The organism is Pseudomonas sp. 1L-B-1-E-C1 (genome assembly GCF_057291835.1).
This window is the reverse complement of sequence record NZ_JBXAWN010000005.1, coordinates 335712-382935: the sequence shown is the minus strand read 5'-3', so window position 1 is coordinate 382935 and position 47224 is coordinate 335712. Positions and strand designations below refer to the sequence as shown.

At 60.9% G+C, this 47224-nt stretch carries 43 protein-coding genes (1 of these 43 running past the window's edge); 27 read left to right on the top strand and 16 right to left on the bottom strand.

The features are described 5' to 3' along the window. From AC0Z4S_RS11890 to AC0Z4S_RS11825, 14 genes are all read left to right on the top strand, one after another. On the top strand, positions 1–207 hold a 207-nt coding region (locus tag AC0Z4S_RS11890; RefSeq protein ID WP_485623119.1), incomplete at its 5' end, for a hypothetical protein. A 53-nt stretch (positions 208–260) separates the two neighbouring features. Next, on the top strand, positions 261–1883 hold the full coding sequence (locus tag AC0Z4S_RS11885) for a methyl-accepting chemotaxis protein (protein ID WP_485623118.1): 1623 nt from the start codon (positions 261–263) through the stop codon (positions 1881–1883). Beyond that, positions 1883–2419 (top strand): chemotaxis protein CheW, encoded by a 537-nt coding sequence (locus AC0Z4S_RS11880; protein WP_485623117.1) that lies wholly within the window; start codon positions 1883–1885, stop codon positions 2417–2419. Before AC0Z4S_RS11885 ends, AC0Z4S_RS11880 begins: the two co-directional genes overlap by 1 nt. Then, entirely contained in the window at positions 2416–3687 is a 1272-nt protein-coding gene (locus AC0Z4S_RS11875) for a CheR family methyltransferase (protein ID WP_485623115.1), read from the top strand. The genes AC0Z4S_RS11880 and AC0Z4S_RS11875 overlap by 4 nt, the downstream gene beginning before the upstream one ends. Then, entirely contained in the window at positions 3684–4367 is a 684-nt protein-coding gene (locus AC0Z4S_RS11870; RefSeq protein ID WP_471877370.1) for a chemotaxis protein CheW, read from the top strand. Before AC0Z4S_RS11875 ends, AC0Z4S_RS11870 begins: the two co-directional genes overlap by 4 nt. Further along, positions 4364–6634, top strand: a complete 2271-nt coding sequence (locus tag AC0Z4S_RS11865) for a response regulator (RefSeq protein WP_485623113.1) — start codon at positions 4364–4366, stop codon at positions 6632–6634. Before AC0Z4S_RS11870 ends, AC0Z4S_RS11865 begins: the two co-directional genes overlap by 4 nt. Then, positions 6631–7641 (top strand): chemotaxis-specific protein-glutamate methyltransferase CheB, encoded by a 1011-nt coding sequence (gene cheB, locus AC0Z4S_RS11860; protein ID WP_485623111.1) that lies wholly within the window; start codon positions 6631–6633, stop codon positions 7639–7641. Before AC0Z4S_RS11865 ends, cheB begins: the two co-directional genes overlap by 4 nt. Positions 7642–7689: 48 nt before the next feature. Next, positions 7690–8691, top strand: coding sequence for a response regulator (locus AC0Z4S_RS11855; RefSeq protein ID WP_116658290.1), 1002 nt, complete (start codon positions 7690–7692; stop codon positions 8689–8691). Between the two features lie 201 nt (positions 8692–8892). Continuing rightward, a protein-coding gene (prfB, locus tag AC0Z4S_RS11850; RefSeq protein WP_099758102.1) for a peptide chain release factor 2 occupies positions 8893–9988 on the top strand; the annotation gives its coding sequence in 2 pieces (ribosomal slippage) (positions 8893–8964 and positions 8966–9988; 1095 coding nt in all). Positions 9989–10097: 109 nt separating this feature from the next. Beyond that, positions 10098–11600: a lysine--tRNA ligase gene (gene lysS, locus AC0Z4S_RS11845; protein ID WP_329517496.1), complete on the top strand. Its 1503-nt coding sequence runs from the start codon at positions 10098–10100 to the stop codon at positions 11598–11600. 105 nt (positions 11601–11705) lie between these two features. Beyond that, positions 11706–12419: a TetR/AcrR family transcriptional regulator gene (locus AC0Z4S_RS11840; protein ID WP_056783159.1), complete on the top strand. Its 714-nt coding sequence runs from the start codon at positions 11706–11708 to the stop codon at positions 12417–12419. 195 nt (positions 12420–12614) lie between these two features. Further along, the gene (locus tag AC0Z4S_RS11835) at positions 12615–13865 is read left to right on the top strand and encodes a flavohemoglobin expression-modulating QEGLA motif protein (RefSeq protein ID WP_485623129.1); all 1251 of its coding nucleotides are present in this window, start codon (positions 12615–12617) and stop codon (positions 13863–13865) included. A gap of 152 nt (positions 13866–14017) precedes the next feature. Beyond that, positions 14018–14923 carry an alpha/beta hydrolase gene (locus AC0Z4S_RS11830; RefSeq protein WP_485623109.1) on the top strand — a complete coding sequence of 302 codons (906 nt, stop codon included), beginning with the start codon at positions 14018–14020 and terminating at the stop codon, positions 14921–14923. Then, positions 14920–15249, top strand: a complete 330-nt coding sequence (locus AC0Z4S_RS11825; protein ID WP_207809022.1) for a PA3694 family proteiin — start codon at positions 14920–14922, stop codon at positions 15247–15249. The genes AC0Z4S_RS11830 and AC0Z4S_RS11825 overlap by 4 nt, the downstream gene beginning before the upstream one ends. A 234-nt stretch (positions 15250–15483) precedes the next feature. Here AC0Z4S_RS11825 and lptF read toward each other — a convergent pair whose 3' ends face one another. The 3 genes from lptF to AC0Z4S_RS11810 form a co-directional block, all read right to left on the bottom strand. After that, complete coding sequence (lptF, locus tag AC0Z4S_RS11820) at positions 15484–16272, bottom strand: lipotoxin F family OmpA-related lipoprotein LptF (RefSeq protein ID WP_253499505.1); 789 nt, start codon at positions 16270–16272, stop codon at positions 15484–15486. A gap of 55 nt (positions 16273–16327) precedes the next feature. Beyond that, entirely contained in the window at positions 16328–16732 is a 405-nt protein-coding gene (locus AC0Z4S_RS11815; RefSeq protein WP_024011747.1) for a DUF4398 domain-containing protein, read from the bottom strand. Positions 16733–17109: 377 nt separating this feature from the next. Next, a complete protein-coding gene (locus AC0Z4S_RS11810; protein WP_042606952.1) occupies positions 17110–17454 on the bottom strand; it encodes a hypothetical protein in 345 nt (114 codons plus the stop codon). A gap of 212 nt (positions 17455–17666) precedes the next feature. Between AC0Z4S_RS11810 and ppc the strand changes: the two genes are divergently transcribed. The 7 genes from ppc to AC0Z4S_RS11775 all read left to right on the top strand — a co-directional run bounded on the left by ppc (position 17667) and on the right by AC0Z4S_RS11775 (position 25006). Then, positions 17667–20297, top strand: a complete 2631-nt coding sequence (ppc, locus tag AC0Z4S_RS11805; protein ID WP_485623108.1) for a phosphoenolpyruvate carboxylase — start codon at positions 17667–17669, stop codon at positions 20295–20297. Positions 20298–20597: 300 nt separating this feature from the next. Beyond that, on the top strand, positions 20598–21248 hold the full coding sequence (gene adk / locus AC0Z4S_RS11800; protein ID WP_217864255.1) for an adenylate kinase: 651 nt from the start codon (positions 20598–20600) through the stop codon (positions 21246–21248). A gap of 95 nt (positions 21249–21343) precedes the next feature. After that, the gene (gene tsaB, locus AC0Z4S_RS11795) at positions 21344–22018 is read left to right on the top strand and encodes a tRNA (adenosine(37)-N6)-threonylcarbamoyltransferase complex dimerization subunit type 1 TsaB (RefSeq protein WP_485623106.1); all 675 of its coding nucleotides are present in this window, start codon (positions 21344–21346) and stop codon (positions 22016–22018) included. Positions 22019–22274: 256 nt separating this feature from the next. After that, on the top strand, positions 22275–22583 hold the full coding sequence (locus AC0Z4S_RS11790; RefSeq protein ID WP_042606956.1) for a hypothetical protein: 309 nt from the start codon (positions 22275–22277) through the stop codon (positions 22581–22583). Next, on the top strand, positions 22583–23443 hold the full coding sequence (locus tag AC0Z4S_RS11785; protein WP_485623104.1) for a DUF72 domain-containing protein: 861 nt from the start codon (positions 22583–22585) through the stop codon (positions 23441–23443). The genes AC0Z4S_RS11790 and AC0Z4S_RS11785 overlap by 1 nt, the downstream gene beginning before the upstream one ends. Before the next feature lie 31 nt (positions 23444–23474). Beyond that, positions 23475–24311 (top strand): isocitrate lyase/PEP mutase family protein, encoded by an 837-nt coding sequence (locus tag AC0Z4S_RS11780; RefSeq protein WP_485623103.1) that lies wholly within the window; start codon positions 23475–23477, stop codon positions 24309–24311. 2 nt (positions 24312–24313) lie between these two features. Continuing rightward, positions 24314–25006, top strand: coding sequence for an extensin-like domain-containing protein (locus AC0Z4S_RS11775; RefSeq protein WP_485623102.1), 693 nt, complete (start codon positions 24314–24316; stop codon positions 25004–25006). Positions 25007–25009: 3 nt separating this feature from the next. Here AC0Z4S_RS11775 and AC0Z4S_RS11770 read toward each other — a convergent pair whose 3' ends face one another. After that, positions 25010–25630 (bottom strand): energy transducer TonB, encoded by a 621-nt coding sequence (locus tag AC0Z4S_RS11770; RefSeq protein WP_253499522.1) that lies wholly within the window; start codon positions 25628–25630, stop codon positions 25010–25012. A gap of 92 nt (positions 25631–25722) precedes the next feature. Here AC0Z4S_RS11770 and AC0Z4S_RS11765 point away from each other — a divergent pair, with 92 nt between their 5' ends. Further along, positions 25723–26505, top strand: a complete 783-nt coding sequence (locus tag AC0Z4S_RS11765) for a class I SAM-dependent methyltransferase (RefSeq protein WP_083354285.1) — start codon at positions 25723–25725, stop codon at positions 26503–26505. A gap of 107 nt (positions 26506–26612) precedes the next feature. Here AC0Z4S_RS11765 and AC0Z4S_RS11760 read toward each other — a convergent pair whose 3' ends face one another. Then, on the bottom strand, positions 26613–27248 hold the full coding sequence (locus AC0Z4S_RS11760; RefSeq protein WP_485623100.1) for a TetR/AcrR family transcriptional regulator: 636 nt from the start codon (positions 27246–27248) through the stop codon (positions 26613–26615). 94 nt (positions 27249–27342) lie between these two features. On the opposite strand from AC0Z4S_RS11760, the gene AC0Z4S_RS11755 reads away from it, so the two are divergent. The 3 genes from AC0Z4S_RS11755 (at position 27343) to AC0Z4S_RS11745 (ending at position 33475) form a co-directional block, all read left to right on the top strand. After that, the gene (locus tag AC0Z4S_RS11755) at positions 27343–28443 is read left to right on the top strand and encodes an efflux RND transporter periplasmic adaptor subunit (RefSeq protein ID WP_485623099.1); all 1101 of its coding nucleotides are present in this window, start codon (positions 27343–27345) and stop codon (positions 28441–28443) included. A gap of 6 nt (positions 28444–28449) precedes the next feature. Continuing rightward, positions 28450–31521: an efflux RND transporter permease subunit gene (locus AC0Z4S_RS11750; RefSeq protein ID WP_485623098.1), complete on the top strand. Its 3072-nt coding sequence runs from the start codon at positions 28450–28452 to the stop codon at positions 31519–31521. Between the two features lie 574 nt (positions 31522–32095). Then, positions 32096–33475: a Fic family protein gene (locus AC0Z4S_RS11745; RefSeq protein ID WP_485623096.1), complete on the top strand. Its 1380-nt coding sequence runs from the start codon at positions 32096–32098 to the stop codon at positions 33473–33475. A gap of 7 nt (positions 33476–33482) precedes the next feature. On the opposite strand, the gene AC0Z4S_RS11740 is transcribed toward AC0Z4S_RS11745, so the two are convergent. The 3 genes from AC0Z4S_RS11740 to plsB all read right to left on the bottom strand — a co-directional run bounded on the left by AC0Z4S_RS11740 (position 33483) and on the right by plsB (position 37211). Then, complete coding sequence (locus AC0Z4S_RS11740) at positions 33483–34172, bottom strand: DUF4197 domain-containing protein (RefSeq protein WP_485623095.1); 690 nt, start codon at positions 34170–34172, stop codon at positions 33483–33485. A gap of 23 nt (positions 34173–34195) precedes the next feature. After that, positions 34196–34591, bottom strand: a complete 396-nt coding sequence (locus AC0Z4S_RS11735) for a YbaY family lipoprotein (protein ID WP_485623093.1) — start codon at positions 34589–34591, stop codon at positions 34196–34198. Positions 34592–34709: 118 nt separating this feature from the next. Beyond that, entirely contained in the window at positions 34710–37211 is a 2502-nt protein-coding gene (plsB, locus tag AC0Z4S_RS11730; protein ID WP_485623092.1) for a glycerol-3-phosphate 1-O-acyltransferase PlsB, read from the bottom strand. A gap of 238 nt (positions 37212–37449) precedes the next feature. Here plsB and AC0Z4S_RS11725 point away from each other — a divergent pair, with 238 nt between their 5' ends. Further along, the gene (locus AC0Z4S_RS11725; protein WP_180699591.1) at positions 37450–37659 is read left to right on the top strand and encodes a cold shock domain-containing protein; all 210 of its coding nucleotides are present in this window, start codon (positions 37450–37452) and stop codon (positions 37657–37659) included. 91 nt (positions 37660–37750) lie between these two features. Here the strand turns inward: AC0Z4S_RS11725 and AC0Z4S_RS11720 are convergent, their stop codons facing one another. The 4 genes from AC0Z4S_RS11720 to AC0Z4S_RS11705 all read right to left on the bottom strand — a co-directional run bounded on the left by AC0Z4S_RS11720 (position 37751) and on the right by AC0Z4S_RS11705 (position 42957). Next, positions 37751–38128, bottom strand: coding sequence for a hypothetical protein (locus tag AC0Z4S_RS11720; protein ID WP_064364265.1), 378 nt, complete (start codon positions 38126–38128; stop codon positions 37751–37753). A gap of 75 nt (positions 38129–38203) precedes the next feature. Further along, entirely contained in the window at positions 38204–39013 is an 810-nt protein-coding gene (locus tag AC0Z4S_RS11715; RefSeq protein ID WP_310406728.1) for a putative RNA methyltransferase, read from the bottom strand. Continuing rightward, positions 39013–40164 carry a succinyl-diaminopimelate desuccinylase gene (gene dapE / locus AC0Z4S_RS11710; protein WP_485623091.1) on the bottom strand — a complete coding sequence of 384 codons (1152 nt, stop codon included), beginning with the start codon at positions 40162–40164 and terminating at the stop codon, positions 39013–39015. The genes AC0Z4S_RS11715 and dapE overlap by 1 nt, the downstream gene beginning before the upstream one ends. A gap of 204 nt (positions 40165–40368) precedes the next feature. After that, positions 40369–42957 (bottom strand): glycosyltransferase, encoded by a 2589-nt coding sequence (locus AC0Z4S_RS11705; protein WP_485623089.1) that lies wholly within the window; start codon positions 42955–42957, stop codon positions 40369–40371. Positions 42958–43168: 211 nt separating this feature from the next. On the opposite strand from AC0Z4S_RS11705, the gene tcdA reads away from it, so the two are divergent. Beyond that, entirely contained in the window at positions 43169–43987 is an 819-nt protein-coding gene (gene tcdA, locus AC0Z4S_RS11700; protein WP_039762445.1) for a tRNA cyclic N6-threonylcarbamoyladenosine(37) synthase TcdA, read from the top strand. Between the two features lie 138 nt (positions 43988–44125). Here the strand turns inward: tcdA and AC0Z4S_RS11695 are convergent, their stop codons facing one another. The 4 genes from AC0Z4S_RS11695 to AC0Z4S_RS11680 form a co-directional block, all read right to left on the bottom strand. Next, the gene (locus AC0Z4S_RS11695; protein ID WP_485623088.1) at positions 44126–44536 is read right to left on the bottom strand and encodes a SufE family protein; all 411 of its coding nucleotides are present in this window, start codon (positions 44534–44536) and stop codon (positions 44126–44128) included. Then, positions 44533–45738, bottom strand: coding sequence for an aminotransferase class V-fold PLP-dependent enzyme (locus AC0Z4S_RS11690; RefSeq protein ID WP_485623087.1), 1206 nt, complete (start codon positions 45736–45738; stop codon positions 44533–44535). The genes AC0Z4S_RS11695 and AC0Z4S_RS11690 overlap by 4 nt, the downstream gene beginning before the upstream one ends. A gap of 141 nt (positions 45739–45879) precedes the next feature. Then, complete coding sequence (gene dapD / locus AC0Z4S_RS11685; RefSeq protein ID WP_003222105.1) at positions 45880–46914, bottom strand: 2,3,4,5-tetrahydropyridine-2,6-dicarboxylate N-succinyltransferase; 1035 nt, start codon at positions 46912–46914, stop codon at positions 45880–45882. 31 nt (positions 46915–46945) lie between these two features. Then, positions 46946–47224, bottom strand: partial view of an ArsC family reductase gene (locus AC0Z4S_RS11680; protein ID WP_093104271.1) — the 3' portion only. It continues 84 nt past the right edge of the window; 279 of the gene's 363 nt are visible here — the last part of the coding sequence; its start codon lies beyond the right edge, outside the window; it ends in the stop codon at positions 46946–46948.

Below are 47224 nucleotides of genomic sequence, written 5' to 3'. Positions count from 1 at the left end.
TTTGTGTGTTGCCCCGAATTCGTGTTCATCCGCGAAACCTGTGGGAGCGAGCTTGCTCGCGAAGGCGTCCGTTCAGGCAAATCTTCGGCGACTGATACACCGCTATCGCGAGCAGGCTCGCTCCTACAAGGGATCAGTGCGTTGCCCGAATCGAATTTATCCGTGAAACCTGCCGGAGGCGCGGGTTATAAAGCGTCTTATAAATGAAACACCGCCCTCGGCTATACTCCCCGCATTTCGATCAGGCACGAGGATTCACTGTGAAGAACTGGACGTTGCGCCAACGCATCTTGGCGAGCTTTGCGGTGATTATCGCCATCATGCTGTTGATGGTGGTGCTGTCCTATTCGCGGTTGCTGAAGATAGAGGCCAGTGAAAACAGCGTGCGCGACGACGCCATCCCCGGTGTCTATTACAGCTCGATGATTCGCGGCGCGTGGGTCGACAGTTACTTGCAGACCCAGGAGCTGCTCGGCCTCAAGGAAGGCCAGGGCATTTCCAGCGAAGACGCGGCGGACTACAAGGCGTTCGAGGCGCGTCTGCAGGAGCAGATGGCCAACTATCGCAAAACCATGGCCACCGATGAAGACCGATCCGAATTCGCCTTGTTCGAGAAGTACCACGACACCTACATCCAGATTCAGGATGCGGTGCTGGACTTGCACAAGCGCAATCTGGAAGCCGATGCCATCAAGCTGTTCAACGAAAAACTGACCCCGGCCTGGTACACGGGGCGGATGAAACTCAACGACATCATTGGCGAAAACAAAGTCGTCGCTGATACCGCCATGGCCAACATCGACGACGCGGTCGCAACGGCCAAAGTCAGCATGGTCATTTCCCTGCTGGTCGCGGTACTGGCCGCGGGCCTCTGTGGTCTGCTGTTGATGCGCGCAATCATGGCGCCGATGAACCGCATCGTGACCATCCTCGACATCATGCGCACCGGCGACCTCAGTTCGCGCCTGAACCTCGATCGCAAGGATGAATTCGGTGCTGTCGAAACCGGCTTCAACGACATGATGACCGAGCTGACGTCACTGGTATCCCAGGCCCAACGTTCTTCGGTACAGGTGACCACCTCGGTGACCGAAATCGCCGCCACCTCCAAGCAGCAACAAGCCACCGCCACCGAAACTGCAGCGACCACCACCGAAATCGGCGCAACCTCTCGCGAGATTGCCGCGACCTCGCGCGATCTGGTGCGCACCATGACCGAAGTGTCCACCGCTGCCGATCAGGCCTCGGTGCTCGCCGGTTCCGGCCAGCAAGGCCTGGCGCGCATGGAAGACACCATGCACTCGGTAATGGGCGCGGCTGATCTGGTCAACGCCAAACTGGCGATCCTCAACGAGAAGGCCGGCAACATTAATCAGGTGGTGGTGACCATCGTCAAAGTGGCTGACCAGACCAACCTGCTGTCGCTCAACGCAGCGATCGAAGCCGAGAAGGCCGGCGAATACGGTCGCGGTTTTGCCGTGGTCGCCACCGAAGTCCGGCGTCTGGCGGATCAGACCGCCGTGGCGACTTATGACATCGAGCAAATGGTCCGCGAGATCCAGTCGGCAGTGTCGGCCGGTGTGATGGGCATGGACAAGTTTTCCGAAGAAGTGCGCCGGGGCATGTCCGAAGTGCAGCAGGTCGGCGAGCAGTTGTCGCAGATCATCCATCAGGTGCAGGCGCTGGCGCCACGGGTGCTGATGGTCAACGAAGGCATGCAGGCCCAGGCCACCGGTGCCGAGCAGATCAATCATGCGCTGGTGCAGTTGGGCGATGCCAGCAGCCAGACCGTCGAATCGCTGCGTCAGGCCAGTTTCGCCATCGACGAACTGAGCCAGGTGGCCGTCGGCCTGCGCAGCGGCGTTTCGCGATTCAAAGTCTGATGAGCGAAATCATCGCCAAGCGTGGCACCGCGCCTGTGGCGAAGCAGGCGCTGTTTTTGCTGTTTCGCATCGGCAGCGAACGCTACGCCCTGCGCGCTACTGAAGTGGCCGAAGTGCTGCCGCGCCTGCCATTGAAGCCGATTGCGCAAGCGCCGCATTGGGTGGCTGGGGTGTTCGCCTATCGCGGCGCGGTGGTGCCGGTGATCGATCTCAGCGCGCTGACTTTTGGCCAGCCCGCCGAGGCGCGTACCAGCACGCGGCTGGTGCTGGTCAATTACCAGCCGGACGACTCGCAGCGAATGCAATGGCTCGGACTGATTCTTGAGCAGGCCACCGACACGCTGCGCTGTCATCCACAAGACTTCCAGCCTTACGGCCTCGACAACCGCGAGGCGCCGTACCTCGGCCCGGTGCGCGAAGATGCGCAGGGCTTGCTGCAATGGGTGCGGGTCAATGACCTGCTCGATGACGCTGTGCGCAGCTTGCTGTTCCCCGATCCGCCGCGCGATCCGGCGCAGCTTGAGGCGCTGCCATGAATGGTGATCAGCGCTTTTTCGATTTCCTCAAGGCACGCATCGGCCTCGATGTCGCCTCGGTGGGTGCGGCGATCATCGAGCGTGCCGTGCGCCAGCGCACCACGCTGTCCCAGGCTGCCCATGCCGACGAATACTGGCAACTGTTGCAAAGCTCGCGGGATGAGCAGCAGGCGCTGATCGAAGCGGTGATCGTCCCGGAGACCTGGTTTTTCCGTTACCCGGAATCCTTCGCCACCTTGGGCAAACTGGCCCGTCAGCGTCTCGCCGAGCTGAACAACATGCGCGCATTGCGCATCCTCAGCCTGCCGTGCTCGACCGGTGAAGAACCCTATTCGATCGCCATGGCCTTGCTCGATGCCGGGCTCAAACCGCATCAGTTCAAGGTCGACGGCATGGACATCAGCCCGCTGTCGGTGGACAAGGCGCGCCGCGCTGTCTACGGCAAGAATTCGTTTCGCGGGCAGGATCTGCAGTTTCGCGACCGGCATTTCATGCCTGAGCAGGATGGCCACCGGGTCAACGAATACGTTCGTGAACAAGTGCGCTGGCAGGTCGGCAATGTGCTCGATCCGACGCTGTTGGCCAGCGAGCCTGCATTCGATTTCGTGTTCTGCCGCAACCTGCTGATCTACTTCGACCAGCCGACCCAGAAGCAGGTGTTCGAAGTGCTCAAGCGCTTGACCCATGTCGACGGCGTGCTGTTTATCGGCCCGGCGGAGGGGAGTCTGCTTGGGCGCTTGGGCATGCGCTCGATCGGCATACCGCAGTCGTTTGCCTTCAGCCGTCACAGCGAGCCGCACCCCGAACCGCTGCCGACGCCCAAACCGCTCGCCGTGCCGGTCAGCCAACCACTGCGCAGCACCCCGCCAGCGCCAGTGCGCAGCCGTCCGTTTGCCGCCGTGACCGCTTTGCCAGTGACGAAAAAAACCGCCGACCCGGACGCCGCGACATTGCTGGCGCAGATTGCTGCACTGGCCAACGAAGGCAAAAGCGCCGAGGCCCGTGCCGCGTGCGAACAGTATCTGCGCAGTCATGAACCGGTGGCGCAGGTGTTCTACTGGCTCGGCCTGCTCAGCGATGTCGCCGGGCTGAGCCTCGAAGCCCAGGGTTATTATCGCAAGGCCTTGTACCTCGAACCGCAACACCCCGAAGCGCTGATGCACCTGGCCGCGTTGCTGCAGGCCCAGGGCGACTCGGCGGGTGCCCGACGATTGCAGGAGCGCGCCGCCCGCAGCGGGCGCACCGCCGACAGTGAGCGTAAACGATGAACGGGTCCGACACCTTGAACGTCACCCACGAAGACGCCCAGGCCATAGACGATTGCTGGAACCGCATCGGCATCCACGGCGACAAGTCCTGCCCGTTGCTGGAAGAGCACATCCATTGCCGCAACTGCTCGGTGTATTCCGCCGCCGCCACGCGCCTGCTCGACCGCTATTCGTTGCAGCAGGACCAGCGCGACGCGGTGGTCAGCAAGGTCGAAACCGACGTCAAGACCCGCTCTTTGCTGATGTTCCGCCTCGGCGAGGAATGGCTCGGACTGGCGACGCGCAGCCTCGTTGAAGTCGCGCCGCTGCAGGCGATTCATTCGCTGCCGCACCAGCGCTCGCGCGCCTTGCTCGGCGTGGCCAACGTGCGTGGCGCACTGGTCGCGTGCCTGTCGCTGGTGGAATTGCTCGACCTTGACGGCAGCGTTGCGCCGGTCGGCGGCGGACGAGTCATGCCGCGCATGCTGATCATCGCCGCCCACGGCGGGCCAGTGGTGGTGCCGGTGGATGAGGTGGACGGCATCCATGCCATCGACGAACGCATCCTCGATGCCGCGTCGCAGTCCGGTGCGCAGACCAGTGCCAGGTACACCCGTGGCGTTCTGCAATATCGCGGTCGCAGCCTGCGCTGGCTGGACGAAGAACAGCTGTTGTCCGCCGTGACCCGGAGCCTGACATGACCCCCGAGCAAATGCGCGACGCCTCTCTGCTCGAACTGTTCAGCCTCGAAGCCGAGGCCCAGACCCAGGTGCTCAGCGCCGGACTGCTGGCGCTGGAGCGCAATCCGACCCAGGCCGATCAACTGGAGTCGTGCATGCGCGCGGCGCATTCGCTCAAGGGCGCAGCGCGGATCGTTGGTATCGACAGCGGCGTCAGCGTCGCCCACGTTATGGAGGATTGCCTGGTCAGCGCGCAGGAGGGCCGATTATTGCTGCGCCCCGAGCACATCGACGCGCTGTTGCAGGGCACCGATCTGCTGATGCGCATCGCCACGCCGGCCAGCGCGCCGCAATCGACTGACATTGAAGCCTACGTGGCGTTGATGGGGCGTCTGCTCGATCCGTCGGCACCTGCCGCTGTGGTTGCCACGCCGCCGATGGCCGAGTTGCAGATCGAGCCAGCTCCAACAACATCTGCACCGATTGTTGACGAGCCCGCCGAGCCGACACCGCGCCCAAACAAACGAACCACCGAAGGCGGCGAACGCGTCTTGCGCGTCACCGCCGAACGCCTGAACAGCCTGCTCGATTTGTCGAGTAAATCGCTGGTGGAAACCCAGCGGCTGAAACCTCACCTGGCGACCATGCAGCGGCTCAAACGCATGCAGAATAACGGCCTGCGCGCCTTGGAAAACCTCAACGTTCACCTGAAAGAACATGCGCTGAGCCCGGAAGCTCTGGAGGCGCTGGAAGATGCGCGACGCCTGCTCGCCGAGTCGCAGCAACTGCTCAGCGAGAAAAACGCCGAACTCGACGAGTTCGCCTGGCAGGCCAGCCAGCGCGCGCAAGTGCTCTACGACACCGCGCTGGCCTGCCGCATGCGCCCGTTCGCTGACGTATTGGGCGGACAGGCGCGCATGGTTCGCGACCTCGGTCGCAGCCTCGGCAAACAAGTGCGCCTGGAGATCGAAGGTGAGAAAACCCAGGTCGATCGTGACGTGCTGGAGAAGCTCGAAGCGCCGCTCACGCATCTGCTGCGCAACGCCGTCGATCATGGCATCGAAACCCCGGAACAACGTCTGCTCAAGGGCAAGCCCGAAGAAGGTCTGATTCGCCTGCGCGCCTCCCATCAGGCCGGACTGCTGGTGCTGGAATTGAGCGATGACGGCAATGGCGTCGATCTGGAGAAAGTCCGCCGCAGCATCGTCGAGCGGCAGTTGTCCCCAGCCGAAACCGCAGCGCAATTGAGCGAAGAGGAGCTGCTGACATTTCTGTTTCTGCCGGGTTTCAGCTTGCGTGACAAAGTCACCGAAGTGTCCGGCCGCGGCGTCGGTCTGGACGCTGTTCAGCACATGGTCCGCCAATTGCGCGGGGCCGTGGTGCTGGAACAGACGGCGGGCGAGGGCAGCCGTTTCCACCTGGAGGTACCGCTGACCTTGTCGGTGGTGCGCAGCCTCGTGGTGGAGGTCGGCGAAGAAGCCTATGCGTTCCCGCTCGCGCACATCGAACGCATGTGCGATCTGGCCCCCGAAGACATCGTGCAGGTCGAAGGTCGCCAGCACTTCTGGCACGAGGGCCGCCATGTCGGCCTGGTGGCGGCGAGTCAGTTGCTCAATCGCCCGGCCAGTCAGAACGCTGGCGCTACCCTCAAAGTCGTGGTGATCCGCGAGCGCGAGGCAATCTACGGCGTGGCGGTCGAGCGTTTCGTCGGTGAGCGCACGCTGGTGGTGTTGCCGCTGGATGAGCGTCTGGGCAAGGTTCAGGACATTTCCGCCGGGGCCCTGCTCGATGATGGTTCGGTGGTGCTGATCGTCGATGTCGAAGACATGCTGCGTTCGGTGGACAAGCTGCTCAATACCGGGCGTCTGGAGCGCATTGCTCGCCACGGCAACCAGGCCGCAGAAGCGGCGCGCAAACGGGTACTGGTGGTCGACGATTCGCTGACCGTGCGCGAGCTGCAACGCAAACTGCTGCTCAATCGCGGCTACGACGTCGCGGTGGCGGTGGACGGCATGGACGGCTGGAACGCGCTGCGTTCGGAGAACTTCGATCTGCTGATCACCGACATCGACATGCCGCGCATGGACGGCATCGAGCTGGTCACCCTGTTGCGCCGCGACAACCGCCTGCAATCGCTGCCGGTGATGGTCGTGTCGTACAAGGATCGCGAAGAAGACCGCCGCCGTGGACTGGACGCCGGCGCCGACTATTATCTAGCCAAAGCCAGTTTTCATGACGACGCCCTGCTCGATGCAGTGGTCGAGCTCATTGGGGGAGCGCGGGCATGAGGATCGCAATCGTCAACGACATGCCCCTGGCGGTGGAGGCCTTGCGCCGAGCGCTGGCCTTCGAGCCGGCGCATCAGGTGATCTGGGTTGCCGGCAACGGCGCCGAGGCGGTGCAACGCTGCGCCGAAAACACCCCGGACCTGATTCTGATGGACTTGATCATGCCGATCATGGACGGCGTCGAAGCCACGCGGCGGATCATGGCCGAGACGCCGTGTGCAATCGTCATCGTGACGGTGGATCGTCAGCAGAATGTGCACCGCGTGTTCGAGGCCATGGGCCACGGCGCGCTGGACGTGGTCGACACCCCGGCGATCGGCGCCGGCAATGCTCAGGAAGCCGCCGCGCCGTTACTGCGCAAGATACTCAACATCGGCTGGCTGATCGGCGACAAGGCGCCGCGTTCGCGCCCCACGCCGAGTTCGCCGCGCAGTTCGCCGTCACGTCAGCGGCTGGTGGCGATCGGCTCGTCTGCGGGTGGGCCGGCGGCGCTGGAAGTGTTGCTCAAGGGCCTGCCGAAGGATTTTTCTGCGGCGATCGTGCTGGTGCAGCATGTCGATCAGGTATTCGCCGCCGGCATGGCCGAATGGCTGGCCAGCGCCAGCGGCCTCGATGTGCGTCTGGCCCGTGAAGGCGAGCCACCGCAGAGTGGCGCAGTGTTGCTGGCCGGGACCAATCACCATATTCGCTTGTTGAAGAACGGCACGCTGGCCTACACCGCCGAACCCGTCAACGAGATCTATCGCCCCTCGATCGACGTGTTTTTCGAGAGCGTGGCCAGTTACTGGAACGGTGACGCCGTCGGGGTTTTATTGACCGGGATGGGGCGCGATGGTGCGCAAGGGCTTAAGCTCATGCGCCAGCAGAGTTATTTGACCATCGCCCAGGATCAGCACAGCAGTGCGGTCTACGGCATGCCCAAGGCTGCCGCGGCGATCGATGCCGCGGTGGAAATCCGCCCGCTGGAAAAGATAGCGCCACGATTGCTGGAGATTTTCCCCAAATGAACAGGTTGATCGGCAATCCAGGCCCCCGCAGTACTCAGGTGACCGCTCATGAATGATTTACAGATCGACGACATTAAAACCGACGAGAACGCCGCTATGGTGTTGTTGGTGGATGATCAGGCGATGATCGGCGAAGCGGTGCGCCGTGGGCTGTCGGATCAGGAAAACATCGACTTCCATTTCTGCTCCGACCCGCAGCAGGCCATCGCCCAGGCGGTGCGGATCAAACCGACGGTGATCCTCCAGGACCTGGTGATGCCCGGCCTCGATGGCCTGAGCCTGGTGCGTGAATACCGCAATCATCCGGCAACCAAGGACATCCCGATCATCGTCCTCTCGACCAAGGAAGACCCGCTGATCAAGAGCGCGGCGTTCTCTGCCGGTGCCAACGATTATCTGGTGAAGTTGCCGGACACCATCGAACTGGTTGCGCGCATTCGCTACCACTCGCGTTCCTATATGACCCTGCTGCAGCGCGACGCGGCGTATCGCGCGCTGCGGGTGAGCCAGCAGCAATTGCTCGACACCAATCTGGTGCTGCAACGGCTGATGAACTCCGACGGCCTGACGGGCCTGTCCAACCGCCGCCACTTTGACGAGTACCTTGAACTGGAGTGGCGCCGTTCGCTGCGCGATCAGACGCAGCTGTCATTGCTGATGATCGACGTCGATTACTTCAAGTCGTACAACGACAGTTTTGGCCACGTGGAAGGCGACGAAGCGTTGCGCAAGGTCGCCACAGCGATCCGCGAGGCCAGCGCGCGACCGTCGGACCTGCCGGCGCGTTATGGCGGCGAGGAGTTCGTGCTGGTCCTGCCGAACACCTCACCGGGCGGCGCGCGGCTGTTGGCGGAGAAGCTGCGCCAGACCGTGGCGGCGCTGAAGATCCCGCATAACACACCGGCCGAAGGCTCCAGTCTGACCATCAGCATCGGTCTGGCGACCATGGTGCCGCAGGCGGGGAGTGATTGCCGGCTGCTGATTTCGGCGGCGGATCGCGGCTTGTATCTGGCGAAGAACAATGGACGCAATCAGGTCGGGATCGAATAGCCCGCGATCCTGGTAGGAGCTGCCGAAGGCTGCGATCTTTTGATCTTGAAAGCAAAATCAAAAGATCGCAGCCTTCGGCAGCTCCTACAGTGAGAATGTGTCAAGTGAATCACCCCCACACCCGCCAGACGGGCTGCCGCGACAGCCTGTTTACGTTATACTCGCCGGCTTTCAAAAGTTCGCCAACGAGTGCTGCCCGTCATGGAAATCAACCCGATCCTGAACACCATCAAGGACCTGTCCGAGCGCTCCGAAACTATTCGGGGGTATCTTTGACTACGATCAAAAGCATGAGCGTCTGACCGAAGTCAATCGCGAGCTTGAAGATCCGAGTGTCTGGAACAAACCTGAATACGCCCAGGAACTGGGCCGCGAGCGTGCCGCGCTGGCGCAGATCGTCGACACCCTCGACGAACTGAACGGCGGTCTGGCCGATTGCCGCGACCTGCTGGACATGGCCGTCGAAGAGAACGACGAAGGCGCAGTGGGCGATGTCGTCGCCGAGCTGGCCCGTCTCGAGGAAAATCTGGCCAAGCTGGAATTCCGTCGCATGTTCAGCCATGAAATGGACCCGAACAACGCCTATCTGGACATCCAGGCAGGTTCCGGCGGTACCGAAGCGCAGGACTGGGCCAACATCCTGCTGCGCATGTACCTGCGCTGGGCCGACAAACGCGGTTTCGACGCGACCATCATGGAACTGTCCGCCGGCGAAGTCGCCGGAATCAAGGGCGCGACCGTGCACATCAAGGGCGAATACGCCTTTGGCTGGCTGCGTACCGAGATCGGCGTGCACCGTCTGGTGCGCAAGAGCCCGTTCGACTCCGGCAACCGTCGCCACACTTCGTTCTCCGCCGTTTTCGTCTCGCCAGAGATCGATGACAAGGTGGAAATCGAAATCAACCCGGCAGACCTGCGGATCGACACCTATCGTTCCTCCGGTGCCGGTGGTCAGCACGTAAACACCACCGACTCGGCCGTACGTATCACCCACGTACCGACCAACACCGTGGTCAGCTGCCAGAACGAACGTTCCCAGCACGCCAACAAGGACACCGCGATGAAAATGCTGCGGGCCAAGTTGTACGAGCAGGAAATGCAGAAGCGCAACGCCGCCTCGCAAGCGCTGGAAGACACCAAGTCGGACATCGGCTGGGGTCACCAGATCCGCTCTTACGTGCTCGATGCCTCGCGGATCAAGGATCTGCGGACCAACATCGAACGCAGCGATTGCGACAAGGTGCTCGATGGCGACATCGATGAGTACCTGGAAGCCAGCCTGAAATCGGGCCTGTAACAGACGCCAACACAGGATCGAGCGATTCGATCCCTGTAGGAGCCAGCCTGCTGGCGATCCCCGGGCCGCAGGGCCCGGGGGCAACGAACCTGATGGAATACTTAAAGACATGAGCGACCTACAACTCGACCCGCAAGCCCTGCAACAGGAAGAAAACTCCCTGATCGCCCTGCGCAAGGAAAAGCTTGCTGCCGAGCGCGCCAAGGGCAATGCCTTCCCGAACGACTTCCGCCGCGAAAACTACTGCGATGCCTTGCAGAAACAGTACGCGGACAAGACCAAGGAAGAGCTCGCAGAGGCTGCAATCCCGGTCAAGGTTGCCGGTCGCATCATGCTCAACCGTGGCTCGTTCATGGTGATCCAGGACATGACCGGGCGCATTCAGGTCTACGTCAACCGCAAGACCCTGTCCGAAGAAACCCTCGCCGCAGTGAAAACCTGGGACATGGGCGACATCATTGCTGCCGAAGGCACCCTGGCGCGTTCCGGCAAGGGCGACCTCTACGTTGAAATGACCAGCGTGCGCCTGCTGACCAAATCGCTGCGTCCGCTGCCGGACAAGCACCACGGCCTGACCGACACCGAACAGCGCTACCGTCAGCGTTACGTCGACCTGATCGTCAACGAAGACGTGCGCCAGACCTTCCGCGTGCGTTCGCAAGTGATCGCGCACATCCGCAGCTTCCTGATGAAGCGCGACTTCCTCGAAGTCGAAACGCCGATGCTGCAGACCATTCCCGGCGGCGCCGCGGCCAAGCCGTTCGAGACCCACCACAATGCGCTCGACCTGCCAATGTTCCTGCGTATCGCCCCTGAGCTGTATCTGAAGCGTCTGGTGGTTGGCGGTTTCGAGAAAGTCTTCGAGATCAACCGCAACTTCCGTAACGAAGGTGTTTCGACCCGTCACAACCCTGAGTTCACCATGTTGGAGTTCTATCAGGCGTACGCCGATTACGAAGACAACATGGACCTCACCGAAGAACTGTTCCGCGAGCTGGCGCAGCTGGTGCTGGGCAGCACCGACGTGCCGTATGGCGACAAGGTGTTCCACTTCGGCGAACCGTTCGTGCGTCTGTCGGTGTTCGACTCGATCCTCAAGTACAACCCTGAGCTGACCGCCGATGATCTGAACGACATCGACAAGGCCCGCGCCATCGCCAAGAAGGCCGGCGCCAAGGTGCTGGGCTTCGAAGGTCTGGGCAAGCTGCAGGTGATGATTTTCGAAGAACTGGTCGAGCACAAACTGGAACAGCCGCACTTCATCACTCAGTACCCGTTCGAAGTGTCGCCGCTGGCCCGTCGCAACGACGACAACCCGAACGTCACCGACCGCTTCGAGCTGTTCATCGGTGGCCGTGAAATCGCCAACGCCTACTCCGAGTTGAACGACGCCGAAGACCAGGCCGAGCGCTTCATGGCCCAGGTGGCCGACAAGGATGCCGGCGACGACGAAGCCATGCACTACGACGCCGACTTCGTCCGTGCGCTGGAGTACGGCATGCCGCCAACCGCCGGTGAAGGTATCGGCATCGATCGTCTGGTGATGTTGCTGACCAACTCGCCGTCGATCCGCGATGTGATCCTGTTCCCGCACATGCGACCGCAAGCGTAAACGTTTCAGTTGAAAAGCCGCCTAAAACAGGCGGCTTTTTATTGCCTGTCTGGTACAAATGTATCAATTGGTTAATTTGCAAATAGCAGAGGAAGTGCTGTCGTGATGGGTGCAATAGCTCAAGAAGGTGCAGCGGGTATCGCCACTGCGGTCGCTGAAAGTGTTCAGTACCAGGGCCGCAAGGCCAGCCGACAGGGCAGTGAGCAGCGTCGCCAGGACATTCTCGACGCCGCGATGCGCATTGTCGTGCGCGACGGCGTACGTGCCGTGCGCCATCGTGCGGTCGCGGCGGAGGCCGGCGTGCCGCTGTCGGCGACCACGTATTACTTCAAGGATATCGATGACCTGCTCACCGATACCTTCGCCCAATATGTGGAGCGCAGCGCGGCGTACATGGCCAAGTTGTGGATCAACAACGAAGGTCTGCTGCGCGAAATGGTGGTCAGCGCCGACGGCAGCCCGGAGTCGCGCTCGCAACTGGCCGATGACATTGCGCGGCTGATGGCCGATTACGTGCACCGGCAATTGATCAACCGCCGCGAGCATTTGATGGCCGAACAGGCTTTCCGCCAGGAGGCGCTGCTCAACCCGCGCCTGGCGATTCTGGTGCGCTCGCATCAGCAGATTCTGTTGCAGGGCACTTGCCAGTTGTTTCAGGTACTGGGCTCGCGCGAACCGCAGCAGGATGCCAAGGTGTTGACGGCGATTATCGGGCGGATGGAATATCAGGGCCTGCTTAACGACGCCGAGCCTTTGGCCGAAGAGGACATGCTCGGGATTCTGACGCGGTATATGCACCTGGTGCTGGCGTCGGTCTAACACAATGTCATCCGTCTGACGCCGATCACACTGTAGGAGCTGCCGAAGGCTGCGATCTTTTGATCTGCTTTGAGAAGACCAAGGTAAAAAGATCGCAGCCTTCGGCAGCTCCTACAGGGAGTCCGCGCCCAGTCATTCAACGTGTCACGTTTTCTACAGGAGTTTCGGGTGGACGATTACCAGCAGACGATACGCATGTTGTCCGATCGCATTGTGCTGGCGCAGACGCCGATCCGCGTGCTCGATGCGGTCAAGTGGGACGACAACGTGCGCAAGGGTTTCCTCAAGGCCAAGGGCAAGGAAATGCCGGCGGTGGATCGCGACTACTACCTCAACCGTCCGCTGTCATTCGATTCGAGCCAGGTCAAGCTGGAATTCCAGAACATTGAACGCGATATCACCCGCCAACTGGGACAGTTCAACCCTGTCGGGCAGATCATGCGGCGCATGTGCAAGGAATACCGCATGGTGGTGCGCATGCTCGAAGCGCGCGGCACCGAGGATTTCGGCCTGATCTCGCAAGAACTGTACGGCGCGGCGTCCGATGCCTTCCACGCCGGTGACCCGACCCTGGCCGACCTCGGCCTGATGATGTCCGACTACCTGAACAACATCGACGGGCGCGGCGACCTCAAGGACGAGCCGAAAATCCTTACCGCCAAAGACGCGGTGCACCTGCTGCAAACCCGACTCAACAAGGTGTTCGGCGAGGCCGAGGAAACCATTCGCGTGTTCGAGTCCGACGGCATCGTCGCCGACGCGGCAGCGGGCGCCGACTACATCAAGATCCGCACCGACGCGCTGTTCAACGACCGCGACGTGCGCGCACTGGAAGTCCACGAAGGCCTGGTGCATGTCGGCACCACGCTCAACGGTTTGAACCAGCCGATCTGTACGTTCCTGTCGAAAGGCCCGCCCTCGTCGACGGTAACGCAGGAAGGTCTGGCGATCCTGATGGAAATCATCACCTTCGCCTCCTACCCGAGTCGCCTGCGCAAACTGACCAACCGCACCCGTGCGATACACATGGTCGAGGAGGGCGCGGACTTCTTGCAGATCTACCAATTCTTCCGCGAGCAGGGTTTCGAGATGGCCGAAAGCTACGGCAACGCCAGCCGGGTGTTCCGTGGCTCGACGCCGACCGGTCTGCCATTCACCAAAGACTTGTCCTACCTCAAGGGCTTCATCATGGTTTACAACTACATTCAGTTGGCCGTGCGCAAAGGCAAGCTCGAGCAGATTCCGTTGTTGTTCTGTGGCAAGACCACACTGGAAGACATGCGTACCTTGCGGCAACTGGTGGACGAAGGCCTGGTGGTGCCGCCCAAGTATTTGCCGGACCAGTTCCGTGACTTGAATGCGTTGTCGGCGTGGATGTGTTTCTCCAACTTCCTCAACCATTTGAGCCTGGACCGGATTGAGGCGGATTATTCCAATATCCTCTAGACCCAGCACCGAACCCCTTGTGAGAGCGAGCCTGCTCGCGAATGCGATCTCACCTTCAATATTGATGTTGGCTGATAAACCGCTTTCGCGAGCAGGCTCGCTCCCACAGGTTTGATTTGTGTTCAGCTCTCTTCTTTGCGAGGTTTCACCGGATGAGAATCCTCGGCATCCTTTGCCTGCTCTTGACCCTCGGCGGTTGCAGTTCGCTGCTGTTCTACCCCGAACCGGGCCAGATCTTCACCCCGGACAAAGCCAGACTCGAATACCGTACTGTCACGCTGACCACCGCCGACGGCCTGAAACTCAACGCCTGGTGGCTGCCGGCCAGATCTGGCGTCGAGGTCAAAGGCACGGTCCTGCATCTGCACGGCAACGGCGGCAATCTGCCGATGCATCTGGGCGGGAGCTGGTGGTTGCCGAAGAACGGCTATCAGGTGCTGCTGGTCGACTATCGCGGCTACGGTTTGTCCGAGGGCAAGCCGAGCCTGCCGGCGATCTATCAGGACATCGATGCGGCGTTCGCCTGGCTCGACAACGCGCCCGAGGTCAAAGGCAAACCGCTGGTGCTGCTCGGACAAAGCCTGGGCGGCGCGATGTCGGTGCATTGGCTGGCGCAGCATCCTGAGCGACAAAAACAGCTCAAGGCCCTGGTGCTGGATGGCGTGCCGGCCAGTTATCGCAGTGTCGGCCAGTTCGCCCTCAGCACTTCATGGCTGACCTGGCCGTTGCAAGTGCCGCTGTCGTGGCTCGTACCCGACGGCGACAGCGCAATCAACTCGATCGCACAGCTGACTGGCGTGCCGAAGCTGATCTTCCACAGCATCGACGATCCGCTGGTGCCGATGGCCAACGGCATTCGTCTGTATCAGGCAGCGCCGCCACCGCGCGTGTTGCAACTGACCCGTGGTGGTCATGTGCAAACCTTCGGCGACCCGGTGTGGCGCCAGGTCATGCTGCGCTATCTCGACGATCCCCAGCACTTCGACGGCCTGCGCCGCCTCGGCGAAATCCCCAATTATCCGAAAGCCCCGAATTCTGAAGATGAGAGTCCGCAATGAGTGAAGAACGTAATGCCATCCCGCTGATCATCACCGGTATCTGCAGCATCCTCGGCACCGTCGGAGCGCTGTGGTACTACGGCTATCTGCACTTCGCCAAGCCGGAGGATGCGTTGCTGCTCAGCGAATTCACCATGCTCAAGACCGTGCCGGGCGAGGACTACAAAGTCTCGCTGACCCCCGCGCCGCAAGTGGCGCAGTGTATTGATGGCGTGCTGGTGTTGTTCGATACCGAGCAGAAAGGCCTGACCGGGGTGTTGGTCAATGCGCAGAAGAAAGCCGTGCGGTGCATGGGCGAAGAGACACCGCAGAAGCTGGAGCAGTGATTCTGCAGGTTCAGCCCTCACCCTAACCCTCTCCCAGAGGGAGAGGGGACTGACCGAGGTGTTTGTTTGAGCTACGCCGACCTGATCCATTGCGTCGAACACAAGTTTTGAAAACGGCACAATTCGGCTCCCTCTCCCTCGGGAGAGGGCTGGGGTGAGGGGCTACGATATCTTCTCCCACAAAAAAGCCCCGCCTGATCAATCAGGCGGGGCTTTTGCGTTACCGGGTGAAGCTTAGTTCGAGCTCACCGAGGAGCGCGGTGCGACCGGCTGGTTGTCGTTGGAAATGGTCACTTCCACACGACGGTTCATCGCACGGCCCGAGACGCTGCCGTTATCCGCTACCGGGTATTCCTTGCCATAACCCTGAGCGACGATGCGCGAAGGGTCGACGCCCATCTTGATCAGAGCCATCTGCACGGAAGTCGCGCGGCGCTCGGACAGCGACTGGTTGTAGCTCGCGGTGCCGGTGCTGTCGGTGTAACCCTCGACGATCACTTTGCGGTCCGGGTTTTCCTGAAGGAATTGCGCCAGTTTGTTGATGTTCACCAGGCCGCTGGACTTCAGGTCAGCCTTGTTGGTGGCGAACAGCACGTCACCGAAAGTCACCAGCGTACCGCGATCGGTCTGCTTGGCGTTGAGGCTGTCCTGCAGCTGTTTGATCTGCTGGTCACGGGCATCCAGACGAGCCTGAGCGCGCTGTGCAGCGGCGTTTTTCAGGTTGTTTTCAGCGGTGCGCAAAGCGATGGTCTGCTTGGCCACTTCCACGCGCTGGTTGGTCAGATAAGCAAGTTGGTCAACTTTGGCCGCGTCTTGTTTATCCAGATAGGCCTTGTCGGCCTTGTCCAGGTAATCGCTGGCGTCTTTGGTTTCCAGTGCTGCGACTTTGCTCGCCTGTGGGTTGGCCTGCAGGCCGGCGTAGTTGGTGCGCGCCTGTTCCAGGTTCGGGTTAGGCGGGGTGGAGCAGGCAGCCAGTGCAACGCTTGCGGCCAGAAGAGCGGGAATCATCAGTTGCTTACGCATAATTTGTCGTCCTTTCTATCGGTAAGAGTTTCAGCTTTGCTGTCGGGATGCGCGCTTACTGCACAGTGCGCTGGCTTTCCTGACGCAGTTCCTGAACACCTTTCTGGGAATCCTTCACAGCCTGTTCGGCCTTGGCGGCCTGAGCCTTGCGTTCAGCGACGCGAGCATCCCATTCAGCCTGTTCGGACAGGCGACGGGCCTCGTCATACTTCTTGTCGTGCATGGCGATTTCAGCTTGTTTCAGTTTGTCCTGAGCCTGCTTCATTTCCACAGCAGCGAACTCGGTACCGCCAGCGCTGACAGCGCTGTTGACGGCCGATTGGGTCACGGCGTACTGCTCGGTCGGTGGGTTACCCGCGCAACCGGCCAGCACGAAGCTGGTGCCGATGGCCAGAGCGGCCAGTTTCAGACCGCGCAGGTGGGAAAACGAGGTTTGGGTTTTCATGGTCTTCAACTCCATTAGGCATCTCCTGAAAATACAACTGAATCCATCCTGGCAGAGGAGCCGAAAGCATCGCTTGTTGACGCGAATTGAAACGCTCGTTCCAGGCGTGGTTACCTGTTCCGACCGGCGGCATTTTTGAAAAGTTCAGAAAAGATGGCCTATCGCCAAAAATTAAATTGACCGTTTGGACAAGGCTCTGGGACGGGAACTTTAGCGGTTTGAGGCGGTACGCGCGGGTATTATCTGTCCGTTGATAAACCAATTTGCGAACTGGAATACCGCCCATGTGGGAGCGAGCCTGCTCGCGAATGCGATGTGTCAGTCAGCACAAATGCTGAATGATAATCCGCATTCGCGAGCAGGCTCACTCCTACAGTCTGATTTGTGTCGGATCAGTGCTTCTGCTTGTTCTCAGCCGAGGACAAGTCATGCAGATGTCGACGCGACAAGGCCAGAAAACGCGGGGTCGGGCCTACATCCTCATACAACGGGTCACCTTCCTCGTCCGTCGCCACCACAGTCGAGCCTTTCACATACGGCAGGCTCGCTTCGAACTCCTCAAGCGCAGCGCCGATCAGTTCGCCGAGCAGTTCTTCGGGATGGCGCTTGGGATACATCTCGGCAATCGCCGCCAGGCGAGCAGCGGATTCCACATCCAGGTGAATCGTGTAGCCGGTGTCGGTCAGGCGACCTTTGGCGTTTTCTTCCCAATGCTGGGCGAGTTCACGAATTTTCATGATGACCTCATTTCGCGCCTGCTGATCGCAGGCCTGGGTGAGTGTCCGGCAGCGCCGGCAGCGGGCCGTCGTACGGCTTACTGTTGAGACTGGCTTTCGCGCGCAAGGTTTAAGTCGATTCGTCGCCTGCTTGTAAGAAGCGGCGCAGAGCGGCACTCTCTGGCAAAGCATTCATTTCTGCGCTGTCCCCGATTACCGCTGGAGAACTGCTGATGACCGATATTGATGCACGCTTGCGCGAAGACGTTCACCTGCTCGGAGAGCTGTTGGGCAACACCATTCGAGACCAGTACGGCGAGGCGTTCCTCGACAAGATCGAGCAGATTCGCAAGGGCGCCAAAGCCGACCGGCGTGGCTCGATGGACGCCGAACTGAGCGCCAGCCTCAATCAATTGAGCGAAGACGAATTGCTCCCGGTCGCGCGAGCGTTCAACCAGTTTCTCAACCTGGCCAACATCGCCGAGCAGTATCAACTGATCCATCGCCGCGAGGAGTCGCAACCGGCGCCGTTCGAGTCGCGGGTTTTGCCGGAATTGCTCGCGCGCTTGCGCAGCGAAGGGCACAGCGCCGAATCCCTGGCCCGGCAACTGGCGCGACTGGAAATCGAACTGGTGCTGACCGCGCACCCAACCGAAGTGGCACGGCGCACCCTGATCCAGAAGTACGACGCGATCGCCGCGCAACTGGCCGCACAGGATCATCGCGACCTGACCAGTGCCGAGCGCGAGCAGATCCAGACCAAACTGCAACGGCTGATCGCTGAAGCCTGGCACACCGAAGAAATCCGCCGCACGCGGCCGACCCCGGTCGATGAAGCCAAGTGGGGCTTTGCGGTGATCGAGCATTCGTTGTGGCAGGCGATCCCCAACCACATGCGTAAGGCCGATCAGGCCCTGTTCGCCGCGACGGGCCTGCGCTTGCCACTGGAAGCCGCGCCGATCCGCTTCGCCTCGTGGATGGGCGGCGACCGTGACGGCAACCCCAATGTCACCGCGGCAGTGACCCGAGAAGTTTTACTCCTGGCGCGCTGGATGGCCGCTGATTTGTACCTGCGCGATGTCGATCATCTTGCTGCCGAGCTGTCGATGCAACAGGCCAGCGACGCGCTCAAGGCCAAGGCTGGCGACAGCGCCGAACCCTATCGCGCGGTGCTCAAGCAATTGCGCGAACGCCTGCGTGCCACGCGCAACTGGGCACACGCCGCGTTGACCGCGCCGACCCCGGCAAACGCCGATGTGCTGAATGACAATCACGATCTGCTCGAACCACTGCAGCTGTGTTTCAACTCGCTGCACGAATGCGGCATGGGCGTGATCGCCGACGGGCCGTTGCTCGATTGCCTGCGTCGAGCGGTGACGTTCGGCCTGTTCCTGGTGCGCCTCGATGTGCGTCAGGATTCCACGCGGCACAGCTCGGCGATGACGGAAATCACCGATTACCTCGGCCTCGGCCGCTATGAGGACTGGGACGAAGAACAGCGCATCAACTTCCTCACCGAGGAGCTGAACAACCGTCGTCCGTTGCTGCCAGCGCATTTCAAACCGTCGGCGGATACCGCTGAAGTGCTCAACACCTGCAAGGAGATCGCCGCCGCGCCCGCTGCGTCGCTGGGCTCCTACGTGATCTCCATGGCTGGCGCGGCTTCCGATGTCCTCGCGGTGCAATTGTTGCTCAAGGAATCCGGCGTGCTGCGGCCGATGCGTGTGGTGCCGCTGTTCGAAACCCTCGCCGACCTCGACAACGCCGGGCCGGTGATGGAGCGTCTGTTGCTGTTGCCGGGCTATCGCGCGCGCCTGCACGGTCCGCAGGAAGTGATGATCGGCTATTCCGACTCGGCCAAGGATGCCGGCACCACCGCTGCGGCCTGGGCGCAATATCGTGCGCAGGAGCGGCTGGTGGAAATCTGCCGTGAACAGCAAGTCGAACTGTTGTTGTTCCATGGTCGCGGCGGCACCGTGGGACGTGGCGGCGGCCCGGCGCACGCGGCGATTCTGTCGCAGCCGCCGGGTTCGGTGGCGGGGCGTTTCCGTACTACCGAGCAGGGCGAAATGATTCGTTTCAAATTCGGCCTGCCAGACATCGCCGAGCAAAACCTCAATCTGTATCTGGCCGCCGTGCTCGAAGCGACCTTGCTGCCACCGCCGCCGCCGACGCCTGAATGGCGGCATCTGATGGACGAACTGGCGGCTGACGGTGTCAGCGCTTACCGCCAGGTAGTGCGGGAAAATCCGCAATTCGTCGAGTATTTCCGTCAGTCGACCCCGGAGCAGGAGCTGGGACGTTTGCCTTTGGGCAGTCGTCCGGCCAAGCGCCGTGCCGGCGGAATCGAAAGCCTGCGGGCGATCCCGTGGATTTTCGGCTGGACCCAAACGCGGCTGATGCTGCCGGCCTGGCTCGGTTGGGAGACAGCGCTGAGCAAGGCCCTGGAGCGCGGCGAGGGCGAATTGCTCGGGCAGATGCGCGAACAGTGGCCGTTCTTCCGCACCCGCATCGACATGCTGGAAATGGTTCTGGCCAAGGCTGATGCGGATATTGCGCAGTCCTACGACGAGCGTCTGGTCGAGGCCGATCTGCTGCCGTTGGGCGCGCAGTTACGCGACCTATTGTCGCAGGCCTGCTCGGTGGTGCTCGGCCTGACCGGGCAGTCGCAGCTGCTGGCACACAGCCCGGACACCCTCGAATTCATCCGCTTGCGCAACACCTACCTCGACCCGCTGCATCTATTGCAGGCGGAGTTGTTGGCGCGTTCGCGGCAGCAGGAAGTCGAGCAGGGCAGCCCGGTGGAACAGGCGCTGCTGGTGTCTGTGGCGGGGATTGCCGCCGGATTGCGCAATACCGGCTAAGGTTGCTGATCACGTCAGGCGGCATTCGCGATGAGGGTCGGATGCCGCTACTTGTGCCGTGGGAAAGTGCCGCGAGGCGACAGTTAATGTTGGGGTTGCGACTTGGGTTACCGCGTCGCGAGGTCACGGCGGGCGTCGGTTTCTCCGACTTTTGGCGTCTTGTGTGGGCGCAGCCTGCTGTGTATCTTGATCAGCCTTTGGCCGTTTGTGCGGCCACGACCCGTATTTTCAGGATCCGCCGGTTACGAGCGAATCCTTTGTTTTGTAAAGCTTTTATATAAAAAATTGAGGAGCACATCGATGCGCGTCATTCTGCTGGGAGCTCCCGGGGCCGGTAAAGGTACTCAGGCAAAGTTCATCACCGAGAAATTCGGCATTCCGCAAATCTCCACCGGCGACATGCTGCGTGCTGCGGTCAAGGCCGGCACTCCACTGGGCGTGCAAGCCAAGAGCATCATGGATGCCGGCGGCCTGGTATCGGATGACCTGATCATCGCGCTGGTCAAGGACCGCATCGCTCAACCTGATTGCGCCAACGGTTTCCTGTTCGACGGCTTCCCGCGCACCATTCCGCAGGCGGAAGCACTGGTCACTGCCGGTGTCGAACTGGACGCTGTGGTGGAAATCGCTGTTGAAGACGAAGAAATCGTTCAGCGCATCGCCGGTCGCCGTGTTCACGAAGCCAGCGGCCGCGTTTACCACATCGTCTACAATCCGCCGAAACTGGCAGGCAAGGACGACATCACTGGCGAAGAGCTGGTGCAGCGCAAGGACGACACCGAGGAAACCGTGCGTCATCGCCTGTCGGTCTACCATTCGCAGACCAAGCCGCTGGTGGAGTTCTACCAGAAGTTGTCTGCCGCCAATGGTGGCAAGCCGAAGTACAGTCACATTCCAGGCGTGGGTTCGGTCGATGCGATCACGGCCAAGGTGCTGGCCGCGCTGAGCTGAAAAGTCTGAACCGCAGCATCAATCCACGGCCCGCTTGCGGGCCGTAGTTGTTTATACTGACGCACTTTTTTCCCACCCCTGTTTTGGAAACATCGATGAGCACCTTGCTGGCCCTGGACACCGCGACTGAAGCTTGCTCCGTTGCCTTGCTGCATGACGGCAAGGTCACGAGCCATTACGAGGTGATCCCGCGTTTGCACGCGCAGAAGCTGCTGCCGATGATCCAGCAATTGCTCGCCGATGCCGGCACCACGCTGCAAGCGGTCGACGCGATTGCTTTCGGCCGTGGCCCGGGCGCGTTTACCGGTGTGCGCATTGCCATTGGTGTGGTGCAGGGTTTGGCCTTTGCGCTGGATCGTCCGGTCTTGCCGGTATCCAATCTTGCCGTGCTGGCACAGCGTGCCTTGCGTGAGCATGGCGTCAGCCAGGTGGCGGCTGCGATCGATGCGCGGATGGATGAAGTGTATTGGGGCTGCTACCGCGAGACGGCGGGGGAGATGCGTCTGGTTGGCGCCGAAGCCGTGCTGCCGCCGGAAGTCGCCGCGTTACCAGCTGATGCCAGTGGCGATTGGTTCGGTGCCGGAACCGGTTGGGGTTATGGTGAGCGCATCGCGATCAATCTGAGCGGCGCCGACGCCGGCATGCTGCCCCACGCCGAGGACCTGCTGACGCTGGCGCGTTTCGCCTGGGAGCGCGGCGAATCAATCCCGGCGGATGACGCCCAACCGGTTTACCTGCGCGATAAAGTCGCCACGCCCAAAGCCCGCTGAATCAGCGCAAACCCTGTGGGAGCGAGCTTGCTCGCGAAGTAGCCGGCACATTCAGCACTTGTATTGACTGACCAGACGCCTTCGCGAGCAAGCTCGCTCCCACAGGGTGGAGGTCCCATCCAAATATCGCCAATCGTCAGTTTCTACACCCTCGCTTAAAACCTTTTGCGCTTTCTGTGTTCTAGTTATCACTCGGCGGTTTGCTAAGTCGGTCAAGTGCCGCTAAATTGCCATCATCGATACCGAGCATGACATTATGCGTATAGACGGCGTTTCCACTCAGTCCTATCCCATCAAGCGCAAGCCGCGCAAAGGCAATGCGGCGCTGGATGAGTCCGTCGACATCATCGACGGCGAGCTGGAATTTCCGAGCGAAGAGCAAATGGCCGCTCGTGCTGCCCAAGCCACCGCGCAACGTCTGAGCAACCTGCCTGCCCGTCAGCAAGACATGATCTACCACCGCGCAATGAAGAAAAGCGTAGCGATGGCCCTGGCCAGCTACCTGAGCACCGCCGGTTTTGTCGATTGGGATGCGGACGTGCTGGGCCTCGATCTGTATATCTGATGGATCTGCCTTACTACCTCGGCTGCCCGTCCTGGAGCGAAAATGCCTGGCGCGAGTATCTGTATCCGGTAGACGCAAAAACCTCCGATTTTCTCGCTCTCTACTGCCAGGTGTTCAACGCGGTTGAAGGCAACACCACCTTCTACGCCAGTCCGTCGCCAGCCACTGTGCAGCGCTGGGCCGAGATCATGCCCGCGCACTTTCGCTTTACCGCCAAATTTCCCGGCGACATCAGCCACAGTGGCGACCTGCGCGAGCAACTGAGCGCTGCCGAAACTTTCCTGCAATTGCTAAAACCCCTTGGTGAGCGTGTTTCGCCGCTGTGGCTGCAACTGTCGAAAAGCTTCACACCGCAGCGTCTGCCGGAACTGGTGGCGTTCATCGACGCGCTGGATTGCCCGCTCGCAGTGGAAGTGCGCAATGAGCAGTTCTTCGCCAAGGGCGACAGCGAGCGCCTGCTCAATCGCCTGCTGCTGGATCGAGGCGTGGAGCGCATCTGTCTCGACCCGCGCGCACTGTTCAGTTGCTTGTCGACCGAGTCTTCGGTGATCCATGCGCAATCGAAAAAGCCGCGAGTGCCGACCCGTCCGGCGGCGTTCACGCAGTTTCCTCAGGTGCGCTTCATCGGCCATCCGAAGCTTGAGGCCAACGAGGCGTTTCTCGTGCCGTGGGTGGCGAAAATCGCCGAATGGATCGAAGAGGGCCGCACGCCTTACATCTTCCTGCACACCGCCGACAACCTGTTGGCAGCGAAACTGGCGCAGCGTTTCCACGCCCGACTGATGCAACGTTTGCCTGGCTTGCCCGCGCTGCCTGAGCTATACAGAGAACCCGCCGCCGAGCAGCTTGGCTTGCTCTGAGGCGGGTTTTTTTCTGCCCCGGAGCCCGTCGATGAACGTCCAAGCCAGTCAAGCGCAACTGCGTAAAGCCCAGGCCTTCAAGGCCCTGCATGATCGCCAGGGAATCTTTGTGATTCCCAATCCGTGGGATGCCGGCTCGGCGAAGATGCTCGCCAGTCTGGGTTATCAGGCCTTGGCCACCACCAGTGCCGGCTACGCGTTTTCTCAGGGCAAGGCTGATGGCGCGTTGAGTCTCGACGAGACCATGGCCAATGTCCGCGCGATCGTCGCAGCGACGGATCTGCCGGTGGCGGTGGATCTGGAAAACGGCTTTGCCGATGATCCGGTCGAAGCTGCGCAGAGTCTTCTACGCGCAGCCGAGGCGGGCGCGGTGGGCGGTTCGATCGAAGATGCCACGGGGCGGCCGGACGCGCCGATCTATTGCTTCGAACACGCCGTGGCGCGCATTGAAGCCGCCGTCGCGGCGGTGCGCACGCTGCCGTTTCCCTTTGTCCTCACCGCTCGCGCGGAAAACTACCTGCACGGTAACCCGGATCTTGATGACACCATTCGCCGCTTGCAGGCATTCGCCGAGGCGGGTGCCGACGTGCTCTACGCGCCGGGTTTGCGCACCGCCGAAGAAGTGCGGGCGGTGGTGCGAGCCGTGGCGCCGAAACCGGTCAACGTATTGATGTCCGGTGGTTTGAAACTGACGGTGCAACAGCTTGAGGAAATGGGCGTACGGCGGATCAGCACCGGGTCGGCGCTGGCGCTGGCGGCGTTCGGCGAGTTCTTCCGCGCGGCTGAAGAAATCCAGCAGTCCGGCACCTTTGGCTTTACGTCGCAGTCGATGCCGTACGCCAAGGCCAATCAGTTCTTCAAGGACTGAGCATGGGGCGCTGGCTGTTCTGGTGGGTGTTGCTGGCGATCGGCGGTGCGGCGGTCAGTGTCTGGCGCGGTTGGCTGGACGTGCCACCGCAGTGGAACCCTTGGGCACCGCTGGACGTAAAAGCCGCGCCCAATTGGCTGACCGGTTACAAACTCATGCGCCTGCGCAGCGATCCTGAGCTGTGCGCACAGGCACTGGGCAGCTCGGATCTGCGCGTCAGCCGCCAGGCCGACAGCCCCGGTGCCAAGTGCCCGCTGATCGGCGCTCTGCGTGTGCAGGGCGGTGACGTGGCGCTGAGCAGCAGTTTTATCGCCAGTTGCCCACTGGCGGTGGCCTACGCGATGTTCGAACACCACACCCTGCAACCGGCGGCGCAATCGGTTTACGGCCAGAAGATCACGCGGGTCGACCATCTCGGCAGCTTTGCCTGTCGCAATGTCTACAACCGTGAGAACGGTGCCCTCAGTCGACATGCCAGTGCCGATGCGTTGGACATTGCCGGCTTCCGCCTCGCTGACGGACGCACGATCAGCGTGCTCAAGGACTGGCCAAAACAGAATCAGGACGCACAATTTCTGCGTCAGCTGCGCGATGGCGCCTGTGAGTCATTCAGTGTGGTGTTGAGCCCGGATTACAACGCTGCCCATCGCAATCACTTTCATGTCGATGTCGGGCGCTGGAGCGTGTGTCGCTGAGGATCAGGCGGCGAGACGCAGGTTCTGCAGAACGATCGGACGAGCCCAGCCATTATCGAAGTCCAGCGCTTTCTGTTGCTCGACGATTTCTTCCGGCGGGAACGGCGGGTACGGCTTCTGCAGCAAGTCCAGGTCGAACTCGGCGATCGGCAGGTACAGTGGACGTTTTTGTGGAGCGGGGCCTGGTTCAGGCAGCGGCTGGCCATTGTTGATCACGATCGGGCGCACCCAACTGCTGTCGAAGTCCTGTTGCTCTTGCTGGGCTTTGATTTCTTCAGGCGGGAACGGCGGGAACGGCTTGTCCAGCAGCTCCATTTCAAATTCGGCGATCGGCAGGAACAGCGGCTCTGGCGGACGAACTTCGGTTTCCACCACATCGCACTCGCGCTGGCTGACGATGTGCGCGTGCAGTTCGCTGCCAACGGTCGGTTCTTCCGGGCTGTTCAGGTCTACCGGTGGAAACGTGCCACAGGCAGGCACCACTTCACTCGTCTGTTCGGCCAAGGCCTGGGCAAAGAAATCCTGCCACAGGTGACTGACGCCGCTCAGTGCTTGAGTGTTATGACGGCTGAAGTCGCCATGGGGCGAAACGTAGCCAATCGATGTGGGAAGAATGCCTGACATTTTTTTCGGTTGACGCTCAGCTCTGGCAAAATGCGCGTTGAATGGTTTATCGGCGGTTTTTGTCGATCCTTAACTTTTTTGAGCGTTTTTTCATGATCGAGTCACCCGCGGCCTGCCGCATTCACGTTCAGGCCCTCGCGCCGACGTTTCAAGCGCAAGCCGAGCACTGGGCCGAACGTCTCGGCCTGCCGCTCGGCGAGGCGGACGGCGAGTTCGCCTTGCAGGTGGGCGAGCAGGGTTTGCAGTTGCAGCAGCTTGGCCCGGACGCCCCGGGCCCGGTGCGGGTCGACTTCGTCGAGGGCGGTGCGGCGCATCGGCGTTTGTATGGCGGCGGCAGCGGGCAGATGATCGCCAAAGCGGTCGGCATCGCCCAAGGCGTGCGCCCGCGCGTGCTCGACGCCACGGCGGGGTTGGGCAAGGATGCGTTTGTGCTGGCCAGTCTCGGTTGTGAAATGAGCCTGATCGAGCGCCAGCCGTTGATCGGCGCATTGCTTGAGGATGGCCTGGCGCGGGCGGCGGAAGATTTCGACGTGGCGCCGATCGTGGCGCGGATGAAATTGCTCAAAGGCAATTCCATTGAGGTCATGCGTCATTGGGAAGGCGAGCCGCCACAGGTGATCTATCTCGATCCGATGTTTCCGCATCGTGAGAAAACCGCATTGGTGAAGAAAGAGATGCGCCTGTTCCGACCGCTGGTAGGCGATGACCCGGATGCACCGGCCTTGCTTGAAGCGGCGCTGGCCCTGGCCACGCACCGGGTCGTCGTCAAGCGCCCGCGCAAGGCACCGTGCATCGAAGGGCCGAAACCGAGCCATGCGCTGGATGGCAAATCGAGCCGGTATGACATTTATCCGAAGAAAGCGCTCAAACCCTGAGACCGTGTGGCCCCATTCGCGAGCAGGCTCGCTCCCACAGTTGAAATGCATTCCAATGTGGGAGCGAGCCTGCTCGCGAAGCGGTCTGCACAAGCACCGCAAAACTGTCAGGGTTTGTACGCCCTCATGAACAACCCCACCACCTCCCGCACATGCCGTTCCGCCGCCTCACCCGTCAGCGGCTCGCCACAGCCATACAGCAAACGAAAATTCCCCGCGCCTTTGATCAGGCAGAAGAAGTGCTCGGCGGCATTGCGTGGCTGGTCGATGCTCAGCGCGCCGGTCGCATGGATCTTCGCCAGCAAACCTTCCATTCCATTGACCACCCGCTCCGGGCCGGCCTCGAAGAAGATCAGCGACAGCTTCGGGTCCTGACTGCCCAGCGCCATGATCAGGCGGTGCAGGTTCACTGATTCGTCGCTGTTGATCAGTTGATGGAAGCCCCGGGCAATATTCAGCAAGACGTTTTCCACCGGAGTATTTTCCGGCAATTCGAAGAACAGCGGCGGCAGTTGCTCCTCGCATTTCGCGACGACGGCGGCGGAAAACAGCGTCTCCTTGTCGTTGAAATGGCTGTAGACCGTCAGCTTTGACACGCCGGCCTCGCTGGCCACCGCGTCCATGCTGGTGTTGGCGTAGCCATGGCAGAGAAACAGGGTTTTCGCCGCGTCGAGGATCGCCTGGCGCTTTGCCGGATCCTTGGGGCGGCCCGGGCCGTTTGGAGCTGAAAGATTGTTCGACATTCTTCGCTTTTAATACTGGACTGGTGAGTTTGCTATTAATACCATACCCGCCAGTATAAATATTCCAAGCCTCATTCGCGAAAGGTCCGTCACCATGTTCCGCCATGCGTTGTCCTTTGCATTGCCAGCCAGTCTGGCGTTCCTGTTATCGGCGTGCGGTCAGGAAGAGGTGACGAAAGTCACCGTGCGACCGGCCATGGTGGTGCAACCCGAGCCTTCGGCGCAGGCGATGGAAAGTTATCCGGGCGAGGTTCGCGCGCGTTATGAGCCTGATCTGGCGTTTCGCATCGGGGGCAAAGTCAGCCGACGACTGGTCGACGAAGGTCAGCGCGTCAAGGCCGATCAGCCCTTGGCCGAACTCGATCCGCAAGATGTGCGCCTGCAACTGGAGGCCACCCGCGCTCAGGTCGCCGCCGCCGAGGCCAATCTGAACCTGGTGCGCGCCGAGCGCGATCGCTACAAAACCCTGATGGAGCGGCAGATGGTCAGCCGCTCGGCCTACGACAACGCGGAAAATCTATACCGCTCCGGCGAAGCCCGCCTTAAACAAATCAAAGCTGAATTCAACGTTTCGACCAACCAGGCCAGTTACGCGGTGCTGCGTGCGCCACAGGATGGCGTGGTGGCCAAGCGTTCGGTAGAAGTCGGCCAGGTGGTCGCCGCCGGGCAAACCGTGTTCACTCTCGCCACCGACGGCGAGCGCGAAGTCCTGATCAGCCTGCCGGAGCAAAGCTTCGGCCGCTTCAAGGTCGGTCAGCCGGTCTCCGTGGAGTTGTGGGCGCAGCAGAATCAACGCTTCGCTGGGCAGATCCGCGAGCTGTCGCCAGCCGCCGATCCGCGCTCGCGCACTTTCGCCGCGCGCATCTCGTTCACCAGCGGCAAAGTCCCGGCCGAGCTGGGGCAGAGCGCTCGGGTGTTCGTGCAAGCGGCCGACAGTGTTTCGCTCTCCATTCCGCTTTCCGCGCTGACGGCTGAAAACGGCGCCACCTACATATGGGTAGTCAACGACAACAACACGTTGAAGAAAACCCCGGTGCGGGTCGGCCCGTTCGGCGAGAAAAGCGTGGCAGTGCTCGAAGGCCTGAATGCCAGCGACTGGGTGGTGGCTGCCGGCGTTCACGTCTTGCTCGACGGCCAGCAGGTGCGGCCGGTGGATCGCGCCAACCGTGTGGTCAATCTGGCGAACAAGGAGTAAGCCCCGATGCGCTTCAACCTCTCCGAATGGGCGTTGCGTAATCGCCAGATCGTCCTGTTCCTGATGCTTTTGCTCGCCGTTGTCGGCGCGTTGTCCTACACCAAGCTGGGCCAGAGCGAGGACCCGCCGTTCACTTTCAAGGCGATGGTCATCCAGACCCGCTGGCCCGGCGCGACCGCGCAGGAAGTCTCGCGCCAGGTCACTGAACGCATCGAAAAGAAGCTGATGGAAACCGGTGAGTACGAACGCATCATGTCGTTCTCCCGCCCCGGCGAATCCCAGGTCACCTTCATTGCCCGCGACTCGATGCACTCCAAAGACATTCCCGACCTCTGGTACCAGTTGCGCAAGAAGGTCGGCGATATCCGCCAGACCCTGCCGCCGGGAATTCAAGGGCCGTTCTTCAACGATGAGTTCGGCACTACCTTCGGCAATATCTACGCGCTGACTGGCGACGGTTTCGATTACGCCGTGCTCAAGGATTACGCCGACCGCATCCAGATCCAGCTGCAACGGGTCAAGGACGTCGGCAAGGTCGAACTGCTCGGCCTGCAGGACGAGAAGATCTGGGTCGAGCTGTCCAACGTCAAACTCGCCACGCTGGGCCTGCCGCTGGAGGCGGTGCAGCAGGCGCTGGAGGAACAGAACGCGGTGTCCACGGCGGGGTTCTTCGAGACCGGCAGCGAGCGCTTGCAGCTACGCGTTTCAGGGAATTTTCAGACAGTCGATGAGATAAAGAACTTTCCGATCCGCGTCGCCGATCGTACGTTCCGCATCTCCGATATCGCCGATGTGCGTCGCGGTTTCAGCGATCCACCGGCGCCACGCATGCGTTTCATGGGTGACGATGCGATTGGTCTGGCGGTGGCGATGAAGGACGGCGGCGACATTCTGGTGCTGGGCAAAGCGCTGGAAGGCGAGTTCTCGCGGATCCAGAAAAACCTCCCGGCCGGTATGCAATTGCGCAAGGTCTCCGATCAACCGGCCGCAGTGAAAACCGGCGTTGGCGAGTTCGTTCAGGTGTTGGTCGAGGCGCTGGCGATCGTGTTGCTGGTGAGCTTCTTCTCTCTCGGCGTGCGCACTGGCATGGTCGTCGCGCTGACCATTCCGCTGGTGCTGGCGATGACCTTCGCCTGCATGTATTACCTCGGCATCGGCTTGCACAAGATATCTCTCGGCGCGCTGGTGCTGGCGCTGGGGCTGCTGGTGGACGACGCGATCATCGCCGTGGAAATGATGGCGATCAAAATGGAGCAGGGCTTCGATCGCATTCGCGCGGCGAGTTATGCCTGGACCAGTACGGCGTTTCCGATGCTCACCGGCACGTTGATCACCGCCGCCGGCTTCCTGCCGATTGCCACCGCGCAGTCCGGCACCGGCGAATACACCCGTTCGATTTTCCAGGTGGTGACCATTGCCTTGCTCGCTTCATGGGTGGCGGCGGTGATGTTCGTGCCGTACCTGGGGGAAAAGCTCCTGCCGGATCTGGCGAAAATTCACGTGGCAAAACACGGCACTGGCGATGGTCAGCCGGATCCGTACGCCACGCCGTTTTATCAGCGCGTGCGGCGTCTGGTGGAGTGGTGCGTGGCGCATCGCAAGACGGTGATCGTACTGACCGTCGGCCTGTTCATCGCTTCGGTGATGCTGTTCCGTTTCGTCCCGCAGCAGTTCTTCCCGGCTTCGAACCGGCTGGAGTTGATGGTCGACCTGAAACTCGCCGAAGGTGTTTCGCTGGCCAATACCACCAGCGAAGTCAAACGTCTCGAGGCGCTGCTCAAGGAGCACGCCGGTATCGAGAATTATGTGGCCTACGTCGGCACCGGTTCGCCGCGTTTCTACCTGCCCCTGGATCAGCAACTGCCGGCGGCGAGTTTTGCCCAGTTTGTGGTGTTGGCGAAAACCATCGAAGAGCGTGAAGCACTGCGCAGCTGGTTGATCGAAACCCTCAACGAACAATTCCCGGCCCTGCGTTCGCGGGTTACTCGCTTGGAAAATGGTCCGCCGGTTGGCTATCCAGTGCAGTTCCGCGTCACTGGCGAACACATCGAAGAGGTTCGGGCGCTGGCGCGCAAAGTCGCGGCGAAGGTTCGCGAAAATCCGCATGTGGTCAACGTGCATCTGGACTGGGAAGAGCCGAGTAAAGTCGTTTACCTGAACATCGATCAGGATCGCGCTCGGGCGTTGGGCGTGAGTACGGCCAATCTGGCGAAATTCCTCCAGAGTTCGCTGGTCGGCTCGACGGTCAGCCAGTATCGCGAAGACAACGAATTGATCGAGATTCTGCTGCGCGGCACGGTGCATGAGCGCACTGAGTTGTCGTTATTGCCGAGCCTCGCGGTGCCGACCGATAACGGTCGCAGTGTGGCGCTGTCGCAGATTGCCACGCTGGAATATGGCTTCGAGGAAGGCATCATCTGGCACCGCAATCGCCTGCCGAACGTAACCGTACGGGCGGACATTTATGGCAAAGAGCAACCGGCGACGCTGGTCAAACAGATCATGCCGACGCTTGACCCGATTCGTGCCGAATTGCCGGACGGTTATCTGCTGGATGTCGGCGGCACGGTGGAGGACTCCGAGCGCGGGCAGAAGTCGGTGAATGCGGGAGTGCCGATGTTTATTGTCGTGGTACTGACCTTGCTGATGGTGCAGTTGCGCAGTTTCTCGCGCACGGCGATGGTGTTCCTTACGGCGCCATTGGGCTTGATCGGGGTGACGCTGTTTCTGATGGTGTTCCGCCAGCCGTTCGGGTTTGTGGCGATGCTGGGGACGATCGCGCTGTCCGGGATGATCATGCGCAACTCGGTGATTCTGGTTGATCAGATCGAGCAGGATATCGCCTCCGGGCTCAGGCCCTGGCAGGCGATTATCGAGGCGACGGTGCGGCGCTTTCGGCCAATTGTGTTGACGGCGCTGGCGGCGGTACTGGCGATGATTCCGCTGTCGCGCAGTGTGTTTTTCGGGCCGATGGCGGTGGCGATCATGGGTGGGTTGATTGTGGCTACGGCGCTGACTTTGTTGTTTTTGCCGGCGTTGTATGCGGCCTGGTTCAGGGTTCGCAAAGACTCCGTTTAAGTTGTGGTTGCGTGGCGGCCCGAGGGCCGACCATGCTTTGGGTGTTCTGAGTGAATATCCGTTTTTTTGGGTGTTGCGGCTGGCGGTTCCGCTCTTACAGCGGGTCACTTTTGCAGACGCCCAAAAGTAACCAAAACGCTGGGCCCCGGCGTTCGGCCCCTCGCTGGGGCTCGGGGTTCCTTCGCTCCGGGATCGATCCGGGCGCAGCGTCTCCGGTTTGCTTCGCTGCACCTCCTCCCGCTGTGTTTGGCTGCGCCAAACGGTCGCTGCGCTCCCACGCCCGGATCAATCCCTCCACTCAGCCTGCCGATGGGGCCGGCACGGCAAGATCAAAAGCGGTACTCGAGCTTGCGCTCACTGTGTAGGAGCTGCCGAAGGCTGCGATCTTTTGATCTTGATTTTGCTTTTCTGTGGGAGCGAGCCTGCTCGCGAAGGCGGTCTGACAGCCAATTCATTTCAACTCGCCAATTCACGCTGCCTTCCTACAGCTTTTTCAGAAACCTCCGATCTTGAGGCGCTGCCCGTCGAATGCTGTACTCAGGGTTCTGTTTTTCCGAGTCCTTGAGGCTGTCCCATGAAGAAGCCACCGACATTAAGCGGCAGAACGGATCCTGTTTTCGACCTGTTGGCCCGCTCGCCCCACAAGCAACGACTTGCGGATTATCTGGCGCTGCTCAAGCCGCTCGATGATCAGGGGCGCTATCTGCCATTCGAGGCGTTGCGCTATCGCTGGCCTGCGGGATTGGACGCCAACCTTTGTTGGGCGTTGGTGAAGAAGGCGCGGGCAGCCCAGTACATCCGTTTGTTGCCGTTGGGCGAGCCGGTGCAGTGGGGCAAATATGTGCCAACGCCGTTGGCGCAGACAACCTTGGCTGTGGTGGATCGTCACGCCAGTACGGCCGCGCTGGATTACATGACCAGTCAGATCGGCGAACGTGTGCATTTCTCTTGTCTGCTCAATGACCTGATCGAAGACGAAGCCATCGCAAGTAGCCAGTTGGAGGGCGCTGCGACTACGACTCGTGTTGCCAAGGACATGCTCAAGCATCAGCGCCAGCCGCGGACGCCGGATGAGCGCATGGTCATGGGTAATTATCGAATGATGAATTTCGCTTGGGAAAAGCGTTATGAACCTCTGAGCATTGAGCTGATTGCAGAGATCCATCGAGTGGGTGTGGAGGGGATTGATGACGAGCAGTATTCCCCTGGATTGTTCAGAACCAATGATGAGGTGGTTGTTCAGGATGGTTCGGGCAACACCGTGCACCGACCGCCTCCTGCGGCGGGTCTGGTTACGCGGTTGGCGAGGTTGTCCGGCTGGATCAACCAGGCCGATGCCTCGATCCTGGAAAAAAACTATCTGCATCCACTGATCAAGGCCATCACGCTGCATTTCGCCATGGGTTACGAACATCCCTTTCGCGACGGTAACGGGCGGGTTGCGAGAGCCTTGTTTTACTGGTTCATGTTCAAGCATGAGTTCGCGGGCTTTCGCTACATTACGATCAGCCTGTTGCTACGCAATGCACCGGTGAAATACGGGCGCTCCTATCTGCACACCGAGGCGGATGAGCTGGATCTGACCTATTTCATCGAGTTCCAGTGTTCTGTCATTCTGCGAGCCGTGGTCGGCTTTACCGATATTTACCGCAAGAGCGTGGCAGACACCGAGGATTTTGACCGTTGGCTGATCAGCTCGGGCGTATTTGAGCAACTGACGCAACAGCAGCGCGCCCTATATCAGGTGGCTAAAAGCGGGGAAGCGAAGGAATTTACGGCGAGCAACGTCGCGGAAAATTTTTCCTGCACGGGCAGTGAGGCGAAATCGATATTGGAAGGGTTGAAGCAGTTGCAAATATTCGCCAGAAGAAAGATGGGCCGGGAGGCGGTGTATTTTTTGTGCGGGCCCGTAGAAGAAAAAACACACGGGGTCGAATCACTTCGCCCCGCGTGATGACCGTTTACAACGTACCAAACACCTTCTTCGCCAGACTTGTCGCCGCAGCGGCCGGGTTCTGACGAATAGTTTCTTCCTGCTTGCCGATCATCTCGAACAGGCCATTAAGTGCCTGTTCGGTGACGTAGCTTTCAACATTGGCGCTCTTGGCATCGACCACGCCGAATGCCGCTGCCTGGCCAGCAAACGAGTTGTACTTCTGCGCAACGCCGACCTTGTCGGTAGCCTGTTTGACGATGGGCAGGAATTTCGCGCGGATCTGTTCGCGGCTGGATTTGTTCAGGTATTGAGTCGCCGAATCGTTGCCGCCGCTGAGGATGCCTTTGGCGTCGGCCACGCTCATTTTCTTCACCGCGTCGACGAGGATCGGTTGGGCCTGGGTCACGGCGGATTCGGCGGCTTTGTTCATCGCGTTTTCCAGTTCTTCGACCTGGGCGCCCATGCCGAAGGCTTTCATTTTGCTCGCAGCTTTGCCGAGTTTGCCCGGCAGTTCGATTTTCACTTCGGGGTTGTTGCTGAAACCGCCCGGGGTGCCGAGTTGTTTCACGGCGATCTGCGCGCCTTGGGTCAGGGCGTCCTTGAGGCCGCCGCTGGCGTCTTGCTGCGACAGGTCATTGAGCGACAGGGCCAGGGCGTTGGCAGAGATCAGCAGGCCGGCGCAGACGGCGGCGAAGCGAAGGGTAGGGCGGCGCATGGCGGCTTCCTTTGACGAGTGGATTAACGAACGGCGTCGACGCGGATTTTCAGCGGCTGCGGGTCGTTGCCGTCGAGTTGCACGGCGTGGTTTTCGGTGGTGATGAACATCAGCTCGCCGTTGACTTCAATGCGTGCGCTGATCGAATAACGATGGCCGGGTTTGACCTGCGCCGGATCGTAGCTCAAATGAAACGGCAGCGGCACCTGACCCTCGACCGGGCCTTTTTGTTGGGCGAGGACCACGGCTGGCGCATCGGCCAGCGACACATCTTGCAGGCTCACGCTCAGGGTCGCGCTCGGCGGCAGGGCGATGCGTTGCAGGTAGAAGACTTCGCCGTCGAGGCTGGCCTTGCCGGGGGTGGTTGATTGGCAGGCGCTGAGCAGGGTGGCGGCGGCGAGGGTGAGTAGTTTTTTCATGTTTTTTTCCAATCCATTGTGGGAGCGAGCTTGCTCGCGAATGCGGTGGTTCAATCAAAACAAATGTCGACTGACACTCTGCCTTCGCGAGCAAGCTCGCTCCCACAGGGTATGTGTGTCACACCTCAGCTTGAGGCGTGATCTGATCAGCCGCATCTTCACTGCGGTGCAGCGCGACCTGGCGGATCGACAGGCGGATCTCCGCCGGCAACACGCGTTTGGCCGCGCCTTCGGCCAGCTCGCCGAGCAGTTCGTGGTAGCTGAGCTTGCCGGCTTCGTCGCGGCGCAACACGTCGAGGTCGAGCAGGGTCTGGATGAAGTGGCGGAACAGACTCTTGTCGAAGAATTCCGGGGCATTCAGGCCATGGAGGATCGACAGGCGCTGGGCCATCACTGTGCAGAGGTCTTCCAGCTCTTCGGCGCTGATGCTGTTCTGGCCGCTGTTGAGCAGCAAAGATACGGTCATGTAGAAGCGCTGCAGGGTCTGCGCGATGCTTTTAGACAGCAGCGTCAGCAGCACGAAATGCCGCGAACTCGGTGCCGGACGCATGTACACGTCCTTCTCGAAACGCAGCAGGCCCTGCTCGACGAAGGCTTCCAGCCACTGATCGATCACCGCGTCGAGTTCGTCCAGACTCCAGCGGATGAACAGCTCCGATTGCAGGTACGGATACAGCGCGCGGGTGTAGCGCAGGATCTGCTCGCGGCTCATGCGCGAGGTGCTCTGGAAGAAACTCGCCAGCAACGAGGGCAGGGCGAAAATGTGCAGGACGTTGTTGCGGTAGTAAGTCATCAGGACCGCGTTCTGCTCGTCCAGATACAGAATCTTGCCCAAGGCATCGTTCTGCTCGGCGAGCAGATCCATGTCTTTCACATGCTCGATCAGCGCACGGCCATCGCCTTCCGGCAAGGTGGTGTGCGGCGAATACGGGACTTTGCGCAGCAGCGCCAGATACAGATCCAGCACCCGCGCCATGGCGCGATCGTCCAGGGCCAGACGCGTAGTCGACAGCAAGGCAAGGGCCACCAGATTGACCGGGTTGATCGCCGCCGCTTCGTTCAGGTGTCGGGCGACTTTCTCGCCGAGGCGGTTGGTGGTTTCGTTGAGCCACGCCGGTTTGAATTGCGGGCCGAGCTCCTGCTGGCGCCAGTCCGGCTGCTCGGCATCGAGGAATTCCGCCAGTTTGATCGGTTCGCCGAAGTTCACCGCGACTTGGCCGAAGCGCTGCTTGAGCGCGCCGATCACTTTGAAGATATCGAAGATCGACTCTTTCTTCTTGCTCGCGCCGCGTAGCTCACCGAGGTAGGTGCGGCCTTCGAGCACGCGCTCGTATCCGATGTACACCGGCACGAACACGATCGGCATCCGCGACGAACGCAGGAAACTGCGCAGAGTAATCGCGAGCATGCCGGTTTTCGGTTGCAGCATGCGCCCGGTGCGCGAGCGCCCGCCCTCGACGAAATACTCCACCGGAAAACCTTTGGTGAACAGCGTGTGCAGGTATTCGTTGAACACCGAGGTGTACAGCGGATTACCCTTGAACGTGCGGCGCATGAAGAACGCACCGCCGCGACGCAGCAGGCTGCCGATCACCGGCATGTTCAGGTTGATCCCGGCGGCAATGTGCGGCGGGGTCAGACCATTGCGGAACAGCAGATAGGAAAGCAACAGGTAATCGATGTGGCTGCGGTGGCACGGCACGTAGATCACTTCGTGACCCTGCGCGACGTTCTGCACGCCTTCGATGTGATTGACCTTGATGCCGTCGTAGATCTTGTTCCAGAACCAGCTCAGCACCACTTCAAGAAAGCGGATCGCGGTGTAGGTGTAGTCCGAGGCGATTTCGTTGCCGTAGCGCAGGGCCTGGGCCTTGGCTTTTTCCGCGGAGATATTTTCGCGCTCGGCTTCATCGAGAATCGCCTGTTTGACCAGCGGCTGATTGAGCAGGCCCTTGACCAGATTGCGCCGGTGGGAAATGTCCGGGCCGATAACGGCGGCTTTCAGGTTGCGGAAGTGCACGCGCAGGATGCGCTGGGCCATGCGCACGGTGCGTTCGTGGCCCTTGTTGTGATCGATCAGTTCGCGCAGGTGGATTGGCGCGGAAAACTGCACGCGAGTCTTGCGGCCGAGGACGATGATGCTCAGCAGCCGGCGCAGGCGCCCGGTGACCGCCCAGCTGTCGGCAAACAACAGTTTCCACGGACTGTTTTCGCTGTCCGGCGACTGACCCCAGAACACGCTGACTGGAATGATCTGCGCGTCCTCGGCAGCGTTCTGCGTCAGCGCGCTGACCAGACGGGTCAGGGTCGGCGGCGCACCGCGTTTGTCCTGGCGGCCGAGCCAGTCCGGGTCCGGCGTCAGGTAGAAAAACGCCGCCGGCTCGATCAGCGAACCCACCGATACCGACAGCACCGGACGCGGCAGGCCGGCCTTGGTGCACTCGGTGTCGACCACTGCCAGATCGGTCAGCGAGGGGTTTTGCAGGACGTAGAACACCGGACGACTGCGGTCGAGGTTGAGGGTGAACGACGACTGATTGATGGTCTCGGAGCGAACCCAGAGATACAACAGGCGGCGCAGGGTGCCAAACACAAGACGGCGGAACGGGGAACGGGTCATACGGCTTCTGCGTGAGTGGATAAAACCGGGCAGGCGCTCGGGCGGTCGATAGTGTGACGGATTCGCTGAAAATCGGCAAAAAAGCGCCGAAGTAATCTCCTGTTGAGAGTTTCTGCACCTGTCATATACTCGGCGGTCTGTTGCCGGTGCCCTGTTATGGACGTCGGACGCAGGCTGACGTTCCTCGAAGGCTTTCCTGCGAAAAGCCCGTTCAATAATAAAAAAGGAGTATGAACAGATGGCAACACGCGAAACCGGCAACGTGAAGTGGTTCAACGACGCCAAAGGCTACGGCTTTATCCAGCGCGAAGACGGGGTGGACGTGTTCGTGCACTACCGCGCGATTCGCGGCGACGGGCATCGCTCGCTGACCGAAGGTCAACAGGTCGAGTACGCGGTGATCACTGGCGAGAAGGGCTTGCAGGCTGAGGATGTTGTAGGTCTGTAACCTTGAAGATCAAAAGATCGCAGCCTTCGGCAGCTCCTACAGGTGTACACAATACCCTGTAGGAGCTGCCGAAGGCTGCGATCTTTTGCTTTCAGGCAGTTTTCCAGGTGATTTCTTCTTCACCATCGGCGCTGATACGAATCCAGCGATCGGCGGTTTCTTCACCTTCTTCTTCAACCCAGGTTCCCGGTGCACAACGCACTTCAACGTTCAGCGCGGCGAATGCAGCGCGGGCGCAGGCGATGTCGTCGTCCCACGGGGTCTGGTCGCTTTCCAGGTACAGACTGTTCCACTTGCCCACGGCTTTCGGCAGCCAGGTCACCGGCACGTTGCCGGCCTTGCACTTGTACGTCTGGCCTTTCTGCACCCAGTCGCTGCACGGGCCCAGCGCTGCGCCGAGCCAGGCGGAAATGGCCTTGTGGTCGACGTCAGCGTCTTTCAGGTAAATCTCGATATCCGGTTGGCGCATGGATGTCCTCACTGCGGGTCTGAAAAATCCATTCGCGGATTTAGCCGGCCCCGGGCCTGTGCCCGAGACCAAAAGTTATTGAAGAACGAAATAATCGTAGCGCATCGACACGGTGGTCTCGAACGGCTCGGCCTGTTCGATCACTGCCGCGCGACGCTCGGCACTGGCACGCCAGCCGTGGGGCGTCATCGCCAACAGGTTGGCGCGATCCTCGGGCTTGTCCAGGGTCAGCTTGAATTCCAGCGTCTCGCTATGTGCCAGCGCCATGCCTTCGGGCACCAGCGCCAGATGCTTGTCGTCTGTGTACTCGCGCACTTCGTCGTACAGACGCTCGCGCAATTCCATCAGATGGCCACGGGTCGGGCCGACCTTCATCAGGCCACCGCCGACGCTGAGCAGACGCTTGGCTTCCTCCCAGTCCAACGGACTGAAGACGCTGGCGAGAAACTGGCAACTGCCTGACGCCAACGGCACCCGCGCCATGCTGGCAATCAACCAGGTAATTGCCGGATTGCGCTTGCAGGCGCGTTTGACGGCTTCGCGGGAAATATCCAGCGCATAACCATCGGCGTTCGGCAAAGCCTCGGCAATTTGCGCGGTGTAATAACCCTCGCCACAACCGATGTCGACCCAGCGCTCCGGGGCAAAACTGGCTGCCAGTTCGGCGAGTCGTTTGGCCACTGGCGCGTAATGTCCGGCGTTGAGGAAATCCCGCCGCGCTTCGACCATTGCCTGATTGTCGCCCGGGTCACGGCTGTTCTTGTGTTGCACTGGCAGCAGGTTCAGATAACCCTGACGCGCACGGTCGAAACGATGCCCGGCGGGGCAGACCACGCCGTTGTCCACCGCGTTGAGCGGCTCACTGCAGATCGGGCACGCGAGCATCAGGCGAGCAACTTGATCAGGGTCTGGTAGTAAATCTCGGTCAGCACGTCGAGATCGGCTGCCAGCACGCGCTCGTTGACCTGGTGAATGGTCGCGTTGACCGGGCCCAGTTCAACCACTTGCGTGCCCATGGTCGCGATGAAACGGCCATCGGAGGTGCCGCCGCTGGTCGACGCCTTGGTTTCGCGACCGGTGATGTCCCTGATGCTCGACGACACCGCATCGAGCAGCGCGCCCGGCTCGGTGAGGAACGGCAGACCGGACAACGCCCAGTCGATGTGCCACTCCAGACCATGCTTGTCGAGGATATCGGCAACGCGCTTCTGCAGGCCTTCGACGGTCGATTCGGTGGAAAAGCGGAAGTTGAACACCGCCACCAGATCGCCCGGGATCACGTTGGTCGCGCCGGTACCGGAATTGAGGTTGGAAACCTGGAAACTGGTCGGTGGGAAGAAGTCGTTACCATTGTCCCAGTGCTCGGCGGCCAGTTCGGCCAGCGCTGGAGCGGCGAGGTGGATCGGGTTCTTCGCCAGATGCGGGTAGGCCACGTGACCCTGCACGCCCTTGACCGTGAGCTTGGCGCCGAGGGACCCGCGGCGGCCGTTTTTCACCACATCGCCGACCAGCGTGGTACTCGACGGCTCGCCAACGATGCACCAGTCCAGACGCTCGTTGCGCGCGACCAGACGCTCCACCACAGCTTTGGTGCCGTGATGCGCCGGGCCTTCTTCGTCGCTGGTGATCAGGAAGGCGACCTTGCCTTTGTGATTCGGGTAATCGGCGACGAAACGCTCGGCAGCGACGGTCATTGATGCCAGGCTGCCTTTCATGTCCGCCGCGCCCCGGCCGCAGAGCATGCCGTGTTCATCGATCACGGCGTTGAACGGATCGATCTGCCACTCGGTGACCGGACCGGTCGGCACCACGTCGGTGTGACCGGCGAAGCACAGCACCGGACCGTCGTGGTTGCCGTGGGTGGCCCAGAAGTTATCCACATCTTCGATGCGCATCGGCTCCAGGGTGAAACCGGCATCGCCCAGGCGCTGCATCATCTGCTTCTGGCAGTCGGCGTCGACCGGGGTCACGGAGGGACGGCGGATCAGGTCGATGGCCAGTTGAAGGGTCGGCGATAGGTCGGCGTGGGCCGTCATGTAATAACTCCGGGGTGCGCACGGTAAACCTGTAGGAGCTGCCGAAGGCTGCGATCTTTTGATCTTGTTTTTGAAATCAACAGCAAAATCAAAAGATCGCAGCCTTCGGCAGCTCCTACGGGATGTGTCGGCATTGAAAAAGGCGACCATTCTAATGCAAAACGGCGACCCGAAGGCCGCCGTTTGACGTTAAGCAGTAACCGATCAAGCGGCGGCCGGCTCAGCCTTGGCCACAGGTTTGGGCAACGACGACAGGAACGCCATGATCAGCGCCGCCAGATACGGCAGCGACTGCACCAGCAGCATGGTCACCCAGAAGCGCATGTCATTGCTCGGCATGCCGTTGACCAGGAAGATCCCCAGCGCCGCACCCCACAGCAACAGCATGATGAACAGCTCCTCGCGCGCCTCGCTGATCGCCACCCAGAAACCGTGGTTGTCGGCGTTTTTCGGCGTGCGGAAAAACGGAATGCTGCTGGTGAAGAAACCGTACAGCACCGCTTTGGCGATGGTGTGCGACAACGCCAGACCGGCCAGTGCCGCGCAGAACGCATCCTTCAGATTCACCCCCACCGCGCGGCGGTAAAGGAAGATGATCTTGCCGACCTTGAACACGAACAGCGCCAGTGGCGGGATCGCGAAAATCAGCAACGGTGGATCGACCCGTTGCGGCACGATGATCATCGCCGCCGACCACAACAGCGCGCCGACGGTGAAGAAAATGTTCATGCCATCGGCAACCCACGGCAGCCACCCGGCGAGGAAGTGATAACGCTGGCCGCGGGTCAGCTCGGTGTCCTTGCCGCGCAGCAGGCTGCGGGTATGACGCTTGATGATCTGGATCGCGCCGTAGGCCCAGCGGAAGCGCTGTTTCTTGAAGTCGATGAAGGTATCCGGCATCAGGCCCTTGCCGTAGCTGTCGTGATAATACGCCGCCGACAGGCCTTTCTCGAACACGCGCAGACCCAGTTCGGCGTCTTCACAGATGCACCAGTCAGCCCAGCCCAACTCTTCCAGCACCGAGCGGCGGGTCATGGTCATGGTGCCGTGCTGAATGATCGCGTCACGGTCGTTGCGGGTGACCATGCCGATGTGGAAAAAGCCTTTGTATTCGGCGTAGCAGAGCTTCTTGAAGGTGCTTTCGTTCTGGTCGCGATAATCCTGCGGCGACTGCACCACGGCGATTTTCGGGTCGGCGAAGTGCGGCACCATGTGTTTGAGCCAGTTCGGGTGCACGCAGTAATCGGAGTCGATCACCGCGATCACTTCGGCATCCTTGGCGGTATGCGGAATCAGGTAATTCAGCGCGCCGCCCTTGAACCCAGCCAGCGGCGACACGTGGAAGAACTTGAAGCGCGGACCGAGGGTGGCGCAGTAATCGCGCACCGGTTGCCACACCGCCGGGTCCTTGGTGTTGTTGTCGATGATCAGGACTTCGAAGTCCGGGTAATCGAGGTTGGCCAAGGCGTCGAGGGTCTGTTTGACCATCTCCGGTGGCTCGTTGTAGCAGGGCACATGGATCGACACTTTCGGCCGATAGTCGGAATCGCCCAGCACCGGCAGGAATTCGCGCCGGCGCTTGTGAATCCACACCGCCTCGGCCAGTTCATGGGCCTCGGTGAGCAGGACGATGAATACTCCTAGCGCACCGAGCGCCAAAAGGAATCCGACGGTGAGGCTGAACCACGTGCTGTATTGCTGGCTGTAGTCGTAACCGATGTACACCAGCACCGAACCGCACAGGAATGCGATAAAAGTCAGGAACGTGCGACCGCGCTGGCGCAGGGCCGAGCCGTCGATCATCAGCAGGGTCAGCGACAGCAGCGCCAGCACCACCGAGCCGATCGCCAGCACGCGCCATTGCGGAATCGCCACCACCGGGCCTTCGAAATTGAATTTCTGCTGGCGCGCGGCGTTGAACACGCCCCAATAGGCGCCGACCGAACCTTCATCACTGGCCTTCCACGGCTGGTCGAAAGCTTCGATCACGAAGTAGTTGAAGCCTTGGCGGTTGAGCTTGTTGACCAGTGTGCGCAGATAAATCGCCTGATCCGCTGGCGATGCATCGGCACCACCGCGCATGCGGCCGTTGCTCGGCCAGCCGACTTCGGACAGCAGCAGCGGTTTTTTCGGGAACAGCTTCTTCAGATCGCGGGCGCGGTCGAAGACGAACTGGCCGGCCTTGTCCACCGGAATGAATTCCCAGTAGGGCAGGACGTGGGCGGCGATCAAATCAACGTGCTTGGCCAGTTGCGGGTATTTCTCCCAGATGTGCCATTGCTCGGAGGTGGTCACCGGCACCTTGACGGCAGCGCGCACCCGATCGAGTAGAAAGATCAGGGCCTCAGGGGTGATCTCTTCGCGAAACAACGCCTCGTTGCCGACCACTACACGCACGACGCTGCGCGAGGTGTTGGCCAGTTCGATGGCCTTGACGATTTCTCGTTCGTTGCGTTCCTGATCCGGACTGATCCAGATACCCAAGGTGACGCGCAGGCCGAATTCTTCAGCCAGTTTCGGGATGTCTCCCAGCGAACCGTCGACCGAATAGATACGGATGTTGTCGGTCAGCTTGCTCATGATTTCCAGGTCACGGCGCATCTCGTCGTCCGACGGGTACTGATCCCTTTGGGGGTATTGCCCCTGCTGGAATGGCGAATACGAGAAGCCGGAGATCTGCTGCGGCCAGTTCGGCGCCGTGACCGGGCGATTGACCAACGCCCAGAAACCGGTGAACAGGGCAGCGATGGCCAGCACCACTACCAGGTTGAGTCCAAATTTACGCGATGACATAACGATTTCGGGTTCCAAAGGCTGTGGAACGGAGGAACGGTTGGCAAACGCCAAAGGGCGCGAATCCTACACCGGCAGTCCATGAGTCGTACAACAGACGCAGAAATGCCGGACTTTGGGCAACCGGCCAGCACATAAGTTCTTACACTTGATCGCGAAGCTTAAAACTTGTCGCTGCGTGGCCCTATAATGCGCGCCGGTTTTTGGGGTAATGGTCATGAGTACAGAAGATCCGCGGTTTGCAGGCATCGCCCGTTTGTATGGCATCGAGGGCCTGGAACGCTTGCGCGCTGCCCATGTGGCGATCGTCGGCGTCGGTGGCGTCGGTTCCTGGGCGGCGGAAGCCATGGCCCGTTGCGGGGTGGGCGAGATCTCGCTGTTCGACCTCGACGACGTCTGCGTCAGCAATGCCAACCGCCAGTTGCACGCCTTGGACAGCACCGTGGGCAAACCCAAGGTCGAGGTGATGGCTGAGCGCCTGCGCGGGATCAATCCCGATTGCACGGTGCACGCCGTGGCCGATTTCGTCACCCGCGACACCATGGCCGAATACATCACGCCGAACATTGACTGCGTGATCGACTGCATCGATGCGGTCAATGCCAAAGCGGCGCTGATCGCCTGGTGCAAACGCCGCAAGATCCAGATCATCACCACCGGCGGCGCGGGCGGGCAGATCGACCCGACGCTGATTCAGGTCTGCGATCTCAACCGCACCTTCAACGATCCGCTGGCCTCGAAAGTGCGCTCTACCTTGCGCCGTGACTACGGCTTTTCCCGCACCGTGACCCGCCACTACAGCGTGCCGTGTGTGTTTTCCACGGAACAGCTGCGCTACCCGAAACCGGACGGCAGCATTTGTCTGCAGAAGAGCTTTGTCGGCGACGGCGTGAAGCTCGACTGCGCCGGCGGGTTTGGCGCGGTAATGATGGTTACCGCGACATTTGGCATGGTCGCGGCGACCAAGGCCGTGGACAAGATTGTCGCGGGGGTACGGCGCCCGGCGGACAGGGTTAAACCTCAGGCTTGATGTTGCGGCCGAGTGCCCTATCGCGAGCAGGCTCACTCCTACAGGGAAACGCATTCCCCTGTAGGAGCTGCCGAAGGCTGCGATCTTTTGATCTTGTTTGTAAGGTCAAAATCAAAAGATCGCAGCCTTCGGCAGCTCCTACGGGGTGGTGGCCAGTTCGTTCATCCGCGTGAGCACGGCATTCAAGCCATTACTGCGCGAAGGCGACAACTGCCGCGACAGCCCCAGCTGAGCGAACCACTGCGGCAGATCCACCTGCTGCAACTCAGCCGCCGACAACCCGTTGACCCGTAGCAGCAACACCGCCACCAATCCGCGAATCATCCGCGCATCGCTGCTCGCCCTGAATTGCCAGTGCCCGTCGCGCAAATCCCCGACCAGCCACACTTGGCTTTCACAGCCATGCACCCGGTTGGCCTCGCACTTTTCAGCGTCATCCAACACCGGTAAGCGATCACCAAACTGCATCAGCAACCGCGCTCGCTGTTCCCAGCCAGCCGCATTCTGAAAAGTCTGCAGCGCTTCAGCCGCTTCAACCGGCAAGCTCATCGCAACAACTCCAGCGCCTGATCCAGCGCCTCGAAAAAGCGCTCCAGATCTCCCGAATCGTTGTACAACGCCAGCGACACGCGAATCGCGCCGGCCAGTTCGAAGCCTTTCATCAACGGCATGGCGCAGTGATGCCCGGCGCGCACGGCGATGCCCTGTTCGGTCAGCAAGTGCGCAAGATCGGCGTTGTGCACGCCTTCGACGACAAAACTGGCCAGCGCCAATTGCGGCTTGCCCAGCAGACGAATGCCATTACGAGCGGCGAGGCCGCGCAGCAGATAATCGTGCAGCGCCGCTTCGTGTGCCGACACGGCTTGCTGATCCAGCCCGGCCAGATAATCCAGGGTCGCACCGAGGCCAATGACACTGGCGATCGGCGGTGTGCCTGCCTCGAACCCCAACGGTGCGGGGCGGAAGCGCGAATCGTGATAGTTGGCATCCAGCACCATCTCGCCGCCGAATTGCCATGGCTGCAACTGTGCCAGCGCAGCGTTGCGCCCGAACAGCACGCCGAGGCCATCGGGGCCGTAAAGCTTGTGGCTGGAAAACACATAGAAGTCGCAACCCAGCGCCTGCACGTCATGGCGACCGTGCACCACACCTTGCGCGCCATCGACCACGGTCAGGGCGTTCTGCGCCTTGGCCATGCCGAGCAAAGCAGTCAGTGGCTGCCAGGCGCCAAGCACATTGGACAACTGGCTGACCGCCAACAGACGGGTGCGCGGACCGATCAGATGCACGGCAGCGGCGAGGTCAATCAGACCATCGATATCCAGCGGCAGAATCACCAGTTTCAGATTGCGGCGTTGCGCCATTTGCTGCCACGGCAGCAGGTTGGCGTGATGTTCGAGAGCGCTGATGACAATCTCATCGCCCGGCTCGAACAAATGTTCAAGACCGTAAGCCAGCAGATTCAAGGCACTGGTGGCGCCGTGCGTGAAAATTATCTGCCCGCTGTCACCGGCATTCAGCCACTGGCCAACCTTGCGCCGGCTGTCTTCGAACGCTTGCGTCGCATGGGCACCCGGCAGGTGTTGCGCACGGTGCACATTGGCCGCGCCGTTGGCGTAGTAATGCGTCAATGCGTCGAGCAGGGCCTCGGGTTTTTGCGTCGTGGCGGCGTTGTCCAGATAGGTCTGGTCTTGCCGTTGCAGGGCAGCGATGGCCGGAAAATCGGCGCGCCAGGGGGAGGGGATCATCATGTTAGCGGGCCCAGGAGGGTATACGCCTGACCCTGTGGGAGCGAGCTTGCTCGCGAAGGGGACCTGTCAATCAACATGGTTGCCGAATCGCAGACCGCTTTCGCGAGCAAGCTCGCTCCCACAGGTATTGGGTGGTGCTGCTTAGTTGTGAGCGTGCAGCGCTTCGTTCAGTTCGATCGCCGATTTGTGGGTCTTGCACTCCACAGCACCGGTTTCCGAATTACGACGGAACAGCAGGTCAGTCTGACCAGCCAGCTCGCGCGCCTTCACAACCTTGACCAGATTGTTGTGCTCGTCCAGCAGCGCAACCTTGGTGCCGGCGGTCACGTACAGGCCCGACTCGACAGTGTTGCGGTCGCCCAGCGGAATACCGATACCGGCGTTGGCGCCGATCAGGCAGCCTTCGCCGACCTTGATCACGATGTTGCCGCCACCCGACAGGGTGCCCATGGTCGAGCAACCGCCGCCCAGGTCCGAACCCTTGCCGACGAATACGCCAGCGGAAACGCGGCCTTCGATCATGCCCGGGCCTTCGGTGCCGGCGTTGAAGTTGATGAAACCTTCGTGCATGACGGTGGTGCCTTCGCCGACGTAGGCGCCCAGGCGCAGACGCGCGGCATCAGCGATACGCACACCGGCGGGTACCACGTAGTCGGTCATTTTCGGGAACTTGTCCACCGAGAAGACTTCCAGCAGTTCGCCGCGCAGACGCGCTTCGAGTTGCATTTCCGCCAGTTCGCTCAGGTCGATCGCGCCCTGGCTGGTCCATGCCACGTTTGGCAGCAGCGGGAAGATACCGGCGAGGCTGACGCCGTGGGGCTTGACCAGACGGTGCGAGAGCAGGTGCAGCTTGAGGTAGGCCTCAGGCGTGGAAGTCAATTGCGCGTCTTCGGCCAGCAGGGTGGCGACCAGCGGCTTGTGGCTTTCAGCCAGACGGGTCAGCAACTTGCCTTGCACGGCGTCGATGCCTTTCACCGCTTCAGCCAGTTGCGCTGCCTGCGCGGTGGTGAAGGTGATGGCCTGGTTGCCTTCGGTGTAGCCAAGGATCGGCGCAACGGCCGCGACCAGCTCGGCCGAAGGATTGAGCAGTGGCTGTGCGTAGAACACTTCCAGCCATGCGCCTTGACGGTTCTGGGTGCCGACACCAAAGGCGATGCTGAACAGGGAATTGGACATGTGAATACCTCTACGAAGAGTGACGGGCTGCTTACTTCAGAGCGGCCGCGTAGATATCTGGCTTGAAGCCAATCAGGGTTCGGTCACCGAGATCGAGCACCGGGCGCTTGATCATCGAGGGTTGTGCGAGCATCAGTTCGATGGCTTTCGACTGGTCGAGATCGGCTTTGCGTTCGTCGTCGAGCTTGCGAAAGGTCGTGCCGGCGCGGTTCAACACGGTTTGCCAGCCGTGCTCGTCGCACCATTGGGTCAGGTGCTCACGGTCAATGCCGGCGGTCTTGTAATCGTGAAAGTCATAGCTGACAGCGTG

Excerpts from the sequence above, each read along its gene's own strand:
- lysS (WP_329517496.1), top strand. The coding sequence starts at position 10,098 with ATGAGCGACCTACAACTCGACCCGCAAGCCCTGCAACAGGAAGAAAAC.
- AC0Z4S_RS11765 (WP_083354285.1), top strand. The coding sequence starts at position 25,723 with ATGATCGAGTCACCCGCGGCCTGCCGCATTCACGTTCAGGCCCTCGCG.
- AC0Z4S_RS11705 (WP_485623089.1), bottom strand. The coding sequence starts at position 42,957 with ATGTCATCGCGTAAATTTGGACTCAACCTGGTAGTGGTGCTGGCCATC.
- AC0Z4S_RS11825 (WP_207809022.1), top strand. The coding sequence starts at position 14,920 with ATGAGTGAAGAACGTAATGCCATCCCGCTGATCATCACCGGTATCTGC.
- dapE (WP_485623091.1), bottom strand. The coding sequence starts at position 40,164 with ATGACGGCCCACGCCGACCTATCGCCGACCCTTCAACTGGCCATCGAC.
- ppc (WP_485623108.1), top strand. The coding sequence starts at position 17,667 with ATGACCGATATTGATGCACGCTTGCGCGAAGACGTTCACCTGCTCGGA.
- AC0Z4S_RS11865 (WP_485623113.1), top strand. The coding sequence starts at position 4,364 with ATGACCCCCGAGCAAATGCGCGACGCCTCTCTGCTCGAACTGTTCAGC.
- AC0Z4S_RS11810 (WP_042606952.1), bottom strand. The coding sequence starts at position 17,454 with ATGAAAATTCGTGAACTCGCCCAGCATTGGGAAGAAAACGCCAAAGGT.
- AC0Z4S_RS11690 (WP_485623087.1), bottom strand. The coding sequence starts at position 45,738 with ATGATGATCCCCTCCCCCTGGCGCGCCGATTTTCCGGCCATCGCTGCC.
- AC0Z4S_RS11840 (WP_056783159.1), top strand. The coding sequence starts at position 11,706 with ATGGGTGCAATAGCTCAAGAAGGTGCAGCGGGTATCGCCACTGCGGTC.
- AC0Z4S_RS11780 (WP_485623103.1), top strand. The coding sequence starts at position 23,475 with ATGAACGTCCAAGCCAGTCAAGCGCAACTGCGTAAAGCCCAGGCCTTC.
- AC0Z4S_RS11740 (WP_485623095.1), bottom strand. The coding sequence starts at position 34,172 with ATGCGCCGCCCTACCCTTCGCTTCGCCGCCGTCTGCGCCGGCCTGCTG.
- tsaB (WP_485623106.1), top strand. The coding sequence starts at position 21,344 with ATGAGCACCTTGCTGGCCCTGGACACCGCGACTGAAGCTTGCTCCGTT.
- AC0Z4S_RS11695 (WP_485623088.1), bottom strand. The coding sequence starts at position 44,536 with ATGAGCTTGCCGGTTGAAGCGGCTGAAGCGCTGCAGACTTTTCAGAAT.
- AC0Z4S_RS11770 (WP_253499522.1), bottom strand. The coding sequence starts at position 25,630 with ATGTCAGGCATTCTTCCCACATCGATTGGCTACGTTTCGCCCCATGGC.
- lptF (WP_253499505.1), bottom strand. The coding sequence starts at position 16,272 with ATGCGTAAGCAACTGATGATTCCCGCTCTTCTGGCCGCAAGCGTTGCA.
- AC0Z4S_RS11855 (WP_116658290.1), top strand. The coding sequence starts at position 7,690 with ATGAATGATTTACAGATCGACGACATTAAAACCGACGAGAACGCCGCT.
- AC0Z4S_RS11835 (WP_485623129.1), top strand. The coding sequence starts at position 12,615 with ATGTTGTCCGATCGCATTGTGCTGGCGCAGACGCCGATCCGCGTGCTC.
- AC0Z4S_RS11725 (WP_180699591.1), top strand. The coding sequence starts at position 37,450 with ATGGCAACACGCGAAACCGGCAACGTGAAGTGGTTCAACGACGCCAAA.
- AC0Z4S_RS11785 (WP_485623104.1), top strand. The coding sequence starts at position 22,583 with ATGGATCTGCCTTACTACCTCGGCTGCCCGTCCTGGAGCGAAAATGCC.
- AC0Z4S_RS11790 (WP_042606956.1), top strand. The coding sequence starts at position 22,275 with ATGCGTATAGACGGCGTTTCCACTCAGTCCTATCCCATCAAGCGCAAG.
- AC0Z4S_RS11775 (WP_485623102.1), top strand. The coding sequence starts at position 24,314 with ATGGGGCGCTGGCTGTTCTGGTGGGTGTTGCTGGCGATCGGCGGTGCG.
- AC0Z4S_RS11720 (WP_064364265.1), bottom strand. The coding sequence starts at position 38,128 with ATGCGCCAACCGGATATCGAGATTTACCTGAAAGACGCTGACGTCGAC.
- cheB (WP_485623111.1), top strand. The coding sequence starts at position 6,631 with ATGAGGATCGCAATCGTCAACGACATGCCCCTGGCGGTGGAGGCCTTG.
- AC0Z4S_RS11760 (WP_485623100.1), bottom strand. The coding sequence starts at position 27,248 with ATGTCGAACAATCTTTCAGCTCCAAACGGCCCGGGCCGCCCCAAGGAT.
- AC0Z4S_RS11875 (WP_485623115.1), top strand. The coding sequence starts at position 2,416 with ATGAATGGTGATCAGCGCTTTTTCGATTTCCTCAAGGCACGCATCGGC.
- tcdA (WP_039762445.1), top strand. The coding sequence starts at position 43,169 with ATGGTCATGAGTACAGAAGATCCGCGGTTTGCAGGCATCGCCCGTTTG.
- AC0Z4S_RS11715 (WP_310406728.1), bottom strand. The coding sequence starts at position 39,013 with ATGCTCGCGTGCCCGATCTGCAGTGAGCCGCTCAACGCGGTGGACAAC.
- adk (WP_217864255.1), top strand. The coding sequence starts at position 20,598 with ATGCGCGTCATTCTGCTGGGAGCTCCCGGGGCCGGTAAAGGTACTCAG.
- AC0Z4S_RS11880 (WP_485623117.1), top strand. The coding sequence starts at position 1,883 with ATGAGCGAAATCATCGCCAAGCGTGGCACCGCGCCTGTGGCGAAGCAG.
- AC0Z4S_RS11870 (WP_471877370.1), top strand. The coding sequence starts at position 3,684 with ATGAACGGGTCCGACACCTTGAACGTCACCCACGAAGACGCCCAGGCC.
- AC0Z4S_RS11755 (WP_485623099.1), top strand. The coding sequence starts at position 27,343 with ATGTTCCGCCATGCGTTGTCCTTTGCATTGCCAGCCAGTCTGGCGTTC.
- AC0Z4S_RS11815 (WP_024011747.1), bottom strand. The coding sequence starts at position 16,732 with ATGGAGTTGAAGACCATGAAAACCCAAACCTCGTTTTCCCACCTGCGC.
- AC0Z4S_RS11830 (WP_485623109.1), top strand. The coding sequence starts at position 14,018 with ATGAGAATCCTCGGCATCCTTTGCCTGCTCTTGACCCTCGGCGGTTGC.
- AC0Z4S_RS11735 (WP_485623093.1), bottom strand. The coding sequence starts at position 34,591 with ATGAAAAAACTACTCACCCTCGCCGCCGCCACCCTGCTCAGCGCCTGC.
- AC0Z4S_RS11750 (WP_485623098.1), top strand. The coding sequence starts at position 28,450 with ATGCGCTTCAACCTCTCCGAATGGGCGTTGCGTAATCGCCAGATCGTC.
- AC0Z4S_RS11745 (WP_485623096.1), top strand. The coding sequence starts at position 32,096 with ATGAAGAAGCCACCGACATTAAGCGGCAGAACGGATCCTGTTTTCGAC.
- plsB (WP_485623092.1), bottom strand. The coding sequence starts at position 37,211 with ATGACCCGTTCCCCGTTCCGCCGTCTTGTGTTTGGCACCCTGCGCCGC.
- dapD (WP_003222105.1), bottom strand. The coding sequence starts at position 46,914 with ATGTCCAATTCCCTGTTCAGCATCGCCTTTGGTGTCGGCACCCAGAAC.